Source organism: Massilia sp. 9I (assembly GCF_902506415.1).
Lineage (GTDB): Bacteria > Pseudomonadota > Gammaproteobacteria > Burkholderiales > Burkholderiaceae_D > Telluria.
The window spans coordinates 2,915,439-2,969,684 of the sequence record NZ_LR733275.1 but is presented as its reverse complement, the minus strand read 5'-3'; the positions used below and the strand labels follow the sequence as shown (position 1 = coordinate 2,969,684).

Genomic DNA, 54,246 nt, shown 5'->3' with positions numbered 1-54,246 from the left:
GGCGCCGGCCGTTGAGCGTGAAGGCGCTGCGCGCCAGGTGGTAGACCTCTTCCTCTTCCGACTCGCCGGCCGTGAACAGGCCGTCGCCGCCGCGCGCCAGCGCTTCCTTGAGCGCGGGTGCCGCCGTTTCCAGGATCTCGCTCAGCTGGTGGCCTTCGAGCTTGCGCCCTTCCGACAACAGCTGGCGCGCCGCCAGGTTGGCGTAGACGATGGTGCCGGCCGGGGTGGCGGTCTGGGCGAAATCGGTCACCAGCAGCATCGCCACCGGCGTGTTCTGCACCATGGTGTCGAGCAGCAGCTCGCGCTGCACCAGGCCGAGACGCTGCGCACGCAGCACCTGTCCGAGGTCGTTGTGGGCGGCGATCAGGTCGGCCAGCTCGTCGTTCTGCGGCCAGTGCAGGCTGAAGGAAAAGTCGCCGTCGCGGTAGCTCGCCACCGTGCCCTCGAGGGCGCGGAACAGCGACAGGATCGGCTGGATCTGGGAGCGGATGGTGATGATGGCGATCGGGACGATCGCCGCCAGGCAGGCGAGGAAGACCAGGAGCGGCTGGCCGGGGAAGAAGTGATCGAGCCCGAGGGCGAGCAGGATGCCGAGCGCCAGCAGGGTGCCGACCAGCGCCGACCAGCGCGTGACCAGCGAAAGGCGGAACCCTTTCCTGGGCGCCTCGCTGTGCTCGTCCCCGCTCATGTCGGCCTGGCGATGCCGAGCCGTTCCATGCGCCGGTACAGGGCCTGGCGCGACAGGCCCAGTTCATTCGCGGCCTGGGACACCACGCCGCCGGCGCGCGCCAGCGCCTGCACGATGGCGTCGCGATCCGGTTCCGTGTCCGGCGCCGGCGCCACCGTTACCGGCAGGCCGAGATCCGCCGCCTTGATGACGTCCCCTTGCGCCAGCAGGCTGGCGCGCGCCATCACGTTCTTCAGTTCGCGCACGTTGCCGGGCCAGCCATGCGCCAGCAGCGCGGCTTCCGCCGCCGGATGCAGGGTCTTCCCGCGCAGGAAGGACAGGGCCAGCGGCAGGATGTCGCCCGGCCGCGCGCCGAGGGGCGGCAGGCGCAGCTCGATCACGTTCAGGCGGTAGAACAGGTCTTCGCGGAAGGTCCCGGCGCGGATCATGGCGCCCAGGTCCGCATTGGTGGCGCTGATCACGCGCACCTTGACCTGGCGCTCGCGGTTGGAGCCGAGGCGCTCGAAGCGCCCGGTTTCCAGCACCCGCAGCAGTTTCATCTGCCCGGCCAGCGGCAGGTTGCCGATCTCGTCGAGGAACAGGGTGCCGCCGTCGGCCGCCTCGAACTTGCCTTCGCGCGCCTTGGAGGCGCCGGTATAGGCGCCGGCATCGGCGCCGAACAGTTCGGCCTCGATCAGTTCCGAGGGCAGGGCGCCGCAGTTCAGCACCACGAAGGGACCGCTTGCCACCTGCGAGTTGGCCTGGATGATCTCGGCGATGCGTTCCTTGCCGGTGCCGTTCGGGCCCGTGATCAGGACCGGCACGTCGGCGCGCGCCACCTGGCAGGCCAGGGTGAGCACGCGCTCGGTGGCCGGGTCCTGCCACACCAGGCCGCGCAGGTCGAAGTTCTGTTCCAGTTCGCGCTTGGCCTTGCGCTCGCGCTGCAGGCGCTGGTTCAGCGCGCGGTTGGCCTGGCCCAGTTCGATCAGGTTGGTGACCGTGGTGAGCAGGCGCTCGTCGTTCCAGGGCTTGGACAGGTAATCGGCGGCGCCGGCCTTGATCAGCTCCACCGCGGCGTCGAGGTGGGTCCAGGCCGTCAACAGGATCACCGGCAGGTCCGGATAACGCTTGCGGATCTCGCGGAACAGCGCCACGCCTTCTTCGCCCGAGGTGGTCTCGAGCGTGAAGTTCATGTCCTGGATGACCAGGTCCACGTGCTCGCGCCCGAGCAGCTCCAGTCCTTCCTCCGGGGAGGCCGCGCGCAGCGAGGCGATGTCGTGGAGCGAGAACAGGACCTCGAGCGCGATGGTAACCGCGGCGTTGTCGTCGATGATCAGTACAGTGGGCATGACGGCAAGTGTAGCACTGGTTGATTGCCCTCAAGCACTGCGGGTAGCCGTCGCCGGCGAGATGCTGGCCGCGCGCCAGGCCGGTCCGTAGGCCGCCATGATGCCGAGCGCCCAGAACACCACCGCGCCGCCCACCAGGTAGTGCGCCGGCAGGCGCGCCATCTCGAGCTTCGTCACCAGGAGGTGGTTCAGGCTCAGGCCGAACAGCACGCCGCTGAACACGCCGGCGCTGGTGATCATGAAGTTCTCGACGATGAAGTAGCGCAGCACGTCCACCTTGCGCGCGCCCAGCGCGCGGCGCACGCCGATCTGCTTGCGGCGCTGGGTCACCCACAGGCTGGCCATGCCGACGATGCCGCTGCTGGTGACGAGCAGCAGCAGCACGCTCACCGTGATCAGCATCCACGACAGCGCCATGTCGGCGCGGTAGCGGTTCTTGCGGTCTTCCTCGACCGTCTTGGCCTGCAGGATGATCGGGGTAGCCGAGGACTTGCGCAGCGCCTCTTCCGCTTCCTTGATCACGCGGTCGCGCTGGCCCGGTTCGGTGCGCAGCGCATACAGGTTGCCGGGCCGGCCGTAGACGCGGGCCGGGATGATCGTGGCGAACTCGCCGCGCTCACCCACCTCCACGTGGGCGGACTGGAGGCGTTCGACCACACCCACCACCTGCGACGAGCGGGCGGTTTCGCCGGTACCGAACCAGACGTCCTTGCCGATTGCCGAGGCGCCGGGCCACATCTTGTCGGCCAGCGGCTTGGTGACGATGATCTGCTTGGGTGGCTCGGTCTGTTCGTTCTCGTTGGCGTCCATGATTTCGCCCGGCAGGAAGTCGCGGCCTTCGACCAGCTTGAGGCCGAAGGTCTTGACGAGCGAGTCGCCCGAGTAGTACTGCGAGGCGATCGCGGTTTCGCGCTCCTGCTGCTGGTTGACGGCGACGCTGCTGTTGCTGCCGCTGCGCGACAGCGGCATCTGCGACACCTGCGCCACCGACACCACGCCCGGCACAGCACGCAGGACATCGGCCTCGCGCTTGATGGTGGCCAGCATTTGCTCGGGGCCGTCGGTGTTCAGGTTGCGCACCGTGAAGTAGAAAGTGGAGGCTTCATCGGACAGGCCGGACGGACGTGCCGCCACGGCGCGCCGCTCCTCGACGATGTGCAGGGCATTGGCCAGGATGCCCAGGCTCAGCGCCACCTGCAGCGCTACCAGGATCGGACCGGTTTTGTTCCGCAACAGGGCGGAGAAGATGGGGCGGATTTCCATGATGATCCCTCGATCTTATTGCGATTTGAGTTGGATGGCCGGCGTCACCTGGCAGGCGCGCCAGGTCGGCAGCAGGCCGGCCAGCAGGGCGGCGGCGATCGACATGATGAAGGTCAGGAGCAGCATCTCCCAGTCCATGCGCGCGATGGTCGCCATGCCCTTGCTCTGCATGCCGATCAGGGCCAGCGCGCCGAAGGCCAGCACCAGCCCGAGTACGCCGCCGACCAGGCCGACCACGCCGGTCTCGATCAGGAACTGCTTGAACACGTCGCTGCGCGAGGCGCCCAGGGCGCGGCGCACGCCGATCTCGGAGGCGCGCACCGAGAATTTCGCCAGCAGCAGGCCGATGGTATTCACCAGGCACAGGACCAGGAAGCCGAACGCCAGCCAGGCCTGCAGCTTGCTGTCGTTGCCGACCACCTTCAGCTGCTCCATCCATTCCATCACGTTGTACAGCTTGTTCGGCGCGTTGCGTTTCAGGCGGCCCAGCTTGCGCTGGTCGTTTGCGTAGTTGTCGAGCCAGGACTGCAGCTCGGCGCGGTCGCTCGCGGCGCGGGTCTCGAACCAGAACTGGATCCAGGTGCATTCCGAGAGCAGGAGATTGGCGTAACCCGGGTCGCGGTTGGCGCTGCAGTTCATGCTGCCGGCGTGCGGCATCTCGTGGCGGACCGCGTTCGAGAAGGGGATGATGAATTCTTCGCCCTGCCCGAAGCGGCTGCCGCCGATCAGCTTGTAGTAGCGCGGGAGCGGATTCCATTTGTCGATCACGCCCACCACGGTATAGGGGAAGCCGCCGATGCGCAGCTGCTTGCCGACCGGGTTGGTTTCGCCGAACAGCTTTTCGGACGTTTCGCGGCCCAGCACCACGACGTCGGCGCCGCGGGTGTCGTCGGCCTCGAGCCAGGGCTGGCCGTACAGGAAGGGGACGTTGAACATGGCGAAGAAGTCGCGGGTCGGCGCAATGCCGCCGGCGTTGAAGGCCGGGATGTCGGTGCGCGGGGGCTCGATCGGACGCTGCACGCCGAACATGGCGGTGCGGCGCTCGCCCTGGCCGCTCTTGAGGAAGTTGGCGGTGTCGATGTAGCTCAGCTGGTCGTCGTTCGGGCCGTCGCTCGGCACCCAGCCTTCGACCGGACCGTTGTCCACGTGCGGCACCAGCAGGCGGTCGCTCTTCTCGGGGATCGGGTCGCCGGACATCATGTGCAGGATGGTGAGCGTGGAGACGCTGGCGGCCACGCCGATCGCGAGGGTCAGCACCATCAGCGCGGTCAGCGCCGGGTTGCGGCGCAGGCTGCGCACGCCGAGCTTGAAGTAATAGGAGAACATGGCGCTTCGCTCCTTATGCCGTGGCCTTGTCGACCAGGGTCGGGCCCTTGCGCACCAGGTCCGAGACCTGGCCGTCGATGATGTGGACGTTGCGGTGGGTGCGCACCGCCAGTTCCGGGTCGTGGGTCACCATCAGAATGGTGGTGCCGGCCGCGTTGATCTCTTCCAGCAGCTCCATCACGCCGCGCGCCATGGCGGTGTCCAGGTTACCGGTCGGTTCGTCGGCCAGCAGCAGCTTCGGACTACCGGCCAGCGCGCGCGCGATCGCCACGCGTTGCTGCTGGCCGCCGGACAGCTCGGCCGGGTAGTGCTTCATGCGCGAAGCCAGGCCGACTTTCGAGAGCGCGTCCTCGATGCGCTCCTTGCGCTCCTTGGCATTGAAGCCGCGGTAGCGCAGCGGGACGTCGACGTTGTCGAACAGGTTCAGGTCGGGAATCAGGTTGAAGCCCTGGAAGATGAAGCCGAGCTTCTCGTTGCGCAGGCGCGAGCGGGCGCTGTCGTCCAGGCCCTTCACGTTGACGCCGTCGAGGACGTACTCGCCCGAGGTGAATTCTTCCAGCAGGCCGGCGATGTTCAGGAAGCTGGTCTTGCCCGAGCCGGAAGGCCCGGTCACGGTGACGAATTCGCCCTGCTTGACTTCGATCTCGAAACCGCGCAGCGCGTGGGTCTCGATCATGTGGGTGCGGTACACCTTGCTCAGGTTGGTCATGCGCAGCATGGGATTCTCCTAGTTATTTGGGTCTTAGCGGTTGATCGAGACGCGCTCTGCGTTGTTGAAACTGTCGGTGCCGGCGATGACGACCTTGTCGCCGGGCTTGACGCCCGACAGGATCTCGACGGCGGAGATGCTGGTGGCGCCCAGCTGCACCGGAGTGCGCACGGCGATCCCGTCGCGCACCACGTAGGCATGGCGGCCGCCTTCGCTCTCGACGAAAGGCCCGCGCGGCAGCATCACCACGTTCGGCTTCTCTTCGATCAGGAGGCGCGCGGTCACGCGCTGGCTCTGGCGCAGGCCCTTGGGCTGCTCGCCGTCGAAGCGGATGCGCGCCAGCACCTGGTTGCGCACCACTTCCGGCGACAGCGCGGACAGCTTGCCGGTGGCTTTACCGGAAGGCAGGGTGATCTCGGCGTTCATGCCCAGGCCGATGTCGGCTACATAGGTTTCCGGCACCTCGACCTCGACTTCGAGCTTGGACAGGTCCACCAGGGTCATCAGCGGCGCATTGGCGGCGACCACCATGCGGTTCTGGACGTTCAGGGTGCCGATGAAGCCATCGACCGGGGCGCGCACGGTCAGTTCGTCGACGCGGCGCTGGGCATTGGCCAGCGACAGGCGCTGGCGTTCCAGCTCGTTGACCTTGGTCTTCAGCGCCAGCTGGACGTCGTCGCTTTCCAGGCCGGCCGCCTGCGAGGCGTGGCGGGCGCGGATCTCGGCCGAGTTCAGGGCGTCCTTCGCTTTCTGGTAGTCGATCTTGGCGATGATGCCGACCTGCGCCACGCTCTCGTAGCGCTCCAGGGTGCGCTGGGCCGACAGGCGGTCGATCTCGGCGGTGTCGGCTTCCTTCTGCGCCAGCAGCTTCTGCTTGCGCGCCAGGATCTGCTGGCGCGCCACTTCGGCCTTCAGCTGCTCGTAGCTCGAGGTCTCGCGCTTGAGTTCATCGGTCAGGTCGGGCGACTCCAGCACGGCCAGCACGTCGCCCTTCTTGACGGTGTCGCCGGCGGCGACCTTGAGGTTGACGGTGGAGGGCGCGGTCGAATACAGGGTGGGGCTGACGGCGGCCACGATGCGGCCGTTGACCGAGGCGTCGCGCACCAGGGTGCCGCGGGTGACTTCGGCGATGCGCAGCCGGGCTTCGCTGACGGAATGGTCGCTGCTGGTCCAGGCGCCGAATACGGCCACGCTAACGGCAACGAGGGCACAAGCGCCGCCCACCCACAGGGCGCGGCGCTTGAGCTTGTGGACCGGGGCCGGGGTGAGGACGGCGTCTTGATGTGAGGTATCGCGGATCATGGCATCTTCTAGTGACAACATTGGACGACGTTGTCAATGCACAATCCGTGCCAAGGAGGCAAGTCCTTGATTTTGCGAGAAAAGCTATAGTTGTGTCCGGTGTCCGGACTGTCCGTCAATACAGGCGTCGGACAGTCCGGCCGGACACCACGGGCATCACTTCGGCGGCTTCTGCTTCTGCGCGTAGGTGCCCATCACTTCGCCCTTGCCGATCACATGGCCCTGCATCGCCTGCAGCAGCTGGTCGCGGTCGGCGCCAAACGGCACCTCGAGCATGCTGTCGAGGGCGTAGACCTGGAAGTGGTAGTGGTGCGGCTTGTCGCCCATCGGCGGCTTGGGTCCGAAGTAGCCGGTCGAACCGCGCGTGTTACGGCCCTGCAGCACGCCTTCCGGATCGGTCAGGCGCGGCTGCTCCTGCAGGCCTTCCGGCAGGCTGGTGACATTCGCCGGGATGTTCCAGGCCAGCCAGTGCACGAAAGGCGTGACCGGCTTGGCGTCCGGGTCTTCCATGATGACGGCGTAGGACTTCGCATTCGGCACCGCTTTCCACGTCAGGGCCGGCGACACGCCGTCGGCGTACTCGCTGTATTTCTGGTCGATCGCGCCGCCCGCCTTGAAGCTCGGGGAGCTGACCGAGAGGCTGCCTGCCGATGCGGTCTCGGGGCGCTTGTTCGCCAGCGGTACGCCGTTGCCCTTGTTGGCCTGCTGCTGCATCGGGCCGGCGGGCGCCATGGCGGTGAGATTACCCGGCTTGCCGGCACTGTGGGCGATGCGGTAGATGACGCCGTTGCCGTCGTCCGCCATCAGCAGGGACCCGTCCTTGGCCCAGGCCAGGCCGACCGGGCGGGCGATGTGGGTCTTGCCGCCGTCCGTCAGGAAGCCGGTGACGAAGGGTTCGACGGATTTCGGCTGGCCATTCGCGAAGCGCACCCGCACGATCTCGTAGCCCGAGGCCTGGGCGCGGTTCCAAGAGCCGCGCATGGTCGCGAAGGCGTCGCCGCTGTATTCGGCCGGGAAGCCGCCGCGGTAGCCGAACACCATCTGCATCGGCGCCGCGTGCGCGGTGTAGCCCAGCACCATCGGCGTGCTGCGCGCCTTCCATTCTTCCTTCTTGATCTCGCCCACCGGGGTGCTTTGCGGGTAGATCTCGCCGGCGCCGTAGACGTGCGGCCAGCCGTACATCTTGCCCATCTCGATCTTGTTGATCTCTTCCTGCTGCTGCTCGTCGCCGAGGAAGTCGATGCCGTGATCGAAGGCCCACAGCTCGCCGGTCTGCGGATGCCAGTCGAAGCCGATGGTGTTGCGCAGGCCGCTGGCCCAGATGCTGCGATGCTGGCCGTCCGGCGACAGGCGCAGGATGGTCGCGTTCTCCGGATTGCTTTCGTTGCAGGTGTTGCAGGTGCTGCCCACGGTGAGGTAGAGCATGCCGTCCGGGCCGAAGGCGATGGTGCGGTTCGGGTGCTGGCCGGAATCCGGCAGGTCGCCTACCAGCAGCTTCAGCTCGCCCAGGCGGCCGTCGGCCTTGATGTCGGCCACGAACAGTTCCTTGACGGTGACGAGATAGAACTTGTTGTCCTTGATTGCCATGCCGTGGGCGCCGGCGCGGTTGACGACTTCGATCGGGGCGCCGTCGGCACGGCCATCGCCGTTGCTGTCCTTGAGCAGCAGCACGTCGCCCTGGTCGCGCCGGCTGACGTAGACGTCGCCGTTGGGCGCTACTGCGATGATGCGGGCGTTCTTCAGGCCCGTGGCGAAGGGCGTGACGGTGAAGCCCTGTGGGGCGCGGATACCCTTCATGCGCTCCGGGGTCGCGTCCACCTTGGCGGGCTTGAACACATTGGCGGTGGCGCTGGCGCGGGTGCCGTCACCCTGCTGGGCGTAGGCGCTGCCGATTGCCAGGGCGAGCACCGTTGCGGTGAAGACGCGTGTCATGGAGTGGTCCTTTCTTCTCAGTCGTTGTCGGATACTTGTGGTCGCTGATCCTGACATTTCCAGACACATCCGTATGTGGGAGAACGTACGCAGTTCGCCTCACGGGCGTGACAAAGATTGAACATTCGCCCTCGACGGGGCTGTTACCATCCCCGCATGCCTGCCATCCCCGCCTTTCTCCAGCGCCTGCTGCCTGCCGCCGAACCCGAACCGCCGTCACCTTTCTTCACGCTGGAGGAAATCGGCCGCCTGCACCGCGCCGGCGCGGATGCCGATACCGCGCTCGACGACCAGACCTGGCACGACCTCCTGCTGGAATCCTGGGAAGAGCGGCTGGCGCAGGGCAGCAGCATTTTCGGGCGCCAGATGCTGCACCGGCGCCTGCGCGCAGGCTTGGACGACCAGGATTGCGCCGGCTTGACGGGGCGCCTGCGCGGCCTGCTCGACGATCCGGCGCGGCTCGATGCGCTCACCAAGGCGCTGCGTCCCCTGCGCCATGCCGAAACCGAGGTCGCCGGCCTGCTGTTCGGCGGCCCGGAGTACGCATTGCCGGCGGCGCCGGCCTGGACCCGCTTCCTGTGGGTGCTGCCGCTGCTCCTGCTGCTCTCGCTCGGCTTGCTGGTGACCCAGCCGCTGGGCTGGATGGCGACCATCGCGGCCCTGGCGCCGCTGATGGCGCTGCAGATCCGTTACAGCCGCCGCATCGAGGCCTGGAACAACACCCTGGACAGCCTGCAGGCGCTGCTGGCCGGCAGCCATGCGCTGGCGGCGCTAGGCGGCCCGCTGCTCGAACCTTTCGTTGCCGCGCGCACCGAGGCGGTGCGCCTGCATGCGCGCCTGTCACGCCCGCTCGTGATGCGCATGATCCCGGGCGCCGAGGCTTACCTGAACTGGTTCGCGGCGCACAACATCGGCCGCTACTGGAAGACCACGCGTGCCGTCGGTGACGCGCGCGCCTTCCTGCGCGCCTGCTACCTGCGCAGCGCCGACCTGGATGCCGACGCGGCGCTGGCGCGCCATCTGCGCACCCAGCCGCTGTGGTGCTGGGCCGAGCGCACGCCGCCACGCATCCTGGAACTGCGCGGCGGCGTGCATCCCTTGATGGCGCAGCCGACGCCGCTGACGGTGAGCCTGGGCGGGCAGGGCGCGTTCATCTCCGGCCAGAACGCATCGGGCAAGAGCACCCTGCTGCGCATGGTGGGCCTGAACCTGGTCGCGGCGCGCGCCTTCGGCTTCTGCTACGCAGAGGCGGCGCGCCTGCCGGCGCTGCCGGTACGCGCCAGCATGCAGAACGAAGATTCGCTGCTGGGCGGCGAGAGTTTATATATGTCGGAACTGCGCCGGGCGCGCGAACTGCTGGACGCCAGCCGGCGCACGCCCGGCATCTGCCTGATCGACGAGGTCTTCCGCGGCACCAATCACCTGGAATCGGTGTCTGCCGCGGCGGCGGTGCTGGAGACCCTGTGCACGCGCGATCTGGTGCTGGTCTCCTCGCACAACCTGGTGCTCGCGCGCATCCTCGCCGGCAAGCTGGACGCCTTCCGCATCGATACCACGGGCGGGGCGCCGGTCCTGAAGCCGGGCGTACTGCGCGACCCGAACGGCATCGCGCTGCTGGCCACCCAGGGATTCGGCGCGCAGATCGAGGACCGGGCGGCCGAGGTGGCGCGCTGGCTGAGCAGCCACCTGGCCGAACCCCCGGAGCGCCCCGACCTCAACGTCGCCTGAGCGCCAAACAAAACCAGGGTGAGGTCTAACATTCCAACACAAGCTCAGCAGTAGTACGAGGTTGCAAGGTAGAGCCCGTGTAGAAATGTTAGACCTGCCCCCGGTTGGCGGTTCGGTCTATTGCCGCTTGAGCGGCTTGCCGTTGGCGATCACCTCGCGGCAGTCGCCGCGCATCTTCGCATCGTCGTAGTCGGTCCAGCCGTAGCTGTCGACGTAGCGCTTGTGGCGCGTGAAGGCCGGATTGACGAAGCTGCGGTCCAGGCTTTCGCCCGGATAGCGGATGTCGGCCATGTCGAGCAGGGTGTGGAACATGTTTTCGGTCGAGAGCCGGGCGTCGCGGTGGCGCTGCAGCTGTTCCACCTTGGCCGGGAAGCGCTCGGCGTAGCCGTCTGAATACCAGACGAAGGCTGGCACGTGGAATTCGTACTGGGTGTTGTGGCCGTGGAAGGCGATCTTGCACGACTTGTCGTACAGGGTCTGGCCATGGTCGGCCACGTACAGGAGCGAAGCCGGCAGGCCGGTCTCCTTCAATTCCCCAATCACCCTGGACAGGAACCAGTCGGTGTACAGGATCGCGCTGTCGTAGCTGTTGTTCATCTGCGGCTCGATGCGCGGATTGGTGTAGTCGGGCTTGGCGATCGACTTCAGCGAGGGCTGCCAGCGGTCGAACTCCGGCGGATAGCGGTGCGCGTAGTTCCAGTGGCTGCCCAGGGTGTGCAGCACCACCAGCACCTTGTGCGACGGATCGTCGATGGCGCGCCGCAGCGGTTCGAGCAGCACCGCGTCGAGGTTCGAGGCGCCGGAAAAACCGCCCAGGTTCAGGAACTGGACTTCGTCGGCCTCCTGCGCGAACACCGAGACCGGGGTGTCGAACTTGCCGAACGAGACCTGGTTCGAGATCCAGAAGGTCTTGAAGCCGGCTTCCTTGAAGGCCGACAGGAAGGATTTTTCCGAGAAGCCGTCCTTCAGGCTTTGCATGGCGGGCTTGCGCGAGATGATCACCGGGACCGACAGGCGGGTGGCCGACACCGGCGTGATCACGTCCTTCAGCATCACCAGCTTGTCTTCCTTACTTAATAAGGGGTTGGTCTCGCGTTCGTAGCCGTTCAGGCTCCAGCGGTCGAAGCGCGAGGATTCGCCCAGCACCACCACCACGACCTGGGGACCGTGCCCGTCGCCCGCCTGCTTCGCATGGAAGCGGAAGGCGGCGCTGCGCCGGTTCAGCTCCGCCAGGTAGACGCGCTCCTTATAGAAGTCGACGCCGCGCGCGGCCAGGCCGAAGGGCCAGGAGCGGGCGAACAGGTCGAGGTCGACCGGCGGCCTGGCCCAGGCGGGGAGCACCGGCCAGCTTCCCGCCAGCGCGGTGACGGGCGTGGCCTTGCGCGCGCCGTTCGACTGGGCGTAGCCGAATTTCTGGCCATATGCCAGCACCGCCGCGCAGGCGCCCAGCGCCGCCAATACCAGCCAGCGCGAGCGGTCGTCCCAGTCAAGGTCGCGGGTGCGCCAGGCCACCATCCAGGTCGAGCCGAACCACAGCAGCACGCCGGCCAGCACCGCGCCCAGCAGCCAGGCTTTCCCGCCCAGGAATTCGAGCGCCTCGCTGGGGCTGGTCTCGGCGATGATGCCGAGGTGGTGGGTCGAGATGCCCTGGCCGTAATAGATAAGCAGGTAGAGCTCGGTCGGCAGGGCCAGGAAGGCCGGCAGCAGCGCCCAGTGGAACCAGGCCGGCCGCTTGCACAGGGCCCAGGCGGCGATCCAGGCGAACAGGCCGGCGCCCAGCAGCTGCCAGGCGCTGCCGTCGCCGGCGCCGGGAACGCCCAGCAGCCGCCCGGCGAAAGGCATGCAGGAGAGCAGCGCATAGCTCAGCAGCAGGTACAGGTTGGCGGGGCGCAGCAGGCGGGACATCGGCTCAGTAAGCAGGCAAATAGGCTATTATCCTGTCTTTATCGCCGGAAATACACTGTCCTGACAGCATCGGGCAGGGCCGTTCTGTAGCAAGCTTGCCACATCCGCCATGGTAAACCGCGGTAAACCCTTGCCGTCGGCTCTACCGGTCGGCAAAGCGGTTGACCCACTCCCATATCGGGTCTATACTCGCGAGTTCTCGATTTATTCTGCACATGGTATACGCATTCGCAGCCGCTCCTTCGGTGAGTGGCTTTCGTCGCCTCTGCTGTGAGCAAGATGCCGGGACTAGGTTTCAGTCCCCGGGCCAAAGGCAAGACAGGCCCGGGTCATCAACGTAGTAACTTTGTTGGATTTTTGAACGATGCCAACCATCAATCAACTGATTCGCAAGCCGCGTGAAGCCGCGGTTGTGAAGAGCAAGTCGCCGGCACTGGAAAACTGCCCGCAAAAGCGCGGCGTTTGCACCCGTGTCTACACCACGACCCCGAAGAAGCCGAACTCGGCACTGCGTAAGGTCGCTAAAGTTCGCCTGACCAACGGTTTCGAAGTCATTTCGTACATCGGCGGTGAAGGCCACAACCTGCAAGAGCACAGCGTCGTCCTGATCCGCGGCGGCCGTGTGAAAGACTTGCCGGGTGTGCGTTACCACATGGTCCGCGGCGCACTGGATACCCAGGGCGTGAAAGACCGTAAGCAAGCTCGCTCGAAGTACGGTGCGAAGCGCGCTAAAGCAGGCGCCAAGAAGTAATTCTCGGACTGTAATCCTGCGGACCCTGTCACAAACAGGTCACATTAAAAAGTTAAGTTGAGCCGGCCGTCAGGCCGAGTAAGTGAAAGATCATGAGGGTCTTTCGCGAGTGCGGATCCCGCACTCAACTGAAGATAGGAAGGAATTGAAATGCCACGTCGTCGTGAAGTACCCAAGCGCGAAATCCTGCCGGATCCAAAATTCGGCAACACCGATGTCGCCAAGTTCGTCAACGTTCTGATGCTGTCCGGTAAAAAATCGGTCGCTGAAAACATCATCTACGGTGCGTTCGAATACATCCAGTCCAAATCGGGCAAAGACCCGCTGGAAGTGTTCACGACCGCGATCAACAACGCTAAGCCGATGGTGGAAGTCAAGTCCCGCCGCGTCGGTGGCGCCAACTACCAGGTGCCAGTGGAAGTTCGTCCGGTTCGTCGTATGGCGCTGTCCATGCGTTGGTTGCGCGAAGCCGCAAACAAGCGCAGCGAAAAATCCATGCCACAACGCCTGGGTGGTGAACTGATGGAAGCGGCCGAAATGCGCGGCGGCGCAATGAAGCGTCGCGATGAAGTGCACCGCATGGCAGAAGCGAACAAGGCGTTCTCGCACTTCCGCTTCTAAGCACATGGCCAAACCCCTTCGGGGAGTGCGGCCTGCAGTATCAGTTGTTCAGGCCGGGCGCGTTTTGATCTCAAAATGTTGCCCGGTTTTGTCCATTCAAAGATTTAGGAAAAATTATGGCACGCACTACCCCCATTGAGCGCTACCGCAACATCGGTATTTCCGCTCACATCGACGCCGGTAAAACGACGACCACCGAACGCATCCTGTTCTACACGGGTGTGAACCACAAGATCGGTGAAGTGCACGACGGCGCCGCCACCATGGACTGGATGGAGCAGGAGCAGGAACGCGGCATTACCATTACCTCGGCAGCGACGACCTGCTTCTGGAAGGGTATGGCCAACAACTTCGAGCCGCACCGCTTCAACATCATCGATACCCCGGGCCACGTCGACTTCACCATCGAGGTGGAACGTTCGATGCGCGTGCTGGACGGCGCATGCATGGTTTACTGCGCAGTCGGCGGCGTGCAGCCGCAGTCGGAAACCGTGTGGCGTCAGGCTAACAAGTACAAAGTCCCGCGTCTGGCATTCGTCAACAAGATGGACCGTACCGGTGCGAACTTCTTCAAGGTGTACGAGCAGATGCGCGCCCGCCTGAAGGCCAACCCGATCCCGCTGCAGATCCCGATCGGCGCTGAAGACAACTTCAAGGGCGTGGTCGACCTGGTCAAGATGAAGGCGATCCTGTGGGACGACGCTTCGCAGGGCATGAAGTTCGACTACGTCGACGTGCCGGCCGAGCTGGTCGCTTCGGCCAACGAGTGGCGCGAGAAGCTGGTCGAAACCGCCGCGGAAGCGTCGGAAGACCTGATGAACAAGTACCTCGAAGAAGGCGAACTGTCGGAAGCCGAGATCAAGAAGGCGCTGCGCGATCGCACCATCGCTGGTGAAATCGTCCCGATGATGTGCGGTACCGCATTCAAGAACAAGGGCGTGCAGGCAATGCTGGACGCGGTCATCGAATACCTGCCGTCGCCAGTGGACATTCCGCCGGTCGGTGGTACCGATGAAGACGACCAGCCGGTCACCCGTAAGGCCGACGACAGCGAGAAGTTCGCTGCGCTGGCATTCAAGATCATGACCGACCCGTTCGTCGGCCAGCTGATCTTCTTCCGCGTGTACTCGGGCGTCATCAATTCGGGCGACACCGTCTACAACCCGATCAAGGGCAAGAAGGAACGCGTCGGCCGTATTCTGCAGATGCACGCGAACCAGCGCGAAGAGATCAAGGAAGTCCGCGCAGGCGACATCGCCGCAGCAGTCGGCCTGAAAGAAGCAACCACCGGCGAGACCCTGTGCGATCCGTCGGCACCGATCATCCTCGAAAAGATGGTGTTCCCGGAGCCGGTCATCCAGCAGGCAGTCGAGCCGAAGACCAAGGCTGACCAGGAAAAGATGGGCCTGGCACTGAACCGTCTGGCTCAGGAAGACCCATCGTTCCGCGTGCGTACCGACGAAGAATCGGGCCAGACCATCATCGGTGGTATGGGCGAGCTGCACCTGGAAATTATCGTTGACCGCATGAAGCGTGAGTTCAACGTGGAAGCGACCGTCGGCAAGCCGCAGGTTGCATACCGCGAAACCATCCGCAAGGCAGTCACCGACGTCGAAGGCAAGTTCGTCAAGCAGTCGGGCGGTCGCGGCCAGTACGGTCACGCTGTCCTGTCGATCGAGCCGCAAGAGCCGGGCAAGGGCTTCGAATTCGTCGACGCCATCAAGGGCGGTGTGGTTCCTCGCGAATACATCCCGGCAGTCGAGAAGGGTGTGCGCGAAACCCTGACCGCCGGCGTGCTGGCTGGTTACCCGGTGGTTGACGTCAAAGTCACCCTGACCTTCGGTTCGTACCACGACGTCGACTCGAACGAAAACGCGTTCCGCATGGCGGGCTCGATGGCGTTCAAGGATGGCTGCCGTAAAGCGAATCCGGTCATCCTCGAGCCGATGATGGCCGTGGAAGTGGAAACGCCGGAAGACTACGCCGGTTCCGTGATGGGCGACCTGTCGTCCCGCCGCGGTATGGTGCAGGGCATGGACGAAATCCCGGGTGGCGGCGGCAAGATCATCAAGGCCGAAGTCCCGCTGTCGGAAATGTTCGGTTACTCGACCTCGCTGCGTTCGGCGACCCAGGGCCGTGCGACCTACACGATGGAGTTCAAGCACTATTCGGAAGCTCCGAAGCACGTGATCGACGCAATCGTGACCGCGAAATCCAAGTAATAAAAAACAGGGAACAGGCGCCAACATGGAGCCTGTTCCCAACAACAGCTAAAACGAATAAACGTTTCTTTTAAAGGAAGATAGGAAATGGCAAAAGGTAAATTCGAACGGACCAAGCCGCACGTCAACGTCGGCACCATCGGTCACGTTGACCACGGTAAAACCACCCTGACGGCTGCAATCGCAACCGTTCTGTCGAAGAAGTTCGGCGGCGAAGCCAAGGCCTACGACCAGATCGACGCGGCTCCGGAAGAAAAAGCACGCGGCATCACCATCAACACCGCGCACGTCGAGTACGAAACCGCGAACCGTCACTACGCGCACGTTGACTGCCCAGGCCACGCCGACTACATCAAGAACATGATTACCGGTGCTGCGCAGATGGACGGCGCGATCCTGGTGTGCTCGGCCGCTGACGGCCCGATGCCGCAGACCCGCGAGCACATCCTGCTGGCGCGTCAGGTTGGCGTTCCGTACATCATCGTGTTCCTGAACAAGTGCGACCTGGTCGACGACGCAGAACTGCTGGAACTGGTCGAAATGGAAGTCCGCGAACTCCTGTCGAAGTACGAGTTCCCTGGCGACGACCTGCCGATCATCAAGGGTTCGGCTCGTATGGCCCTGGAAGGCCAGGCTGGCGAACTGGGCGAAGACGCGATCATCCGTCTGGCTGAAGCTCTGGACACCTACATCCCGACCCCGGAACGTGCCGTCGACGGCGCCTTCCTGATGCCGGTGGAAGACGTGTTCTCGATCTCGGGCCGCGGTACCGTGGTGACCGGTCGTGTCGAGCGCGGCATCATCAAGGTCGGCGAAGAGATCGAAATCGTCGGTATCATCGACACCGTGAAGACCACCTGCACCGGCGTGGAAATGTTCCGCAAGCTGCTGGACCAGGGTCAAGCTGGCGACAACGTCGGCCTGCTGCTGCGCGGTACCAAGCGTGAAGACGTCCAGCGTGGTCAAGTCCTGGCCAAGCCGGGCTCGATCAAGCCGCACAACCACTTCACCGGTGAGATCTACGTCCTGTCGAAAGACGAAGGCGGCCGTCACACCCCGTTCTTCAACAACTACCGTCCGCAGTTCTACTTCCGTACGACTGACGTGACCGGTTCGATCGAGCTGCCGGCAGACAAAGAAATGGTCATGCCAGGCGACAACGTGTCGATCACCGTCAAGCTGATCGCTCCGATCGCGATGGAAGAAGGTCTGCGCTTCGCAATCCGCGAAGGCGGTCGTACCGTCGGCGCCGGCGTGGTTGCCAAGATCCTGGCCTAATTTCGGTTAGCGGGATCGGAAGGGCGCTCGTCAAGAGCGTCTCTTCCAACCAACGATGGGGACAGGCTTTTTTGGCCTGTCCCCATCTTTATGAGAGGGAACGATGTTATACTCCCGCCTCTTGAGCAGTACCGTAGCACCTTTCACACATTGCCGGCCGCAAGCCGGAACGTTCTTTTAAAGGAAACAGCATGTCCGCTCCGAACCAGAAAATCCGTATTCGCCTGAAAGCCTTCGACTACAAGCTGATCGACCAGTCCGCTCTGGAAATCGTCGACACCGCCAAGCGCACCGGCGCAGTCGTCAAGGGCCCGGTCCCGCTGCCGACCCGCATTCAGCGTTTCGACGTCCTGCGTTCCCCGCACGTCAACAAGACCTCGCGTGACCAGTTCGAAATCCGTACGCACCAGCGTCTGATGGACATCGTGGATCCGACCGACAAGACCGTTGACGCACTGATGAAGCTCGACCTGCCGGCTGGCGTCGACGTCGAAATCAAGCTGCAGTAATCGCATCTTCCGCCGGCGGAATCTTCCGCTGCGGTAGCAAAGGCCGGGACGTCCGCAGGGACTCCCGGCCTTTGTCATTCCTGCTCAGTTGAGCAGCGCGTAGACCACCGGTCCCAGCAGGCTGCCCATCACGAGGCCGGCGCCGAGCAGCATGACCACCAGCACCGAGCGGCCGATCCAGCCGACCAGGGTGGGGTGGCCCGTGAAATGCGAGCTCAGGCTCGCGGCCGTGAGGCGGGTGGCGTCGTCCGGCAGGTGATCGAAATTCGACATGATGGCCTCCGTGCAAAAGCCCATTGTCGAGCGCGCATTTCCGGCGCACTTGTTCTGCCGCATACCATCCCGTACTCAGCCTTACGCCCGACTTAAAGGCGCACGCTCTGGAATGCGCTTTATGCCTCACAAATTGTCCGTGCACGCAGGCCGTGTTGTAATCGAAAGCGATCGCAACAACGCAACACACGCATGCCCGCCGCCTTCAGCTTCCCCGCCTTTGCCTTCCACTTGCGCCGTACTTCCTGGCCGCAGTTGGCGGGATACGCCTTTCTCGGTTTTTTCGTGTTGGTCCTGGCGAGGCTCGCAGCCCCGGAGGCATTCCGGCCGGCGCTGCGCAAGCTCGCACTCGTGCTGCCGCTGCTCCTGCTCGCGGCGAAAGAAGACCGACCGGCCGGACTGCTGGCCCGCCACGCCGCCGGATGAGCCATCGCTGGCTTGCGCGCATCGGGCCAGGCGCGCTCATTCTCCTGGTCCACCTCGTCCTGTTTGCCTTATTGGTCCGCTACGCCGGCACGCCGTCCGGCCGGGACGAGGAACGCCCGGCCCACTACATCAGCTTCGCGCTGATACCGGAGAAGGCAAGGCCCAAGCCGGTGAAGCCGGCCGTCCCGCCACCGACCGCGCGCAAGCGTACGGCCACCGTCCGGAGGGATGAAGCGGCGCCCGCCGTCGTGGCTGCTCCGGTGGTCCAGGATGCGGCGCCGCAGGAAGCGCAGTCGGAGCCCGTCGCGGCGCCGGCCAGGAGACTCGACATGGACGCGCTGCGCTCGGCCGCACGCCGCGCCGAGCAGGAGCGCGTCCCGACGGCGCTCGAGCGCCTGCGCGAATCGGAACAGGTGCGCAGCGAAGACGACGACCCGCTGGTAAAGGGCATCAAACGGGCCAAGCGCCCGAACTGCCAGACCGCCTATGCGGGCGGCGAGAAGGCCAATATCTTCCTCCTGATCCCGCTCGCGATCGACACCATCCGCGACAAGGGCTGCAAATGGTAGCGGGCCGCTAGGACGGCTCGACATCCATCGAACGCGAGCCGAAGCGGTGCGACTGCTCCACCAGGCGTTCGGCCCAGGCGCGGTGCGTGGCGACTTCGCACATCGCATCGTCCATGCGAAACACCGCCGGGCTGGCCTCGTCGAGGATGGCGCGGGCCACCGCCAGGTCTTGCGGGCGCACCTGGTAGTGCTGCTCGATCGGGCCGATCTGGGTCGGGTGGATCGCGGTCTTGCCGACCATGCCATAGGCGAGATCTTCCAGCACCTCCTGGTCGAGCAGCTCGGGCAGGTCGAGGTATTCGAACACCGGCGCGGTGAGCGCAAAGCCCCAGGGGCGGAAGGTGGTCACCAGACGCGCGATCACGGGACCCAGCGGCGTGCGGTAGATGGTCATGCTGCGCGGCCGGCGCAGGCCCAGCAGGGCGAGCAGGTCGTTGCCGCCGATGCGCAGGGCCAGGATGCGCTGGCGTACGCCGGGCGCGTCGAAGACGGCGCGCAGCTGCTGCATCTCGCTGTCGCTGAAGACTTCGGCCGTCTCCAGCGTCGGCATCAGGACGTGATCGGTATCGCGCACCAGCCGGTAATAGCTGTCGAAGTTGTGGCGCGTGACCTTCGGCAGCACGAAGCCGCTCAGCTTTTCCACGCCCGGCATGGCCAGCACACGCGCCATTACGTCCGTGTTGCGCACCCGGACGAAACGCTCGGCCGCAACGTCGGCGCGCATATTGGCCAGCACCACCGACAGGTTGAACAGCGACCAGCTCAGCTCCCGTTCGGCGATGGCGTCCTCGAGGCAGAAAATGAGCGAGCGCGCCTGCGGCAGTTTCTCGCCGTTCGCGATTTTCGCCAGGTCCTTGTGATTGGCCGGCACGTACAGCGACGCGCCCAGAGACTTAAGCATCCGATGCACTCCTGATCAGGGAAACTGCGTGGTAGGGGAGAAGCGGGTCGATCGCGACCGGCACCTGTTTTTCTTCGGCCAGCACTTCCAGGTGCCGCACATCCGCCGTGCCGGGTTGGCGCAGCACCAGCAGGCGCGGCGCGCGGCGCAGCAGCACGCGGGTGGCCTCGCCGATGCCGGGCTTGATGAGGTTGACGTCGGCGATGTCGTAGCGCGCCATTGCGCTCGCAAGGTAGCTGCGCGAGCGTTCGGCTGCCGCTCGTGCGTCCAGCGGCGCCGGCGCTGGCTGCGCGTCGGCGGCCAGCGCCACCAGTTCGTCGACGAAGCGCTGCGACTGGTCGTGCGCGGCGAACTCGCCGTAATAGACGCAGCCATGGAAATCGTCCAGGCCGATGCGCTCGTCCAGTACCGTGCGGCTCACCAGTCCCGACACCGTCGCATTCAGGATGCTCGACGGGATCAGGTAGTCGTCGCCGGAGGCCGCGCAAGCGGCCGCGCCGGCCAGGTCGGACAGCACGTACAGGCCGTTGTCGATATTGACGCCCTGCGCCGCGTTGAAGGCGGAAACCGACAGCGCCAGCTCGCGCGCGATCACACCCTTGCCGGTCCAGCCGTCGACGAACACGATCGATTCCGGCGCGTGTCCCTGCGCCAGGATGTGGCGCAGCGCCGCCGCGTCGATGCCGCGGTCGCGCACGATCGATACCGAATAGTGGGTCGCTTCCCGCGCGCATACGTCGCGCAGCAGGCGCGCGACGACCACGCCCACCGGCGTGCCGGCACGCGCCAGCGACACCACGGTAATGGCGCCAGCACGCTGCGCGGCGATCAGCTGCGTAAGCCGCAGGCAGTCCGCCGCCATGCGCGCATTGTTGGCGCGGCAGGCTTCCTCGAACACGGCCATGTAGCGGCTTGACGGCACCGATTCCGGCGACAGCATCTGGCTGTAGTGGCGCTGGCCCGACTGGATCAGCTTTTCCTTCTCCAGCACGCCGGTGAATTCCTGCGCCTGCAAACGCTTGAGGAGGAAGGTGACCTCGCCGCTGCGGTAGCTGCCCGAGAAGCTCACAGGGCCTCCACGGTCAAGCGCGCCAGCTGGGTGGCGCGCGGCACGATGGCGTAGTCGCAGGCCGCCATGAAGCGCGCATCCGAGCGACTGTCGCCCATGCCGAAGGTGACGATGTCGCCGTGCTCGGCGCGTAGCAGTGCGCTGACGTGGGCCACCGCATTCGCCTTGTCGAGCGCCTTCGGCAGGATCGCCAGGTTGTTGCCGTTGCGGTGCACGACGTAATCGCGCCCGCCGTCCTCGATCCAGGGCCGCACCACCTCCGCTTCGAGCGGCGCCAGGCGTTCGTGGCGCTTGTCCGGATCCTTCACCACCAGGAAGAAAGGCGTGGCGAAATCCTCGATCATGCGCGCGCGGCCGCCGAAGCCGGTACGGGCGGCGTAGTCGTCAAGCATGCGCGCCAGTTCCTGCAGGCCGGGCAGGGCGGCGTGCATGGCCGTGCGCATGCCGTCCAGCCAGGCGCGATCCGGTGCGCCGCCGGGCTCCAGCACCACGCCGCCGTAGTTGATGACGGCGTAGCTTTCGAAGGGCAGCTGCACGCGGCGCAGGCCGTCGTGGTCGCGCGCGGTGGTCGGGATCACCGTCATCCCGTCCTGTACGAAGCTGAGGAAAGCGCGCTGGGCGCGCGTGGTGTACGAGCAGATGCTGCCGTCCTTGTAATAGGCGGCCGGTTCGAGGGCGTCGGCGTGCGCGCACTTCTCGAAAGTCTGGAACAGCGTGTCGTCCAGGTCAGCGAACAGGAACTTCTTCAATCTGGTCCTCGGACTGGAAGTGGAGCAGGCGCGCGCCCAGCTGCCTGGTGAGCTCGCGCAGCGCGGCGTTGGGTGCGGTCTCGTGGCAGACCAGCACATGGTCGTACTGGCCGGGCGCGATGTTGTAGATGAAATTGGCGATGCCTTCGCCGTAGTTGTCGGGGAAGTGCAAAGTGTGGCTTACCGCACCCCAGTTCAGGATCGGCGAGCGCGTGGTCGATTGCACCCGCACCTCGGCGCCATGGCGCTCCAGCTCAGCGCCCAGCAGGGTGGCGCCGTGCATGAATTCGCCGGTGCCGAGCACCGCCACCCTGGCGCCGGGGGCGAATTCCTGCGCCAGGCGGGTGGCCAGGCTAGCGGGAGCGCTCAAGGCGGCGCACACGCCCAGGCGGCCGAAGCGCGTGCTGGCGCCGCGGTCCGCGTCCGGATCGAAGCGCTGGGCGGCGCTGCTCGGGGCCACGTAGTCGTTCGGGGTGAAGCGGTATTCGCCGCTGATCAGGGCGCCCATCGTCACCGGCAGGCCGAAGCGGGCCGAGAGGCCGGCGGTCGCTTCCACGCCCATGAAATTGGTGATGGTCGCCAGGTGCACGCGCTCGATGCCCGGATTGAGGCGCCGGCAGGCCTGGGTCAGGTTCAGGAAGGTGTTGCCGGTGCTAGCCTCGTCGTCCACCAGCACCAGCGTGCGCGCCGCCAGCAGCAGGGCGCGCAGCGCGTGGTCCTCCGGCATGTGCAGGAACTGGCGCGGCGCGTGGCTATGTGCTTCCTCGAATTCGATCAGCGCGCCCGTGCCGACGCGGTAGCGCGTGGTATGGATGAACAGCGCCTCGCGTCCCGGATGCGCGCGAAGCCAGGCTTCGAACACGCCCTGGCCCAGGCCGATCGCGGTTTCGGCCATGGCGATAAAGACCACCGGGCCGTCGGTCGACGGTACTGTCGCGGCGAGACGGTCGTGGATATCGATCATGGCTGAAGGCTTCACCGGCCAGTGCTTGCCCAGCACCTTGCTCAGGAAGAGGAAACCGCGCTTGGCGTTCGCACGGGCGGCGAAACCGAGCAGCGACTCGAGCTCGTCGGCGCCTTCGCTCAGTGTGAGCTCGAGCGTCCCGGTCGGCAGCGCCACGCTGCGGCGCGCCAGGACATCCAGGTCGGACTTGGCGTTCATGCCAGCTCCACGGCTTCAGAGATTTCGGCCACGCGCATGCCGTTGCGCACCGCGGGGACCTCGACCGTGTCGAAGCCGTCGGCAAAGCCTTTCAGCGCAATCCAGGGCAGGTTGGGCCCCGCCGCACAGGCCATGCCGATCCCGCCCGACATGCGCGGGTTGATCTCGAGCAGCCGCGGTTTGCCGCCCGCCTCGCGGAACTGGACGTTGAACACGCCGTTCAGGCCATAGTCGGCGGCCAGCTTTGTCGTCGCTTCGATGATCTCGGGCCGCATGTCGATCAGCTGGCCGCTGCCGGCCTGCGGCAGCTTGCGGCGCGCCACCGCGGCCACCAGGCGGCCCTGGTCGCCGACGCAGTCGACGCTGTATTCGTGGCCGTCGAGGTATTCCATCAAGAGCATGGCGCGGAACTCGCCGAGTTCCGCCAGGCCGCGCCGCAGGTCCTCGTAGCCGATGTGGTATTCGACGCCGCCCAGGAGCAGGGCGGCGCTGCTGCGCTCTTCGTCGATGACGGCAAAGCCGATGCCGTAGATCCCGCGCGAAGGCTTCAGGCACAGCTTCGCATGGCGCGGGCGCAGTTCGGCCCAGGCGGCGTCGAAGCTTCGAATATTCTCGAAGCGTCGGAACTCGGCCACCGGCGCCATCTCCAGCACCGTCTCCGCATAGAAGCCGGCCTTGTCGTGGATGAGCTGCAGCTTCGAGGGCGAGGCTGCGCTCAGAACCCGGGTGCCGATCGCCTCGAAGCGCGCATGGTGCGCGGCCAGGGTCGTGGCTTCGCGGCCCGGCACGAAGATGTCGATGCGCTGCTTGCGGCAGAACTCCAGGCACCAGTCGACGTAGGCCGCGGCGTCCATCCCGGTCGGTTCGCCATGAAACTCGTGGGCCAGGCGCGCCGCCGGCGTGTGCCGGTTGGCATTGCTGTGGACGATGGTGAAACGCTGAGTGCTATCGGCTTCGCGGATCAGCCGGATGGCGGTGTAGACGGACGAAAACGTCCTGTTGTACCAGACGCGCATGAAGTCTTTCAAGACAGGATGGACCTGCGCCCACCGGAGCGGGCGCGTGCAGGAGCGGCTGGAGCCGCTTCTTTTTAAACGTTGACGCCGAAGGAGCGCGCGAGCGGACCGAGGCCGCCCTTGAAGCCCTGGCCCACGGCGCGGAACTTCCATTCGCCGCTGTGGCGATACAGTTCGCCGAAGATCATAGCCGTCTCGGTCGAGCTGTCTTCGGACAGGTCGTAGCGTGCGATCTCCGCTTCGCCATTGGCGTTCAGGCAGCGGATATACGCTTTCGCAACCTGGCCGAAGTTCTGGCGGCGCGCGTCGGCGTCGTGGATGGTGACGCAGAACGAGATCTTCTCGATGTCGGCGGGTACGCGCGACAGGTCGACCGCGATCTTCTCGTCGTCACCTGCGCCCTGGCCGGTGGTGTTGTCGCCGGCGTGCACCACCGAGCCATCGCTCGACTTGAGGTTGTTATAGAAGATGAAGTCGGTGTCGCTGCGGACCTTGGTGTCCGCCTTGAGCAGGAAAGCGCTGCCGTCGAGGTCGAATGCGGCGCCGTCGGTGGCGCGCGGGTCCCAGCCCAGGCCGATGATCACCTTGGTCAGGCCTGGCGCTTCCTTGCTCAGGTTGACGTTGCCGCCTTTCTGCAGACTGATTGCCATACGAACTCCTTTAAGTGGTCGGGTGGATCGGCCATGCTGCTGCCGCGAGGAGCCATGGCCGGCGGACATACATTATTTGATTGTACACGCTCCCGATTTCACATTGCCCGCTCTCGTGACGTCCATACAGCATTGCCCGCTTCGTAACATTCCAGTCATAATTGCGGCCGGAAGGAGACAGGATGGCAACAATGAAGCAGGTGGCGCAACGGGCCGGTGTATCGACCTCGACCGTCTCGCACGTGATCAACGGGACACGGGCGGTCAGCGAAGACGTGCGGGCGCGGGTGCTCGAGGTGATCGACGAGATGGGCTACATCCCGAACGCCATGGCGCGCAGCCTCAAGAACGACAAGAGCCATACCATCGGCGTCTCCATTCCCGACAATACCAATCCCTGCCTGGCCGAACTGCTGCGCGGCATCGAGGACGCGGCCTTCGAGGTCGGCTATACCATCATGCTGTGCAACAGCTACGAAGATGCGCGCCGCCAGGCGAGCCATTTGCGCAGCCTGATCGAGAAGCGCATCGACGGCCTGATCCTGGTGGCCGGCGCCGCGCGTGACGAACTGGCGCCGCTCCTGGCCAGCCAGCGCGTACCGATCGTGCTGGCCGAGCACGAGGTGGCGGCCGTCGACAGCGACTTCATCGGCCTGGATCACGAGGCGACCGGCTATGCCGCGGCGCGCCACCTGATCGGGCTCGGCCACCGCCGCATCGCCTGCGTCGCCGGGCCGCAAGGCGAGCCGCACAGCCTCGAGCGCATCGCCGGCCTGCGCCGCGCGCTGCAGGAAGAGGGCATCGCCTTCACGCCGGAGTATCTGGTCCATGGCGCCGCCGACTGTGCCGGCGGCCACGACGCCGTGCGCGCACTGCTGGCGCTGGCGGCGCCGCCCACCGGCATCTTCGCCTGCAACGACCTGATCGCGCTGGGCGGCCTGTGCGCCGCGCAGGAATCCGGCGTGTCCGTGCCGCGCCAGCTGTCGATCCTCGGCGGCGACGACCTCGGCATGGCGGCCTACGCCACGCCGCGCCTGACCTCGGTCTCGCAGCCGACCTACGAGATGGGACGCCGCCTGACTGCGCTCCTGATTGCACGGGTGCGCGGCGACGCCGGTCCGCTGCGGCGCGAGCGCCTGCCGGGCCGGCTGGTGGTGCGCGCCTCGACCGCGCAGGCGAACGCTTGAAGCGCGAAAAACGCCGATCGCACGATTGCACAACTCAGCTATTGCAAAAACCAGAGACCCGCACGTATAATGCGGCTCCCCGGGCGGTTAGTTCAGCTGGTTAGAATACTTGGTCGACATCCAAGGGGTCGCAGGTTCGAATCCTGCACCGCCCACCAGACTTCCAGATCGCAAGCCTTCGTTGCTTGCAGAGAAAAGACGGTTCGCCGTCTTTTCTGTGCTGACCAGCCAGGTCAGATTTCTCTTCTTTCTCCAAATACTGCGGAATGCGCAACAGGGTCGACATACCCCCGATTCTCTTGTTGCGTCAAGCCTTTTAGCGCGCTATACTAGCCGGCTTCGGTATGGGTATCTCTTTTTCGCCCGTACCTTTTCCTAGTAGTTTAATTAGCCCCGCCCAATCGTAGGTGGGAATGGAGAAAAAATGAGCCTGGGCCTCCTCGGTCGCAAGGTTGGCATGATGCGTATCTTCACGGATGACGGCGATTCGATCCCTGTCACCGTGCTGGACGTGTCCAACAACCGTGTTGCGCAAGTCAAAACCCCTGAAACTGACGGCTACACTGCTGTGCAAGTCGTCTTCGGCCAACGTCGCGCTTCCCGCGTGAACAAGGCTGCTGCTGGTCACTACGCCAAAGCTGGCGTGGAAGCTGGCACGATGCTGCGCGAATTCATCATCGATTCCGCTAAAGCCGCTGAACTCAAAGCCGGCGACACCATCAATGCTTCGATGTTCGAAGTGGGCCAGAAAATCGACGTGCAAGGCACCTCGATCGGTAAGGGCTACGCCGGTACCATCAAGCGCCACAACTTCGCCTCGGGTCGTCAGACCCACGGTAACTCGCGTTCGCACAACGTTCCTGGCTCCATCGGTATGGCGCAGGATCCGGGCCGCGTGTTCCCAGGCAAGCGCATGACCGGTCACATGGGCGACGTTACCGTCACCACCCAGAACCTGGAAATCGCCCGCATCGACGCTGACCGTCAACTGCTGCTCGTGAAAGGTGCTGTTCCTGGCGCCAAGAACGGCCAGGTGATCGTCAAGCCGGCTGTCAAAACCAAAGCCAAGAAAGGAGCCTAAGTATGGAACTCCAGCTCCTGAATGAGCAAGGTCAAGCTGGCGCCGGCGTTGCAGCTGCCGACACCGTGTTCGGCCGCGAATACAACGAAGCCCTGATCCACCAGATCGTGGTCGCCTACGCCGCCAACGCGCGCAGCGGCAACCGCAAGCAGAAAGACCGTGAAGAAGTCAGCCACACCACCAAGAAGCCATGGCGCCAAAAAGGCACCGGCCGCGCTCGTGCTGGTATGTCGTCGTCGCCTCTGTGGCGCGGCGGTGGTCGTATCTTCCCGAACACCCCGGACGAGAACTTCTCGCACAAGGTCAACAAGAAGATGTTCCGTGCAGGTATCTGCTCGATCTTCTCGCAGCTGGCCCGCGAAGGCCGTCTGAACGTTGTCGAAAACCTGTCGATCGAAGCTCCGAAGACCAAGCTGCTGTCGCAAAAGCTGCAGGGCATGGGCCTGGAATCGGTCCTGGTGATCACCGACACCATCGATGAAAACCTGGAACTGGCATCGCGTAACCTGCCGCACGTGCTCGTCGTCGAGCCGAAAGCAGCTGACCCGATGTCGCTGGTGTTCTACAAGAAAGTCCTGGTCACCAAAGCTGCTCTGGCCAAGATCGAGGAGATGTACGCATGAGCACCGCTATCAAATTCAGCGAAGAGCGCCTGATGAAGGTGCTGCTGGCTCCGGTTATTTCCGAAAAGGCGACCTTCGTCGCTGAAAAGAACGAACAGATCGTGTTCAAGGTTCTGCCGGATGCAACCAAGCCGGAAATCAAGGCTGCCGTCGAACTGCTGTTCAAGGTCGAAGTGGAATCGGTGCAAACCGTCAACCGCGAAGGCAAGGTCAAGCGTTCGGGCCGTTTCACCGGTCGCCGCAACCACACCAAGCGCGCTTTCGTGGCCCTGAAGCCGGGTCAGGAAATCAATTTTGTCGAGGAGGCTAAATAATGGCACTCGTTAAGATGAAGCCAACCTCCCCAGGCCGCCGCGGCATGGTGAAGGTTGTGAACAGCGACCTGTACAAAGGCCGTCCGTTCGCAGCCCTGGTTGAGAAGAAATCGAAGACTGCTGGCCGTAACAACAACGGTCACATCACCACCCGTCACATCGGCGGTGGCCACAAGCAGCACTACCGTCTGGTCGACTTCAAGCGCCAGAAGGATGGTATCCCTGCCAAGGTCGAGCGTATCGAATACGACCCGAACCGTACCGCGCACATCGCTCTGCTGTGCTACGCGGACGGCGCCCGTGCGTACATCATCGCTCCGAAGGGCGTCGCTGTCGGCGATACCCTGATGAACGGTTCGGAAGCACCGATCAAGGCCGGTAACTGCCTGCCGATCCGCAACATCCCGGTTGGTACCGTGATGCACTGCGTCGAAATGATGCCAGGCAAAGGCGCACAGATGGCCCGCACCGCCGGCGCCGCTGTCGTCCTGATGGCCCGCGAAGGCACCTACGCCCAGGTTCGCCTGCGCTCGGGTGAAGTCCGCCGCGTGCACATCGAGTGCCGTGCAACCGTGGGTGAAGTCGGCAACGCCGAACACAGCCTGCGCAAGATCGGTAAAGCCGGTGCGATGCGTTGGCGCGGTGTCCGCCCGACCGTCCGCGGTGTCGTCATGAACCCGATCGACCACCCGCACGGTGGTGGTGAAGGCCGTACGGCAGCAGGTCGCCATCCGGTGTCGCCATGGGGCCAGCAGACCAAGGGCAAGAAGACGCGTTCGAACAAGCGCACTTCGTCGATGATCGTCTCGCGCCGCGGCAAGAAATAAGGGATAAAACATGACTCGTTCATTGAAAAAAGGGCCGTTCATTGACGCCCACCTGGTGAAAAAAGTCGAAGCCGCGCAAGCGACCAAAGACAAGAAGCCAGTCAAAACCTGGTCGCGCCGCTCGACGATCACTCCTGACTTCATCGGTCTGACCATTGCTGTGCACAACGGCAAGGTCCACGTCCCGGTGTACGTCTCGGAGAACATGGTCGGCCACAAGCTCGGCGAATTCGCGCTGACCCGTACGTTCAAGGGCCACGCTGCTGACAAGAAGGCGAAACGATAATGGAAACTAAAGCAATCCTCAAAGGCGTTCGCCTGTCGGAACAAAAGGGTCGCCTCGTTGCTGACCTGATCCGCGGCAAGAAAGTTGACGCAGCACTCAACATTCTGCAGTTCAGCCCGAAGAAGGGCGCGACCATCATCAAGAAGGTTCTCGAGTCGGCAATCGCCAACGCGGAACACAACGATGGCGCCGACATCGACGAACTGAAGGTCGTGCAGATCTACGTTGAAAAGGGCCCGATCCTGAAGCGCTTTACGGCTCGCGCCAAAGGCCGCGGTGATCGCATTTCGAAACAATCCTGTCACATTTACGTGACTGTCGGTAACTAAGGGGTCACAGAATGGGTCAGAAAATCCACCCAACCGGCTTCCGCCTGGCGGTCACCCGTAACTGGGCATCGCGCTGGTACGCTGGCAACGGCAACTTCGCCGACATGCTGAAGGAAGACCTGGAAGCACGCGCTTTCCTGAAGAAGAAGCTGAAGAACGCTTCGGTCGGCCGCATCGTCATCGAACGTCCTGCCAAGAACGCACGCTTCACGATCTACTCGTCGCGTCCAGGCGTCGTGATCGGCAAGAAAGGCGAAGACATCGAAGTCCTGAAGACTTCGCTGGCGAAGATCATGGGCGTGCCTGTGCACGTCAATATCGAAGAGATCCGCAAGCCGGAAATCGATTCGCAGCTGATCGCCGACTCGATCGCCCAGCAGCTCGAAAAGCGCATCATGTTCCGTCGCGCCATGAAGCGTGCGATGCAGAACGCCATGCGCCTGGGTGCTGTCGGCATCAAGATCATGTCGTCGGGCCGCCTGAACGGCATCGAAATCGCACGTACCGAATGGTACCGCGAAGGCCGTGTGCCTCTGCACACCCTGCGCGCCGATATCGACTACGGCACCAGCGAAGCATCGACCACCTACGGCATCATCGGCGTCAAGGTCTGGGTCTACAAGGGCGACCGTTCGGTCACCGGCGAAGCTCCAGTCATCGACACCCCGCCGGATGAGAAGAAGCCACGCGGCCCGCGTCGCGACGACGGCAAGCCGTCGCGCGGCCCACGTCCGGCTGGCGCCGGCCGTCCTGGCACTGCAGCACCAACCGTCCGTGCACGTCCGGCTGTGAAGCCTGCCGCCCCGGCCGCCGCTGCGCCAGCTGATAAAGCAGGAGAATAAGCATGCTGCAACCATCGCGCAGGAAGTATCGTAAAGAGCAGAAAGGCCGTAACACCGGCATTTCGCACACCCGCGGCACCGCGGTCTCGTTCGGCGAGTTCGGCCTGAAGGCAGTTGCCCGTGGCCGTATCACCGCACGCCAGATCGAAGCGGCGCGTCGCGCCATGACCCGTCACATCAAGCGTGGCGGCCGTATCTGGATCCGTATCTTCCCGGACAAGCCGATTTCGAACAAGCCGGCCGAAGTCCGTATGGGTAACGGTAAGGGTAACCCCGAGTACTACGTCGCTGAAATCCAGCCAGGCAAAGTCCTGTACGAGATGGACGGCGTCGCAGAAGAACTGGCGCGCGAAGCGTTCCGCCTGGCCGCTGCCAAACTGCCGCTGGCGACCACTTTCGTGGTCCGTCAAGTCGGCCAATAACAGGAGTTGAATATGAAAGCATCGGAACTCCGCGGCAAGGACCAGGAAGCGCTGCAAAAGGAGCTGAGTGAGCTGCTGAAGGCCCAGTTCGGCCTGCGCATGCAAATCGCTACCCAGCAGCTGGGCAACACCGCGCAGCTCAAGAAAGTACGTCGCGACATCGCACGTGTGAAGACCGTGATGAACCAGAAGGAAGCCAAATGAACGACACCACTAAAACGGCGCTGAAGCGTACGCTGGTCGGCAAGGTCGTGTCCGACAAAATGGACAAGACGGTGACCGTACTGATCGAACGTCACGTGAAGCACCCGCTGTACGGCAAGATCATCGTGCGCTCGAACAAGTACCATGCGCACGACGAGTCCAACCAGGTCAAAGCCGGTGACACGGTCGAGATCACGGAAGGTCGCCCGATCTCGAAGACGAAGGCCTGGACCGTGACCCGTGTTGTGCAGCAAGCACAGGTCATCTAAAGCCTAAAAATTTGTCTTGCGTGGCCCGCTGGTATCTGTGATACTAGCGGGCTTCGTTCATGTGTTGCCGCAGTTTGCCCCCGCGGTTCTGCGGCCTGTAACGAATGGAAAGTCCATCACCCAAACATGGGGCTCCAGCAGGGGCGTCATGGCGGGACCAAGACTGACCGCAGGCCCACGGTTTCCGTGGGGTTTTCTACGGCTTAAGTTGGGAAAGAAAATATCATGATTCAAACCGAAAGCCGGCTCGAAGTGGCCGACAACACCGGTGCCAAGGAAGTTCTGTGCATCAAAGTGTTGGGCGGCTCGAAGCGCCGTTATGCGAGCATTGGCGACATCATCAAGGTCACCGTCAAGGTGGCTGCGCCGCGTGGTCGCGTCAAGAAGGGCGAAATTTACAACGCCGTGGTTGTGCGTACCGCTAAAGGTGTGCGCCGCCAGGACGGTTCCCTGGTCAAGTTCGACGGCAACGCCGCCGTCCTGCTGAACGCCAAGCTGGAGCCGATCGGCACCCGTATCTTTGGACCGGTCACGCGCGAACTGCGTACCGAGAAGTTCATGAAGATCGTGTCGCTGGCACCTGAAGTTCTGTAAGGAATCGACATGGATAAAATTCGTAAAAACGACGAAGTCATCGTTCTGGCCGGTAAGGACAAGGGCAAGCGTGGCGTCGTTCAGAAGCGTGTAGACGCTGAACACGTCATCGTTGAAGGCGTCAACGTCGCTAAGAAAGCGACCAAGCCGAACCCGATGACCGGTGTTACTGGTGGTATCGTCGACAAGACTATGCCGATTCACGTGTCGAACGTCGCGCTGTTCAATGCTGCGACCGGCAAGGCAGATCGCGTTGGCTTCAAAGACCAGGACGGCAAAAAAGTCCGCGTCTTCAAGTCGAACGGCGAAGTAGTGAAGGGGTAAGATAAATGGCCCGTCTCCAACAAATTTACAAAGAAAAAGTCGTCGCCGAACTGACCGAGAAATTCGGTTACAAGTCGGTGATGGAAGTCCCGCGCCTGACCAAGATCACCCTGAACATGGGTCTGTCGGAAGCAGTCGCTGACAAGAAGATCATCGAGCACGCCACTGGCGACCTGACCAAGATCGCCGGCCAGAAGCCGGTCGTCACCAAGGCGCGCAAGGCAATCGCAGGTTTCAAGATCCGCGAAGGCTACCCGATCGGTACCATGGTTACCCTGCGTGGCAACCGCATGTACGAATTCCTGGACCGCTTCATCACCGTGGCCCTGCCGCGCGTGCGTGACTTCCGCGGTGTGAATGGCAAATCGTTCGACGGTCGTGGCAACTACAACATCGGTGTCAAGGAACAGATCATCTTCCCTGAAATCGACTACGACAAGATCGATGCGCTGCGTGGCATGAACATCTCGATCACCACCACCGCTAAGACCGACGAAGAAGCCAAAGCGCTGCTCGCCGCCTTCAAATTCCCGTTCAGGAACTAAGAGCATGGCAAAACTTGCACTGATTAACCGCGAACAGAAGCGTGCAGACCTGGTGGAGAAATTCGCCGCAAAGCGTGCAGCTCTGAAAGCGATCATCAACGACCAGTCGAAGTCGGAAGAAGAGCGTTACGAAGCGCGCCTGAAACTCCAGGCACTGCCGCGTAACTCGGCCCCGACCCGCCAGCGTAACCGCTGCGCCATGACTGGCCGCCCACGTGGCACTTTCCGTAAATTCGGTCTGGCCCGTACCAAAGTCCGTGAATTCGCCATGAAAGGCGAAATCCCGGGTATGACCAAAGCCAGCTGGTAATAGGAGAATATGCAATGAGTATGAGCGATCCTATCGCCGATATGCTGACCCGCATTCGCAACGCACAAACTGTTTCGAAGACCACGGTCAACATGCCGTCGTCGAAAGTCAAGGTTGCCATTGCCAACGTCCTGAAGGACGAGGGTTACATCGAAGATTTCGCCGTGACCACCGAAGGTGGCAAGGCTGAACTGAAAATCGGTCTGAAGTATTACACCGGCCGTCCGGTCATCGAGCGCATCGAGCGCGTGTCCCGTCCTGGCCTGCGCGTCTACAAGGGCAAGAACGAGATCCCGACCGTCATGAACGGCCTGGGCGTGGCAATCGTCTCGACCCCGCAAGGCGTCATGACTGACCGCAAAGCACGTGCTACCGGCGTCGGTGGCGAAGTGCTGTGCTACGTGGCTTAAGGAGTAGACATGTCTCGAGTAGCTAAGATGCCAATCGCCGTCCCGGCAGGTACCGATGTCGCGATCAACGCGTCGTCGATCACCGTCAAGGGCCCGCTCGGCACCCTGACCCAGGCCCTGAACGGCCAGGTCAAAGTGGAAAACAACAACGGCACGCTGACCTTCGACGTGGTGGACGATTCGCGTGAATCGAACGCCATGTCGGGCACCCTGCGCGCCCTGGTCAACAACATGGTTACCGGCGTCACCAAGGGCTTCGAGAAGAAGCTGAACCTGGTGGGCGTGGGCTACAAGGCAGCTGTGCAGGGCAACGCCCTGAACCTGTCGCTGGGCTTCTCGCACCCGGTGCTGCACGCGATGCCGGAAGGCGTCACCGCAGCAACCCCGACCCCGACCGAAATCGTGATCAAGGGTATCGATCGCCAGAAGGTCGGCCAGGTTGCCGCTGAAGTGCGCGCTTACCGCTCGCCTGAGCCTTACAAAGGCAAGGGTGTCCGTTATTCGGACGAAGTGGTGAAGCTTAAAGAAACCAAGAAGAAATAATCGGAGCTGACATGGACAAGAAACAATCGCGTCTGCGTCGCGGACGTCAAACCCGCATCAAGATCGCCCAGCTGGGCGTGAACCGTCTGTCGGTTCACCGCACCAACCTGCACATCTATGCGAACCTGATCAGCCCGGACGCTAAGGTGCTGGTGTCGGCCTCGACGCTGGAAGCTGAAGTGCGTGCTGAACTGGCTGGCAAGACTGGCGCCGGCGGCAACGCTGCCGCTGCTGCCCTGGTCGGCAAGCGCGTCGCTGAGAAAGCACTGAAAGCAGGAATCACCGAAGTCGCATTCGACCGTTCGGGTTTCCGTTACCACGGCCGTGTGAAGGCGCTGGCGGAAGCCGCGCGTGAAGCCGGTCTGAAGTTCTAAGGAAGAATCGTCATGGCAAAAATGCAAGCAAAAATGCAAAGCGACAAGCCGGATGATGGCATGCGCGAGAAAATGATCGCGATCAACCGCGTGACCAAAGTGGTCAAGGGTGGTCGTATCATGGGTTTTGCAGCGCTGACCGTTGTCGGTGACGGCGATGGCCGCATCGGCATGGGCAAGGGCAAGTCGAAGGAAGTTCCTGTCGGCGTGCAGAAAGCGATGGAAGAAGCCCGCCGCAACCTGATCAAGGTGCCCCTCAAGAACGGTACGCTGCACCACATGGTGACCGGTCGTCACGGCGCCTCGCGCGTCATGATGATGCCGGCCAAGCCGGGTACCGGCGTGATCGCTGGTGGCGCAATGCGCGCTATCTTCGAGGTGATGGGCGTGACCGACGTGGTCGCCAAGTCGACCGGTTCGTCGAACCCGTACAACCTGGTTCGCGCGACCCTCGACGGTCTGTCGAAAATGAGCACTGCTTCCGATATCGCTGCCAAGCGCGGCAAGTCGGTTGAAGACATCCTGGGTTAAGGGGAACAAACATGGCAAACACTGTCAAAGTCAAGCTCGTCAAGGGCCTGATCGGTACCCGTCAGGATCACCGTGCCACCGTCCGCGGTCTGGGTCTGCGTCGTGTCAACTCGGTCTCCGAGCTGCAGGACACCCCGTCCGTGCGTGGCATGATCAACAAAGTCGCGTACCTCGTTAAAGTTGTTTCGTAAGCCGCGGCTTACGTACGGAGAAATCAATGGAACTCAATACCATTCAACCAGCTGACGGCGCCAAGCACGCGAAGCGTCGCGTTGGCCGCGGTATCGGCTCGGGTCTGGGCAAGACTGCCGGTCGCGGTCACAAGGGTCAGAAATCGCGTTCGGGCGGCTTCCACAAAGTCGGCTTCGAAGGCGGTCAGATGCCTCTGCAGCGTCGTCTGCCGAAGCGTGGCTTCAAGTCGCTGAACGCATCGTTCAAAGCTGAAGTCCGTCTGTCGGACCTGAACAACCTGGCTGTCGGCGAAATCGACATCCTGGTGCTCAAAGCAGCAGGCATCCTGCCGGTGGTGGCACGCGACGTGCGCGTCATCCTGTCGGGCGAGATCACCAAAGCGGTGACCCTCAAGGGCCTGAAGGCAACTGCCGGCGCGAAAGCGGCGATCGAAGCAGCTGGCGGTTCGGTCGCTTAATTGCGGCCCTGCCTGATCGGAGCAAAAATTGGCGACTAATTCACAACTTGGTAAAAGCGCCGCTTCCGGCTTCCCCTGGGGTCGGCTGTGGTTTTTGCTTGGCGCATTGGTCGTGTACCGCATCGGTGCTCACATCCCGGTCCCCGGGATTGACCCGGTGCAGCTGGCAGCGCTGTTCAAGCAGAACGAAGGCGGCATCCTGGGCATGTTCAACATGTTCTCGGGTGGCGCCCTGTCCCGCTTTACCGTGTTCGCCCTCGGCATCATGCCTTACATTTCGGCTTCGATCATCATGCAGCTTGCATCGATCGTCTCGCCGCAACTCGAGGCGCTGAAGAAAGAGGGCGAAGCCGGCCGCCGCAAGATCACCCAGTACACCCGTTACTTCACGGTGGCACTGGCACTGTTCCAGGCGTTCGGCATCGCGGTCGCGCTCGAAGCGCAGCCTGGCCTCGTGCTCGATCCGGGCATGGGCTTCCGCTTCGTCACGGTGACGACGCTGCTGACTGGCACCATGTTCCTCATGTGGCTGGGCGAGCAGATCACCGAGCGTGGTCTTGGCAACGGTATTTCGATCATCATTTTTGCCGGTATCGCAGCAGGTCTGCCGTCGGCTCTGGGTGGCCTGGCTACCCTGATCTCGAACGGTTCGATCAGCAGCATCTCCGCGATCCTCATCGTGATCCTGGTGGCAGCGGTAACGTATGCCGTCGTGTTCGTGGAACGCGGGCAGCGCAAGATCCTGGTGAATTACGCAAAACGTCAGGTCGGCAACAAGATCTACGGTGGCCAAACCAGCCACCTGCCCTTGAAGCTGAACATGGCCGGCGTGATCCCGCCGATCTTCGCCTCGTCGATCATCCTGTTCCCGGCAACGATCGTCGACTGGTTCACCCGTGGCAAGGACTCCACGAGCCCGTTCATCGGGTTCCTGAAGGACCTGGCCGCGTCGATGGCACCAGGCGAGCCGATCCACGCGTTGCTGTATGCGGTGGCGATTGTGTTCTTCTGCTTCTTCTACACGGCGCTGGTATTTAACAGCAAGGAAACGGCGGACAACTTGAAGAAGAGCGGCGCGTTTGTTCCGGGCATCCGTCCGGGCGAGCAGACTGCACGCTATATCGACAAGATCCTGATGCGCCTGACCCTGGCCGGTGCGGTCTACATCACCCTGGTGTGCCTGGTGCCGGAGTTCATGACCTCGCAGTGGAAAGTTCCTTTCTACTTCGGTGGCACGTCGCTCCTGATCGTCGTGGTGGTGACGATGGACTTCATGGCACAAGTGCAGAACTACGTCATGTCGCAGCAATATGATTCGCTGCTGCGCAAGGCGAATTTCAAGGGCGGAATTCCGTCGCGTTAAGCGGGGAAGGCATAGACCGAATGGCAAAAGACGACGTCATCCAAATGCAGGGGGAGATTCTCGAGAATCTCCCGAACGCGACGTTTCGCGTGAAGCTGGAAAACGGGCACGTGGTGCTGGGACATATCTCGGGTAAAATGCGCATGAATTACATCCGCATTCTCCCGGGTGACAAGGTGACGGTGGAGTTGACTCCGTACGACCTGTCCCGGGCCCGCATTGTGTTCCGCACCAAGTAAAAATCATTAAAGTAAACGAACCGAAGAGAGTGCAAAATGAAAGTTAACGCTTCAGTCAAGCGGATCTGCCGCAACTGCAAGATCATCAAGCGCAAGGGCGTGGTCCGTGTGATCTGCGTCGAGCCGCGTCACAAGCAGCGTCAAGGTTAAGAGGAATAACGAATGGCACGTATTGCAGGGGTTAACATCCCAAATCATCAGCACACTGTTATCGGCCTGACGGCGATCTACGGTGTTGGCCGTCCACGTTCGCAGAAGATCTGCGACGCAACCGGTATCGCGACCAACAAGAAGGTCAAGGACCTGGACGACAACGAACTCGAGAAGCTGCGTGACGAAGTCGCGAAGTTTGTCGTGGAAGGCGACCTGCGCCGCGAACTGTCCATGAACATCAAGCGTCTGATGGACCTGGGCTGCTACCGCGGCATGCGTCACCGTAAGGGCCTGCCAGTGCGCGGTCAGCGTACCCGTACCAATGCACGTACCCGCAAGGGCCCGCGCAAGGCCGCACAATCGCTGAAGAAATAATCTAGGAACCGACCATGGCCAAGCAACAGAGCAGCGCAGCAGCAGCCCGCGTGCGCAAGAAAGTCAAGAAGAACGTCGCCGAGGGCATCGCCCACGTCCACGCTTCCTTCAACAACACCATCATCACGATCACCGATCGCCAGGGCAACGCCCTGTCGTGGGCAACCTCCGGCGGCGCCGGCTTCAAGGGTTCGCGCAAATCGACCCCGTTCGCAGCGCAGGTTGCTGCCGAAGCCGCAGGCAAGGTCGCTCAGGAATCGGGCGTGAAGAACCTGGAAGTGCGCATCAAGGGCCCAGGCCCAGGCCGTGAATCGGCTGTGCGTGCACTGAACAACCTGGGCATCAAGATCACCGAGATCCAGGACGTCACCCCGGTTCCGCACAACGGCTGCCGTCCGCCGAAGCGTCGTCGTATCTAATACGATGCGCTGACGTGGATGTAGGGGAGGGTGCAAACCCACTCCTGCGTCGCGAAAAGCCAACAACGGGGCCTTGCGCCCCGTTGTGTTTTACGAGATTGACCGGCGCAGTGGGCCCGAAATGGGTTATACTGCCCGGCTCTTGTCGTCTGCCGTTTATACGGCGGGCGTTTTTTAAGCCACGTCCGCTCTCTTCAAGGGTCGGACTAGCGCCTGCCGCATCGCTTGCGATGCCTCCGGGGCGTGATTATTATTTCTAAGGATTCAACGTGGCACGTTATATCGGACCAAAAGCAAAACTGTCGCGCCGTGAAGGCACTGACCTGTTCCTGAAGAGCGCACGCCGCTCGCTCGATTCGAAGTGCAAACTGGACATCAAGCCAGGCCAGCACGGCGTCAAGTCGGGTGCCCGCACCTCGGACTACGGCAACCAGCTGCGTGAAAAGCAGAAGGTCAAGCGCATGTACGGCGTCCTCGAGCGCCAGTTCCGCCGCTACTTCGCTGAAGCATCGCGCAAGAAGGGCAACACCGGCGAAACCTTGCTGAAGCTGCTGGAAGCACGCCTCGACAACGTCGCGTACCGCATGGGCTTCGGCTCGACCCGCGCCGAAGCACGCCAGCTGGTGAGCCACAAGGCCTTCACCGTCAACGGCAACGTCGTGAACATCGCTTCGTACCAGGTCAAGACCGGCGACGTGATCGCTGTCCGCGAAAAGGCCAAGAAGCAAGTGCGTATCGCTGAAGCCCTGTCGCTGGCCGAGCAAGTCGGTTTCCCGAGCTGGGTCTCGGTCGATGCCAAGAAGTTCGAAGGCACCTTCCGTTCGTTCCCGGAGCGTAACGAGATCGCTGCTGACGTCAACGAAGCGCTGATCGTCGAACTGTACTCGCGTTAATCGACTTCGTCGCGGTCCTCCCGCGACGAAGTCGTCCCGGCGCAGGCCGGGATCCAAGTTTGCCAGCATATCGACGAACTTGGGCGGAAGAATGCCAGTGGCATTCTTCCGGCCTGCGCCGGAACGACGTGGTGGTGTGCGGCTGCAGCGACCTCGGGTCGGCGCCGCAACGGACGAAGCTCTCATCATCCCGTCGTTCATCCGAATTCGTATCACCGCCTGTTCATCGAACAGGCGCTTTTATTAATGCCATCAGCCTTATCGGTGTAACGAACCGAGGGTATTGAAAAGGACATTTCATGCAAAACAGTCTGTTGAAGCCACGTATCATCGATGTCGAAGCACTCGGCGCCGGCCACGCAAAAGTCGTGATGGAGCCGTTCGAACGTGGTTATGGCCACACCCTGGGCAACGCGCTGCGTCGCGTGCTGCTGTCGTCGATGGTCGGCTACGCGCCGACCGAAGTGACGATCGCCGGTGTGGTGCACGAGTACTCGTCGCTGGACGGCGTGCAGGAAGACGTCGTCGACCTGCTGCTGAACCTGAAGGGCGTGGTCTTCAAGGTCCACAACCGTGACTCCGTCACCCTGACCCTGAAGAAGGAAGGCGAAGGCGCCGTGCTGGCTTCGGACATCGACCTGCCGCATGACGTGGAACTGATCAACCCGGATCACGTGATCGCTCACCTGACCGCCGGCGGCAAGCTGGACATGCAGATCAAGGTCGAGAAGGGCCGCGGCTACGTTCCTGGTAACGTGCGTCGCCTGTCGGAAGACACCAACAAGACCATCGGCCGCATCATCCTGGACGCTTCGTTCTCGCCAGTGCGCCGCGTGTCCTACGCTGTGGAATCGGCCCGTGTCGAACAGCGTACCGACCTGGACAAGCTGATCATCAACATCGAAACCAACGGCGTCATCACCCCGGAAGAAGCGATCCGCCAGTCGGCACGCGTCCTGGTGGACCAGCTGAACGTGTTCGCCGCCCTGGAAGGCACCGAAGCCGCTGCCGAAGCACCGTCGCGTGCTCCGCTGGTCGATCCGATCCTGCTGCGTCCGGTGGACGACCTGGAACTGACCGTCCGTTCGGCAAACTGCCTGAAGGCCGAAAACATTTACTACATCGGCGACCTGATCCAGCGTTCGGAAAACGAACTGCTGAAGACGCCGAACCTGGGCCGCAAGTCGCTCAACGAAATCAAGGAAGTCCTTGCTTCGCGCGGCCTGACCCTGGGCATGAAGCTGGAAAACTGGCCGCCTGCAGGCCTGGAAAAGTAATTTGTACCACCTGCCCGAGCGTTTTTGCCCGGGCAGTTTTAACCCCTAGAACCGGTCCGCGGGCATGCGCAAGCATGAACGATCGAAGAACTGGAATGTAAACACTCGAAAGGAATCACCATGCGTCACCGTCACGGCCTTCGTAAGCTGAACCGTACTTCTTCCCACCGCCTGGCAATGCTGCGCAACATGACCGTTTCGCTGCTGCGTCATGAAGCCATCAAGACCACCGTCCCGAAAGCCAAGGAACTGCGTCGCGTCATCGAACCGATCCTGACCCTGGGCAAGACCGACACCCTGGCCAACAAGCGCCTGGCATTCGCTCGCCTGCGCGACCGCGAAATGGTGCAGAAGCTGTTCGCTGAACTCGGCCCACGTTACGCCAACCGTAACGGCGGCTACCTGCGCATCCTGAAAATGGGTTTCCGCGTGGGCGACAACGCGCCGATGGCGTACGTCGAACTGCTGGACCGTCCGGAAGTCACCTCGGCTGACGAAGCACCGACCGCTGAGTAATCGCTTCTCGCGACGAAAAAAAACCAGGCCCCGCGCCTGGTTTTTTTTCGCCTGTGCCGGCCGGTCCCATCGCACACGAACCGGCAGCCCGGTGTACCATGCCGGTGCGCTGTGACAACTCAACCGATACCATGCCCGTCTCACTCCACCGCCTTCTCCGTATCGTCCCGCTGCTGTGCCTTGCCCTGTTTGCGGCCCTGGCAGGGACAGCACGCTCCCAGGAATTCCTCGATCCCGCCATCGCATTCCGCTTCGAGGCGCGCATGGCCGACCCGCAAACGGCCGAAGTGCGCTACCAGATCGCCGACGGCTACTACATGTACCGCGAGCGCTTCGCCTTCCGCGCCACCGGGGCGAAGCTCGGCACGCCGGTGATCCCGCCAGGTAAAGTCAAGTTCGACGAGACCTTCCAGAAGGATGTCGAGACCTACAAGGGCGAAGTCGTCATCCGCATCCCGGTCGAGGGCAACGGTCCCTTCACGCTGAGCGCAACCAGCCAGGGCTGCGCCGACGCCGGCCTGTGCTATCCACCGCAGGAACACAGCGCGCCGCTGTCGAGCGGCGCGGGTGGCGCCGCACCGGCACTGCCGATCGGCGCCAACGCCCCGCAAATGTCGGCCCCAGGGCAGCTCATCGACGTGGCGCCGGCAACGCCGGTCCAGGCGCCTGCAGCAGCCGCCGCTCCCGCCGCGCAGCCTTCCGACATGGCCGGCATCGCCGGCATCCTCGCAGGCGGCCGCCTGCTGGCCATCATTCCCGCATTTGTCCTGCTCGGCCTGGGCCTGGCCTTTACGCCCTGCGTGCTGCCGATGGTGCCGATCCTGTCTTCGATCATCGTGGGCGAAGGCCAGCAGGTGCGCCGCTCGCGCGGTTTCATCCTGTCGCTGACCTACTCGCTGGGCATGGCCATCGTCTACACCGCGCTCGGCGTCGCCGCCGGCCTGGCGGGCGAGGGCCTGGCCGCGGCCCTGCAGAATCCCTGGGTGCTGGGCGCCTTCGCGCTCCTGATCGTGGCGATGGCGATGTCCATGTTCGGCTTCTACGAACTGCAGCTGCCGAGCGCGCTGCAAAGCCGCCTCGCCGGCGCGTCGAGCCGCCAGTCTGGCGGCAAGCTGGCCGGGGTGTTCGCGATGGGCGCGATCTCGGCCCTGATCGTCGGCCCCTGCGTCGCCGCGCCGTTGGCCGGCGCGCTGGTCTACATCAGCCAGACCCGCGACGTCGTCATTGGCGGCGCCGCGCTGTTCTCCATGGCGGTCGGCATGAGCATTCCGCTGCTGCTGGTCGGCGTCTCGGCCGGCTCGCTGCTGCCGCGCGCCGGCGCCTGGATGGAATCGGTGAAGCGCCTGTTCGGCGTGCTGATGCTGGCCATGGCCCTGTGGCTGGTGTCGCCGGTGCTGCCGCCTGTGGTCCAGATGCTGGGCTGGGCCGCGCTGCTGCTCGGTTACGGCTTCTACCTGCTGCGCAGGCACAAGCACTGGATCGCGATGGCGGCCGGCGCGGCGTTTGCCCTGCTGGGCGGCATCCAGCTGGTCGGCGCCGCCACCGGCGGGCGCGACGCACTGGCGCCACTGGCGCACCTGACGGGCGGGGCCCATCAGGGCCTGACCTTCAAGCGCATCAAGACGGTGCCGGATCTGGACCGCGAACTGGCCGCTACCCGCGGCAAGACAGTCATGCTCGACTTCTACGCCGACTGGTGCGTGTCCTGCAAGGAGATGGAAAAGCTGACCTTCGTCGACCCGGCGGTCCAGGCGAAACTGGCCAACACCATCCTGCTGCAGGTCGACGTCACCGCCAACGATGCCGAGGACAAGGCCATGCTGAAGCGCTTCAAGCTGTTCGGGCCACCGGGCATCATCCTGTTCGGGCCGGATGGGCAGGAGATTGCGGATAGCCGGGTGATCGGCTATCAGGATCCGAAGAAGTTCCTGGCTTCGCTGGCCCGCCTGCCATAAGGCAAAAAAAGACGCCCGATCAGGGCGTCTTTTGCTATACAAGGCCGGCGCCGATCAGCCGCGCATCATCTTGCCGTGGCCGCCGTGGTGACGGCCGCCGCGGCGCTGCTGCTGCTCGTCGAAGAGCTTGCGCTGTTCCGGCGTGAGGGCCGCGTACAGGCTGTTCAGGGCCGACAGGCGGGCTTCCATGCGCGCGGTGCGCTCTTTTTGCATCGCGATGTGGCGTTCCAGGCGCTGCGGGGCGGTGAGGGCGGCGCGCTGTTCCTTGCTCAGGCGCTGGCCGGCACGCTCGCCCTTTTGCGGCGGCGTCATGCTGGCGACAAAGGCTTGCCACACCGGCTGCTGGGCCGGGGTCAGCTTCAGCGTCTCGGCCAGCTTGGCCTGGCGGGCGGCGCGCTGTTCAAGACGCTTGGCGCGGAACTCGGCGAACTTCGCCTGGCGCTGCTCCGGCGTCAGGTTGCGGAATTCGGCGCGCTTGGCTTCGCGCTGCTCCTTGCTCATGGCGTGGCCATGACGACCCTCGGCAGGGGCGCCGGTCTGGGCCTGGACGCCGAGCGAAGCGCCGGCGATACCGAAAGCGGTGAGAGCGATCAGGACTTGTTTGCGGACGGTTTTCATTGTCATTCCTTGGTGTGAGAGTCAGGGTTGGTGTGCACTTTGCATCCGGACTGCTCGCTGCACGGTTCCCATCATCGCCACAAACTGTAACCGTGGGATTTCCCCTGTCCGATACTTTGTATCAATATGTTTCGCGTCTATCGGCATATACAAGCCGATACAAAAACGGTGTCCAAGTGCGCTTTAGATGGCGATAATTGAGCCTATGGACAATCCTTCTACGATTTTGATCGTCGACGACGACCGCGACATCCGCACCCTGCTCGCCGACTACCTGGAATCGAACGGCTACCGCACCATCGCGGCCGCCGACGGCAACGGCATGTGGAAAGCGCTCGACGATGCGCGTCCCGACCTCATCGTGCTCGACCTGAACATGCCGGGCGACGACGGCCTGACCCTGTGCCGCAAGCTGCGCGCGACCTCGAGCCTGCCGGTCATCATGCTGACCGCCCGCAACGAGCCGCTCGACCGCATCCTCGGCCTCGAAATGGGCGCCGACGACTACCTGCCGAAACCCTTCGAGCCGCGCGAACTGCTGGCCCGTATCCGCAGCGTGCTGCGCCGCTCGCACGCGATGCCGTCCAATGCGCCGTCCGAGAACGTCCAGCAGATGCGCTTCTCCGGCTGGACCCTGGACCTGACCGCGCGCCACCTGGTCAACCCGCAGGGCGTGGTGATCATGCTGTCCGGCGCCGAGTTCCGCCTGCTGCGCGTCTTCCTCGAGCATCCCAACCGCGTGCTGAACCGCGACCAGCTGCTGAACCTGACCCAGGGCCGCGACGCCGATCCCTTCGACCGCTCGATCGACATCCAGATCTCGCGCCTGCGCCAGAAGCTGGGCGAGGACGCGCGCATGCCGCAGATCATCAAGACCGTGCGCAACGGCGGCTACGTGCTGGCCGGCCAGGTGACCGTGGAGCCGGCTGCGTGAAAGCCTTCTTCGGATCGATGACCGGGCGCGTGTTCGCCACGCTGCTGCTCGGTATCCTGATCTCGGCAACACTGACCCAGCTGGTGGCCGACCTCGAACGCCAGCGCGTCATCGAACAGCAGCGCGACCAGCACCTGCTCGAACGCGCCGAACAACTCGTGATGGCGACCGAGATCGTGCCCACCTCGGCGCGCTCGGTCTACCTGTCGGTGGCCAACCGTCCCGGCCTGCGCCTGGAAGTCGGCACGCCGCAGCCGCTGGCAGGCAGCCCGAGCTGGTTCGCGCGTTCGCTGGCGGCCCGCCTGGGCGATGGCTACGGCATCGCGTCCGCCGCGGTGCGCCCCGCGTCCTGCGACATGCCGCACCAGCAGACCGTGCTCTACGGCATGATCCGCACCCAGTGGCACGGCGCCTGCGAAACCCTGAACGTGCGCCTGCGCGACGGCGAGGAACTGCGCCTGTCGGTGCTGCCGCCGCGCTCGGCCTTCACCGGCCCCGAAACCGACTACCGCATGACCATCGGCCTGTTCCTGGTCAGCATCGCTGCGCTGGCCTACCTGGTGGCGCGCATGACCACTCGCCCGCTCAAGGTGCTGGCGCGCGCCGCCCAGGACCTCGGCCACGACATCAACCGCGCGCCGCTCGAACTCAACGGCGCCAGCGAGATCCGCCAGGCCAGCGCCGCCTTCAATGCGATGCAGGCGCGGATCCGCCAGTACATCTTCCAGCGCACCCAGATGCTGGCGGCGATCACGCATGACCTGCAGACGCCCCTGACCCGCATGCGCCTGCGCCTGGAAAAGGTGTCGGATAGCGAACTGCAGGAACGCCTGATCGGCGACCTGTCGGCCATGCAGGAAATGGTGCGCGAAGGCCTGGTGCTGGCGCGCAGCATGGACACCACCGAGAACATGCAGATGCTGGATCTCGATTCGCTGCTCGAGGCCGTGTGCGCCGATGCCAGCGATGCTGGCCAGCAGGTCGCGCTCAAGGGCCATGCCGGCATGGCACTGCTGGGCCGGCCGCTGGACCTGCGCCGCTGCCTCGGCAACCTGATCGACAACGCGGTGAAGTACGGGCGCGAGGCGCGCGTCTGCGTCGACCGCATCAATGGCGCGGCCCGTATCCGCATCCGTGACGGCGGCCCCGGCATCCCGGCCGGCGAGCTGGGCCGGGTGTTCGACCCGTTCTACCGCGTCGAGACCTCGCGCTCGCGCGAATCGGGCGGGACCGGCCTGGGCCTGACCATCGCCCGCAACATCGCCGAACAGCACGGCGGCAGCATCGCGCTGGCCAACCATCCGGAAGGCGGTCTGGAAGTCACGCTGGTGCTGCCGGAGTACTATCCGAACAAGTAAATCTGCCAAATACACAATCCTGAAACATGGCTGTGGGAGAATGCAGCGCAGCATATTTTTTGTGCACTGCGCGCTTCAAGGCCACCGGCCGGATAACGAGAGAAAGAGCCGCCGGGACTGGCGGCAAGGGACGAACATGAAAAAGAAGAACGCGGGATTGATTGTGGGTGTCGTGGCGCTGGCCGTTGCCGGTGCGTGGTACATGAACAAGGGTGACGGCGCCCACGCCGAAGGCCCGGGCGGCAAGGGCGGCCCCGGCGGCAAGGGCGGCATGCCGCCGACCACCGTCAACGTGGTGGCGCCGACGCGCCAGGACGTCGGCGTGGAACTCTCCGCGAACGGCACCGTGACCCCGGTGCGCACCGTCGACCTGCACCCGCAGACCACCGCCACGATCCGCCAGGTCCACATCCGCGAAGGCCAGTTCGTCAAGGAAGGCCAGGTCATGTTTTCGCTCGACGACCGCGCCGACCGCGCCAACGTCGCCCGCGCCGAAGCGCAGGTGGCGCAGAACCGCGCCACCCTGGCCGACCTCGAGCGCCAGTACAAGCGCAGCCAGGAACTGGCTTCCCAGAATTTCCTGTCCCAGAGCGCCGTCGACTCCCTGCGTAGCCAGGTCGAGGCGGCCCGCGCGCTGGTCCAGAGCAATGCCGCAGCCGCCCGCGCCAGCCAGGTCAGCGCCAGCTACACCACCATCCGCGCCCCGATGTCGGGCCGCGTCGGCGCCATCGACATCCACCCGGGCGCCCTGGTGCAGCCGACCACCTCGCTGACGACCATCACCCAGCTGGATCCGATCGACGTCTCCTTCACCCTGCCGGAATCCTCGCTCGGCGCCCTGCTGGGTGCGCAGCGCGCCGGCAAGGTCGAGGTGCAGGCCAGCACCGGCGGCGCCGATGCCAAGCCGGTGACGGGCGAACTGAAGTTCGTGGACAATGCGGTCGACCCGAGCGCCGGCACCATCCGCGTGAAGGCCCAGTTCGCCAATCCGCAGAGCATGCTGTGGCCGGGCCAGTACGTGAACACCAGCGTCACCGTCCAGACCATCCGCGACGCCGTCGTGATCCCGCAGAACGCCATCATTACCGCCACCAACGGCACCTTCGTCTACGTGGTGGGCGAGGGCAACGAGGCGAAACAGGTCAAGGTGGCGCGCCTGCACGGCTTTGGCGAGTATGCTGCCGTGACCGGCCTGCAAGGCAACGAAAAAGTCATCACCGAAGGCAAGCAGAACCTGCGTCCGGGCGGCAAGGTACGCCCGGCCGGCGCCCCGGTGGCTGGTGCCAAATCCCAAGGTCCTGAAGCGTCGAGCGCAGCGGCGTCGGGCAAGAAGGGTAACAAGGCATGAACCTGTCCGAACTGTGTATCCGCCGTCCCGTGATGGTGGTGCTGCTGTCGCTGGCCATGATCCTGGTCGGTGTGCTGGCCTACATGCACATCCCGGTCGCGGCGCTGCCGAGCTATAACACGCCGGTCATCAACGTCAACGCCAACCTCGCCGGCGCCAGCCCGGAGAACATGGCTTCGTCGGTGGCGCTGCCGCTGGAAAAGCAGTTCGCGACCATCGCCGGCATCAAGACGATCAGCTCGACCAACACCCAGGGCAATACCTCGCTGACGCTCGAGTTCGACGAATCGATCGACGTCAACCAGGCTGCTGTCGACGTGCAGGCCGCGCTGCTGCAGGTGCAGCGCCAGCTGCCCCAGGAAATGACCGACCTGCCGTCCTACCGCAAGATCAATCCGGCCGACGCCCCGATCCTGTTCATGCACATGACCTCGCCGTCGATGGACTTGTCGGAGCTGAACGACTACGCGGAAAACCTGGTCTCGCCGGCGATCTCGACCCTGCCGGGCATCGCCCAGGTGACGGTCAACGGCGGCAAGCGCTTCGCGGTGCGGGTGCGTGCGAAACACGACCTGATGAGCGCACGCAATATTTCGATGTCCGAGCTGGCCACCGCGCTGCGTTCGGCCAACTCGATCACCCCGCTCGGCATCCTGGACGGACCGACCCAGAGCCTGACCATCCAGGGCGGCGGCCAGCTGATGCGCGCCCAGGACTTCGCCGGCCTGATCGTCGCCACCCGCGACGGCTTGCCGGTGCGCCTGCGCGACATCGCCGAGGTCGAGGACAGCTACCAGTCGGTCAAGGCCACCGGCAGCCTGAACGGCGAGCGCTCGATCGTGCTGATGGTGCAGCGCCAGCCGAACGCCAACACCGTGCAGGTGGTGGACGCCGTGCGCGCGCTGATGCCGCGCTTCGAAACCCAGCTGCCGCAGTCGATCAAGATCCACCTGGTGAACGACCGCTCGGTCTCGATCCGCGAAGCGATCCACGACGTCAATTTGACGCTGGCCGGCACCGTGATCCTGGTGATCCTGGTGATCTTCCTGTTCCTGCACCGCCTGACCGCGACCCTGATCCCGGCGGTCACCGTGCCGATCTCGCTGCTGGGCGCGCTCTCGCTGCTCTATGCCTTCGGCTATAGCCTGGACAATATTTCCCTGCTCGGCATCACGCTGGCAGTCGGCCTGGTGGTCGACGATGCGATCGTGGTGCTTGAAAACATCGTGCGCCACATGGAAATGGGCAAGAAGCCGATGCAGGCGGCCCTGGTCGGTTCGCGCGAGATGGGCTTCACCATCATCTCGATCTCGATTTCTCTGGTCGCGGTGTTCATCCCGATCTTCTTCATGCCGGGCGTGATCGGCCTGCTGTTCCGTGAATTCGCCGTGATCGTCGGCCTGGCGGTGCTGGTATCGGCGATCGTCTCGCTGACCCTGGTGCCGATGATGTGCTCGCGCCTGATCAAGCATGGCGGCCACGTCGATCCGAAGGAAATGTCCTGGGTCGGCCGCCGCTTCGAAGCCATGTTCACCAATGTGCGCGACGGCTATGCCCGCACCCTGGACATGGCGCTGCGCCACCGCTTCATCGTCCTGATGATGGCGGTCGGCACCGTGGTCCTGACCGCCGTGCTGTACTCGACCATGCCGAAGGGCTTCTTCCCGGAAGAAGACATCGGCCAGTTGCGCGTGATGGTGGAAGCCTCGGAAGACACGTCCTCGCTCAAGCTGATGGAGCTGCAGGCCAAGGTAGTCGACATCGTACGCGCCAATCCCCACGTGCAGGACGTGACTTCCTTCAGCGGCGGCGGCAACACCGGCCGCATGTTCCTGGTCCTGAAACCGCGTAGCCAGCGCCCGCCGATGCCGCTGGTGGTGGACGAGCTGCGCAAGGCCACGCGCCAGGTGGCCGGCGTGCAGGTGTTCCTGTCGCCGGTGCAGAATCTGCAGCTGGGCGGACGCCAGTCCAAGAGCCGCTACCAGTACACGCTGCAGAGCGTGTCGGGCGGCGAGATCGGCGGCTGGGCCGACCAGTTCCTCGAGCGCATGCGCCAGGACCAGCGCTTCCGCGACGTCACCAGCGATTCGCAGAACAAGGCGCTGCAGGCCACCATCGACATCGACCGCGACAAGGCGGCCCTGCTGGGCGTCGAAATGGCCGACATCCGCACCGTGCTCTACGCCTCCTTCGGCGAGCGCCAGGTCTCGACCATCTACTCGACCGCGGCCAGCTACTACGTGATCCTGGAAGCCGCTCCGAGCGACCGCTACTACGACGAAGCGCTGTCGCGCGTCTCGGTGCGCTCCAAGAACGGCGAGCTGGTCAAGCTGTCGAGTTTCGCCACCGTCAAGCGCACGGTCGGCCCGCTGGCCGTCAACCACCAGGGCCAGCTGCAGGCGATCACGCTGTCCTTCAACCTCGCCCCGGGCGTGCCGCTGGGCGACGCCACCACCGCCATCGAACAGATGGGCCGCGAGATGAAGCTGCCGGCCTCGATCATCACCAACTACGGCGGCGACGCGGCCGTGTTCAAGGACACCCAGTCGAGCCAGCTGATCCTGATCATCGCCGCCATCGGCGTGATCTACGTGCTGCTGGGCGTGTTGTACGAGAGCTATATCCACCCGCTGACCATCCTGGCCGGCCTGCCGTCGGCGGCGGTCGGGGCCTTGCTGACGCTGTGGATCTTCAACATGGACCTGACCCTGATCGCGATGATCGGTATCCTGATGCTGATCGGTATCGTCAAGAAAAACGCGATCATGATGATCGACTTCGCGCTCGACGCCCAGCGAACGCAGGGACTGAAGCCCCAGGACGCGATCCGCGAGGCCTGCATCCTGCGCTTCCGTCCGATCCTGATGACCACGCTGGCGGCGATGATGGGCGCGCTGCCGATCGCGCTGGGCATCGGCGCCGGCGCCGAGCTGCGCCAGCCGCTGGGCCTGGCGGTAGTCGGCGGCCTGATCTTCTCGCAGGTGATCACCCTGTATATCACCCCGGTGATCTACCTCTACCTGGACAAGTACAGCGGCACCGGTCCGATGACCGACAAGCAGCTGGCCAAGCTGGAAGAGCAGCCGGCGCACTGAGCTGGGTGACAGGCGGGACCTTCCCGCCTGTCACACGGAAACATCTTGTAACATCCATCAAGGGAATCCGCAGCTAAGCTGTGTTGCCTTTAAGTCCATCCAAAGTGCGTCACCGCCGCAAAACGGTTAGACTGCGGGCTCTCGTGCAGTATTGATAGACGACCCAGGATCCGTTTGACCTTGCGTGACCATTCCCACACCTACGACGAGCACAGCGACGTGTGCGCGCACTGCGGCCAGCCTTTGCCGGTGCAGGGACGCAGCAGCATGCCCGCGTACGGCCGCCAGGGGCCGAATCGTCCGGCGCTGGTCGGCACGATCCTGCTGCACGTCTTGCTGGTCGCGATCTGGTTGTTTTCCCCCGATAAAGATGCAAAACAGGCCAAGCCGGCCTCGGGCGACGAAGGCAAGGTAGTCTACGTCGCGCCGATGCGCGAGAAACCTTCGGAGGCGCCGCGCGAGATGGCGCCCAAGCCGGTGCCGCTGCCGTCCATCCCGGTACCGAAGCAGGAGCGCATCGAGATCGCGCGCCTGCCGGACACCATCACCACCCCGCCGGAAGAGCCGGTCAAGGAAACCAAGCCGCCGCAGAAGTTCGACGAAGCCAAGCCGGTCGACATGCAGGACTTCATCGCGGCGCGCCGGCGCCAGCGCGGCGCCGCCACCGGCAGCGAGCAGCCGGCCGAGGAAAGCGACGCGGCCAAGGGCACCCGCAATGCGCTGGCCAACATCGCCGCCATCAACGGCCGCGGCCGCGAAGACCGCAACGAGAGCGGCGGTGTGTTCTCGGTGTCGAACAAGACTTTCCACAGCATGGACCTGAAGTTCCGCGGCTGGAACCCGAATTTCCAGCGCCGCTGGCTGACGCAGGTGACGGTGGAGCAGGGCAGCGAACCGGATATCGAGATCGCGGTCGTCAAGAAGATGATCGAGCTGATCCGCCGCGAAAAAACCGGCGACTTCGAATGGGATTCGCACCGCCTGGGCCGCATCGTCAAGCTGAGCGCACGGCGTGAGGATACGGACGCCCTGATGACCTTCCTGTTCAAGGAAATGTTCCCGGAGTACAAGCCGCCACAGCAGTGGCGCTGATTTATTTCCCCAGATCCACCGCGCCCAGTTTGTCAGGATTGCGCATCGCGTAAATGGCGACAATGCGCTCCCCATCGGTCACGAAGGCCTGCGCCGATTCCAGCTGGCCGTCGACATAGCGCAGCAGGCCGGGCTCCCCGTTGACCTGGGCCATGCGGTATTCCAGCCGCGGCGCATTGCGGAGGTACACCGCCTTGTACAGGTTGGCGATGCGTGCCGCGCCCCGAAGGATCTTCATGAACGACGCCACCTTGCCGCCGCCGTCGGCCACGATGGCGACGTCCTCGGCCAGGAGTTCGCGCAGTGCCGCGCCGTCGCCGCGGCTGGCGGCGAACTGGAAGCGTTCCAGCAGCCTGCGGTGCACGTCCTTCGCGACCTGGAAGCGCGGCGTCTCCAGGCGCACCCGCTCGCTTGCGCGGTGCACCAGCTGGCGGCAGGCGGCCTCGCTCTTGCCCAGCACCGCCGCTAGTTCGCCGTAGTCCTGGTCGAAAGCCTGGCGCAACAGGAAAGCGGCGCGTTCTTCCGGCGCGAGCCGCTCCAGCACCCACATCAGCGCCACCGACAGTTCGCTTGCGAGCATGGCCGCGTCCTCGGGCGTGCGCTCGTCGACGCCGACCAGCGGCTCGGGCAGCCACTCGCCGACGTAGTGTTCGCGCTGGACCTTGGCTGCACGCAGGCGGTCGATGGCCAGGCGCGTGGTCACCGAGACCAGCCAGGCTTCGGTTGAAGCGACTTGCCCGCGCCCGGGATCGCTCCAGCGCAGCCAGGCGTCCTGCACCACGTCCTCGGCGTCAGCGCGGATGCCGAGCATGCGGTAGGCGATCGAGAACAGGCGCGGGCGCAACCTGGCAAAGGCCTGGACCTCATCCGTGGTGCTCACGGGAAGGCGGCCCGCGCCACCGGCTGGCGGAAGCCGATCGCCATCCGGTTCCAGGCGTTCATCAGGGCGGTGGCGAAGCCGATGTCGGCGATTTCGCGCTCGGAAAACAACTCCTGCAGGGGCCGGAAGACCGGATCCGGCACTTCGCCGTCTGCGAGCCGGGTCGCTGCTTCGGCCCAGGCCAGGGCGGCGCGTTCGCGCGGGCTGTAGAAATCCGTTTCTCGCCAGGTCACCAGGCTATTGATGCGCTGGAAGTCCTCGCCCGCCTTGAAGAGGTCGCGCGCATGCTTGTCGACGCAGAAGGCGCAGCCGTTGATCTGCGAAACGCGCAGGTAAAGGAGGTGGACCAGCGATTTGCCGAGCGGCGAATCGTCGAGCGCGGTGCCCGCGGCGCCCATGGCCTGGTAGACGGCAGGGGAGAGGGAATAGTAAGGGATGCGGAGCGAGGACATGGTTCTACCTTTATCGAAGTGATCGTCACCCTAAGACGAGCCAGCCCCGTATCCTGTGACAGCTTTCCAATAAAAAAGCCGCGCATCGGCGCGGCTTCATGCGAGCGGGACGGTTCAGCCCTGCGCCTTCAGCTTGCGCGCCACATCCAGTGCGAAATAGGTCAGCACCCCATCGGCGCCGGCGCGCTTAAAGGCCATCATCGATTCCATCATGACCTTGTCGTGGTCCAGCCAGCCATTCTGGGCGGCCGCCTTGAGCATGGCGTATTCGCCGCTGACCTGATAGGCGAAGGTCGGCACCTTGAATTCGTCCTTCACGCGGCGCACCACGTCCAGGTAAGGCATGCCCGGCTTGACCATCACCATGTCGGCGCCTTCGGCCAGGTCGAGCGCCACTTCGCGCAGCGCCTCGTCGCTATTGCCCGGGTCCATCTGGTAAGTATTCTTGTCGGCCTTGCCGAGATTGGCCGCCGAGCCGACCGCGTCGCGGAAGGGGCCATAGAAGGCCGACGCATACTTCGCCGAGTAGGCCATGATGCGGGTGTGAATGTGGCTGTCCGACTCGAGTGCCGTACGAATGGCGCCAATCCTGCCGTCCATCATGTCCGAAGGCGCCACCACGTCCACGCCGGCCTCGGCCTGGGCCAGCGACTGGCGAATCAGCATCTCGATGGTCTTCTCGTTGACGATGTAGCCGTTCTCGTCCGGCAGGCCGTCCTGGCCGTGGGTGGTGTACGGATCCAGCGCCACGTCGGTCATGATGCCCAGTGCCGGGAAGCGCTTCTTCAGTTCGCGCACGGCGCGCGGCACCAGGCCTTCCGGGTTGGTGGCCTCGATGCCGTCGTAGGTCTTGAGCGAAGCGTCGACCACCGGGAACAATGCCAGCATCGGGATGCCCAGCGCCACGGCCTCCTCGGCTACCCTCAAGAGCAGGTCGACCGAGACGCGTTCCACGCCCGGCATCGATGCGACCTGCTGGCGCTGGTTCTGGCCGTCGAGGATGAAGACCGGGTAGATCAGGTCGGAAGCGGTAACGACGTTCTCGCGCATCAGGGCGCGCGAGAACGGGTCGCGGCGCATGCGGCGCATGCGGGCGGCGGGGTAAGTAGCGGGAGTGATGATGGTCATGGTATTTCCAAGGTGATCCCGGTACGCCCGGGCTTATTCCGATTCCGAATCCTCAATCGTGTCGCTCGGGGCTGCGTCTTCCTGGTCGAGGCCGAGCAGCTCCTGGATCTTGGCGTCCGCTTCTTCGATACCGATGCGCTTGAGCGCCGAGAACAGCTGCACGGTGAAGGGGAAACCTTCGCCATCCTCGTCGACATAGCTGTCGAGAATCTGGCGCGCCTGGCGCAGCACGTTGGCCTTTTCGTTTTGGTTCAGCTTGTCCGCCTTGGTCAGGATGCAGTGGATCGGCTTGCCGGTCGGGGCGAACCATTCGAGCATCTGCACGTCGAGGTCGGTGAAGGGACGGCGCGAATCCATGATGAGGACCAGCGCGGCCAGCTGCTCGCGGCGCTGGACGTAGTCGCCCAGCAGTTTCTGCCAGTGCAGCTTGGCCGTGCCGGACACTTCGGCATAGCCGTAACCGGGCAGGTCGACCAGCAGGGCGCGGATTTCCTCGACGATGGTCGGGTCCTTGCGGTGCTGGGCGACGTGGGCGCCGCCGATCGAGAAGTAATTGATGTGCTGGGTGCGGCCGGGCGTCTTGGACGCGAAGGCCAGACCCTTCTGGTTGGTGAGAATATTGATCGCAGTCGACTTGCCAGCGTTCGAGCGCCCGGCGAAGGCGATTTCGGGAACCTGGGTGCCCGGGAGATCGCGCAACTGATTAACGGTCGTGAAGAACCGGGCTTGCCATAATTTGGACATGGGATGAACGTAAGAACAGGCTTAAATGACAACGAAATGGCGATGCGGAAACAAAGCTATTGTACAATAAGGGGTTGATCCATGCTCCGCCCCGGGGGAGCGCCAGTAAGGCTGCTGCACTGTTTCACTGTAAATTCCAAAATCTGTTTTTGACTTTTTCAGGGTGCTTGAATGAATCGTTTGACGTTTCCGCTTTTGAAGTCCTTGTTGCTTGCAAGCCTGGCCCTGTGCGCTAGTGTGTCCGCCGCCGAAGCACCGCATACCGCTGTTGCCAAGGCCGACCCGGCCAAGGGTGGAACCCTCTACGATTCGGGCGATACCGCGCGCGGCCTGCCCGCCTGCATGTCCTGCCACGGCGCCGCCGGC

Annotated in this window: 64 protein-coding genes and 1 tRNA gene (2 of these 65 running past the window's edge); 45 read left to right on the top strand and 20 right to left on the bottom strand. The window is 63.9% G+C overall.

All coding sequences use genetic code 11. The features are described 5' to 3' along the window. From GV068_RS13385 to GV068_RS13355, 7 genes are all read right to left on the bottom strand, one after another. Window positions 1-688, bottom strand: the 5' portion of a protein-coding gene (locus tag GV068_RS13385; protein ID WP_159698408.1) for a PAS domain-containing sensor histidine kinase. 698 nt of this gene lie to the left of the window's left edge; the window shows 688 of its 1,386 coding nt (coding positions 1-688); the start codon lies at window positions 686-688; the stop codon falls past the left edge of the window. After that, window positions 685-2,016: a sigma-54 dependent transcriptional regulator gene (locus GV068_RS13380; RefSeq protein WP_159698405.1), complete on the bottom strand. Its 1,332-nt coding sequence runs from the start codon at window positions 2,014-2,016 to the stop codon at window positions 685-687. Before GV068_RS13380 ends, GV068_RS13385 begins: the two co-directional genes overlap by 4 nt. A 30-nt stretch (window positions 2,017-2,046) precedes the next feature. Next, on the bottom strand, window positions 2,047-3,279 hold the full coding sequence (locus tag GV068_RS13375; protein WP_159698402.1) for an ABC transporter permease: 1,233 nt from the start codon (window positions 3,277-3,279) through the stop codon (window positions 2,047-2,049). Between the two features lie 15 nt (window positions 3,280-3,294). Beyond that, entirely contained in the window at window positions 3,295-4,605 is a 1,311-nt protein-coding gene (locus GV068_RS13370; protein WP_159698399.1) for an ABC transporter permease, read from the bottom strand. A gap of 13 nt (window positions 4,606-4,618) precedes the next feature. Beyond that, on the bottom strand, window positions 4,619-5,323 hold the full coding sequence (locus GV068_RS13365; RefSeq protein ID WP_159698396.1) for an ABC transporter ATP-binding protein: 705 nt from the start codon (window positions 5,321-5,323) through the stop codon (window positions 4,619-4,621). 24 nt (window positions 5,324-5,347) lie between these two features. Continuing rightward, window positions 5,348-6,616, bottom strand: coding sequence for an efflux RND transporter periplasmic adaptor subunit (locus GV068_RS13360; protein WP_159698393.1), 1,269 nt, complete (start codon window positions 6,614-6,616; stop codon window positions 5,348-5,350). Between the two features lie 156 nt (window positions 6,617-6,772). After that, complete coding sequence (locus tag GV068_RS13355) at window positions 6,773-8,548, bottom strand: YbhB/YbcL family Raf kinase inhibitor-like protein (RefSeq protein WP_159698390.1); 1,776 nt, start codon at window positions 8,546-8,548, stop codon at window positions 6,773-6,775. 156 nt (window positions 8,549-8,704) lie between these two features. Between GV068_RS13355 and GV068_RS13350 the strand changes: the two genes are divergently transcribed. After that, window positions 8,705-10,276: a hypothetical protein gene (locus tag GV068_RS13350; RefSeq protein WP_159698387.1), complete on the top strand. Its 1,572-nt coding sequence runs from the start codon at window positions 8,705-8,707 to the stop codon at window positions 10,274-10,276. 117 nt (window positions 10,277-10,393) lie between these two features. Here GV068_RS13350 and GV068_RS13345 read toward each other — a convergent pair whose 3' ends face one another. After that, a complete protein-coding gene (locus GV068_RS13345; protein WP_159698384.1) occupies window positions 10,394-12,181 on the bottom strand; it encodes a phosphoethanolamine transferase in 1,788 nt (595 codons plus the stop codon). Between the two features lie 364 nt (window positions 12,182-12,545). Here GV068_RS13345 and rpsL point away from each other — a divergent pair, with 364 nt between their 5' ends. From rpsL to rpsJ, 5 genes are all read left to right on the top strand, one after another. Beyond that, window positions 12,546-12,932 carry a 30S ribosomal protein S12 gene (gene rpsL, locus GV068_RS13340; protein ID WP_027867278.1) on the top strand — a complete coding sequence of 129 codons (387 nt, stop codon included), beginning with the start codon at window positions 12,546-12,548 and terminating at the stop codon, window positions 12,930-12,932. Window positions 12,933-13,082: 150 nt separating this feature from the next. Then, window positions 13,083-13,553, top strand: coding sequence for a 30S ribosomal protein S7 (gene rpsG, locus GV068_RS13335; RefSeq protein ID WP_159698381.1), 471 nt, complete (start codon window positions 13,083-13,085; stop codon window positions 13,551-13,553). A gap of 116 nt (window positions 13,554-13,669) precedes the next feature. After that, entirely contained in the window at window positions 13,670-15,775 is a 2,106-nt protein-coding gene (fusA, locus tag GV068_RS13330) for an elongation factor G (RefSeq protein ID WP_159698378.1), read from the top strand. A gap of 87 nt (window positions 15,776-15,862) precedes the next feature. After that, window positions 15,863-17,053 (top strand): elongation factor Tu, encoded by a 1,191-nt coding sequence (tuf, locus tag GV068_RS13325; protein WP_159698375.1) that lies wholly within the window; start codon window positions 15,863-15,865, stop codon window positions 17,051-17,053. A 191-nt stretch (window positions 17,054-17,244) separates the two neighbouring features. After that, complete coding sequence (rpsJ, locus tag GV068_RS13320) at window positions 17,245-17,562, top strand: 30S ribosomal protein S10 (protein ID WP_005663509.1); 318 nt, start codon at window positions 17,245-17,247, stop codon at window positions 17,560-17,562. Window positions 17,563-17,646: 84 nt separating this feature from the next. On the opposite strand, the gene GV068_RS13315 is transcribed toward rpsJ, so the two are convergent. Beyond that, window positions 17,647-17,835: a hypothetical protein gene (locus tag GV068_RS13315; RefSeq protein ID WP_159698372.1), complete on the bottom strand. Its 189-nt coding sequence runs from the start codon at window positions 17,833-17,835 to the stop codon at window positions 17,647-17,649. Between the two features lie 192 nt (window positions 17,836-18,027). Between GV068_RS13315 and GV068_RS13310 the strand changes: the two genes are divergently transcribed. Both GV068_RS13310 and GV068_RS13305 read left to right on the top strand, forming a co-directional pair. Next, complete coding sequence (locus GV068_RS13310; protein WP_159698369.1) at window positions 18,028-18,261, top strand: hypothetical protein; 234 nt, start codon at window positions 18,028-18,030, stop codon at window positions 18,259-18,261. Continuing rightward, the gene (locus GV068_RS13305; RefSeq protein WP_159698366.1) at window positions 18,258-18,830 is read left to right on the top strand and encodes a hypothetical protein; all 573 of its coding nucleotides are present in this window, start codon (window positions 18,258-18,260) and stop codon (window positions 18,828-18,830) included. Before GV068_RS13310 ends, GV068_RS13305 begins: the two co-directional genes overlap by 4 nt. Window positions 18,831-18,837: 7 nt before the next feature. Here GV068_RS13305 and GV068_RS13300 read toward each other — a convergent pair whose 3' ends face one another. From GV068_RS13300 to GV068_RS13275, 6 genes are all read right to left on the bottom strand, one after another. Further along, a complete protein-coding gene (locus GV068_RS13300) occupies window positions 18,838-19,731 on the bottom strand; it encodes an HpcH/HpaI aldolase/citrate lyase family protein (protein ID WP_159698363.1) in 894 nt (297 codons plus the stop codon). Beyond that, complete coding sequence (locus GV068_RS13295) at window positions 19,724-20,800, bottom strand: cysteine protease StiP family protein (protein WP_159698360.1); 1,077 nt, start codon at window positions 20,798-20,800, stop codon at window positions 19,724-19,726. The genes GV068_RS13300 and GV068_RS13295 overlap by 8 nt, the downstream gene beginning before the upstream one ends. Beyond that, window positions 20,797-21,549, bottom strand: a complete 753-nt coding sequence (locus tag GV068_RS13290; protein ID WP_159698357.1) for a hypothetical protein — start codon at window positions 21,547-21,549, stop codon at window positions 20,797-20,799. Before GV068_RS13290 ends, GV068_RS13295 begins: the two co-directional genes overlap by 4 nt. After that, a complete protein-coding gene (locus GV068_RS13285; RefSeq protein ID WP_159698354.1) occupies window positions 21,527-22,711 on the bottom strand; it encodes a phosphoribosyltransferase domain-containing protein in 1,185 nt (394 codons plus the stop codon). The genes GV068_RS13290 and GV068_RS13285 overlap by 23 nt, the downstream gene beginning before the upstream one ends. Continuing rightward, window positions 22,708-23,727, bottom strand: coding sequence for an ATP-grasp domain-containing protein (locus GV068_RS13280; RefSeq protein ID WP_159698351.1), 1,020 nt, complete (start codon window positions 23,725-23,727; stop codon window positions 22,708-22,710). Before GV068_RS13280 ends, GV068_RS13285 begins: the two co-directional genes overlap by 4 nt. Window positions 23,728-23,801: 74 nt before the next feature. Continuing rightward, entirely contained in the window at window positions 23,802-24,377 is a 576-nt protein-coding gene (locus GV068_RS13275; protein ID WP_159698348.1) for a TerD family protein, read from the bottom strand. A gap of 182 nt (window positions 24,378-24,559) precedes the next feature. Here GV068_RS13275 and GV068_RS13270 point away from each other — a divergent pair, with 182 nt between their 5' ends. The 31 genes from GV068_RS13270 (at window position 24,560) to dsbD (ending at window position 42,231) form a co-directional block, all read left to right on the top strand. Next, window positions 24,560-25,564 carry a LacI family DNA-binding transcriptional regulator gene (locus tag GV068_RS13270; protein ID WP_229464156.1) on the top strand — a complete coding sequence of 335 codons (1,005 nt, stop codon included), beginning with the start codon at window positions 24,560-24,562 and terminating at the stop codon, window positions 25,562-25,564. Window positions 25,565-25,645: 81 nt separating this feature from the next. Next, window positions 25,646-25,722, top strand: a tRNA-Val gene (locus tag GV068_RS13265). A 266-nt stretch (window positions 25,723-25,988) separates the two neighbouring features. After that, on the top strand, window positions 25,989-26,645 hold the full coding sequence (gene rplC, locus GV068_RS13260; RefSeq protein WP_159698345.1) for a 50S ribosomal protein L3: 657 nt from the start codon (window positions 25,989-25,991) through the stop codon (window positions 26,643-26,645). 2 nt (window positions 26,646-26,647) lie between these two features. Continuing rightward, window positions 26,648-27,268, top strand: coding sequence for a 50S ribosomal protein L4 (gene rplD / locus GV068_RS13255; protein WP_159698342.1), 621 nt, complete (start codon window positions 26,648-26,650; stop codon window positions 27,266-27,268). Further along, entirely contained in the window at window positions 27,265-27,582 is a 318-nt protein-coding gene (gene rplW, locus GV068_RS13250; protein ID WP_027867259.1) for a 50S ribosomal protein L23, read from the top strand. Before rplD ends, rplW begins: the two co-directional genes overlap by 4 nt. After that, entirely contained in the window at window positions 27,582-28,409 is an 828-nt protein-coding gene (gene rplB, locus GV068_RS13245) for a 50S ribosomal protein L2 (RefSeq protein WP_159698339.1), read from the top strand. Before rplW ends, rplB begins: the two co-directional genes overlap by 1 nt. 10 nt (window positions 28,410-28,419) lie before the next feature. Next, window positions 28,420-28,695, top strand: a complete 276-nt coding sequence (gene rpsS, locus GV068_RS13240; RefSeq protein ID WP_005663463.1) for a 30S ribosomal protein S19 — start codon at window positions 28,420-28,422, stop codon at window positions 28,693-28,695. Continuing rightward, window positions 28,692-29,024 (top strand): 50S ribosomal protein L22, encoded by a 333-nt coding sequence (rplV, locus tag GV068_RS13235; RefSeq protein ID WP_171085678.1) that lies wholly within the window; start codon window positions 28,692-28,694, stop codon window positions 29,022-29,024. The genes rpsS and rplV overlap by 4 nt, the downstream gene beginning before the upstream one ends. Window positions 29,025-29,035: 11 nt before the next feature. Continuing rightward, window positions 29,036-29,866, top strand: coding sequence for a 30S ribosomal protein S3 (gene rpsC, locus GV068_RS13230; protein ID WP_159698336.1), 831 nt, complete (start codon window positions 29,036-29,038; stop codon window positions 29,864-29,866). A 2-nt stretch (window positions 29,867-29,868) separates the two neighbouring features. After that, a complete protein-coding gene (gene rplP / locus GV068_RS13225) occupies window positions 29,869-30,288 on the top strand; it encodes a 50S ribosomal protein L16 (protein WP_005663456.1) in 420 nt (139 codons plus the stop codon). 12 nt (window positions 30,289-30,300) lie between these two features. Next, window positions 30,301-30,492, top strand: a complete 192-nt coding sequence (gene rpmC, locus GV068_RS13220) for a 50S ribosomal protein L29 (protein WP_159698333.1) — start codon at window positions 30,301-30,303, stop codon at window positions 30,490-30,492. Further along, on the top strand, window positions 30,489-30,761 hold the full coding sequence (rpsQ, locus tag GV068_RS13215; protein WP_159698330.1) for a 30S ribosomal protein S17: 273 nt from the start codon (window positions 30,489-30,491) through the stop codon (window positions 30,759-30,761). Before rpmC ends, rpsQ begins: the two co-directional genes overlap by 4 nt. A 225-nt stretch (window positions 30,762-30,986) precedes the next feature. Beyond that, window positions 30,987-31,355, top strand: a complete 369-nt coding sequence (rplN, locus tag GV068_RS13210) for a 50S ribosomal protein L14 (protein ID WP_005663451.1) — start codon at window positions 30,987-30,989, stop codon at window positions 31,353-31,355. Between the two features lie 9 nt (window positions 31,356-31,364). Next, window positions 31,365-31,679, top strand: coding sequence for a 50S ribosomal protein L24 (gene rplX / locus GV068_RS13205; protein WP_027867252.1), 315 nt, complete (start codon window positions 31,365-31,367; stop codon window positions 31,677-31,679). Between the two features lie 5 nt (window positions 31,680-31,684). Further along, on the top strand, window positions 31,685-32,224 hold the full coding sequence (rplE, locus tag GV068_RS13200) for a 50S ribosomal protein L5 (protein ID WP_159698327.1): 540 nt from the start codon (window positions 31,685-31,687) through the stop codon (window positions 32,222-32,224). A 4-nt stretch (window positions 32,225-32,228) separates the two neighbouring features. Continuing rightward, the gene (rpsN, locus tag GV068_RS13195; RefSeq protein ID WP_159698324.1) at window positions 32,229-32,534 is read left to right on the top strand and encodes a 30S ribosomal protein S14; all 306 of its coding nucleotides are present in this window, start codon (window positions 32,229-32,231) and stop codon (window positions 32,532-32,534) included. Between the two features lie 14 nt (window positions 32,535-32,548). Next, complete coding sequence (gene rpsH / locus GV068_RS13190) at window positions 32,549-32,944, top strand: 30S ribosomal protein S8 (RefSeq protein WP_159698321.1); 396 nt, start codon at window positions 32,549-32,551, stop codon at window positions 32,942-32,944. A 9-nt stretch (window positions 32,945-32,953) separates the two neighbouring features. Continuing rightward, a complete protein-coding gene (rplF, locus tag GV068_RS13185; RefSeq protein WP_159698318.1) occupies window positions 32,954-33,487 on the top strand; it encodes a 50S ribosomal protein L6 in 534 nt (177 codons plus the stop codon). 11 nt (window positions 33,488-33,498) lie between these two features. Then, window positions 33,499-33,861 carry a 50S ribosomal protein L18 gene (gene rplR, locus GV068_RS13180; RefSeq protein WP_005663438.1) on the top strand — a complete coding sequence of 121 codons (363 nt, stop codon included), beginning with the start codon at window positions 33,499-33,501 and terminating at the stop codon, window positions 33,859-33,861. Window positions 33,862-33,873: 12 nt separating this feature from the next. Beyond that, window positions 33,874-34,392, top strand: a complete 519-nt coding sequence (rpsE, locus tag GV068_RS13175) for a 30S ribosomal protein S5 (RefSeq protein ID WP_159698315.1) — start codon at window positions 33,874-33,876, stop codon at window positions 34,390-34,392. An 11-nt stretch (window positions 34,393-34,403) separates the two neighbouring features. Continuing rightward, on the top strand, window positions 34,404-34,583 hold the full coding sequence (rpmD, locus tag GV068_RS13170) for a 50S ribosomal protein L30 (RefSeq protein ID WP_036246278.1): 180 nt from the start codon (window positions 34,404-34,406) through the stop codon (window positions 34,581-34,583). Window positions 34,584-34,609: 26 nt separating this feature from the next. Further along, complete coding sequence (rplO, locus tag GV068_RS13165; protein ID WP_159698312.1) at window positions 34,610-35,041, top strand: 50S ribosomal protein L15; 432 nt, start codon at window positions 34,610-34,612, stop codon at window positions 35,039-35,041. Between the two features lie 28 nt (window positions 35,042-35,069). Further along, complete coding sequence (gene secY / locus GV068_RS13160; protein WP_159698309.1) at window positions 35,070-36,404, top strand: preprotein translocase subunit SecY; 1,335 nt, start codon at window positions 35,070-35,072, stop codon at window positions 36,402-36,404. 20 nt (window positions 36,405-36,424) lie between these two features. Next, complete coding sequence (infA, locus tag GV068_RS13155; RefSeq protein ID WP_005663428.1) at window positions 36,425-36,643, top strand: translation initiation factor IF-1; 219 nt, start codon at window positions 36,425-36,427, stop codon at window positions 36,641-36,643. A 36-nt stretch (window positions 36,644-36,679) separates the two neighbouring features. Further along, window positions 36,680-36,793, top strand: a complete 114-nt coding sequence (gene rpmJ, locus GV068_RS13150; RefSeq protein ID WP_005663407.1) for a 50S ribosomal protein L36 — start codon at window positions 36,680-36,682, stop codon at window positions 36,791-36,793. 12 nt (window positions 36,794-36,805) lie between these two features. Further along, a complete protein-coding gene (gene rpsM, locus GV068_RS13145; RefSeq protein WP_056337616.1) occupies window positions 36,806-37,171 on the top strand; it encodes a 30S ribosomal protein S13 in 366 nt (121 codons plus the stop codon). Between the two features lie 14 nt (window positions 37,172-37,185). Then, the gene (gene rpsK / locus GV068_RS13140) at window positions 37,186-37,590 is read left to right on the top strand and encodes a 30S ribosomal protein S11 (RefSeq protein WP_005663404.1); all 405 of its coding nucleotides are present in this window, start codon (window positions 37,186-37,188) and stop codon (window positions 37,588-37,590) included. A gap of 269 nt (window positions 37,591-37,859) precedes the next feature. Next, window positions 37,860-38,483, top strand: coding sequence for a 30S ribosomal protein S4 (gene rpsD / locus GV068_RS13135; RefSeq protein WP_159698306.1), 624 nt, complete (start codon window positions 37,860-37,862; stop codon window positions 38,481-38,483). 299 nt (window positions 38,484-38,782) lie between these two features. After that, window positions 38,783-39,760 carry a DNA-directed RNA polymerase subunit alpha gene (locus tag GV068_RS13130; protein WP_005663401.1) on the top strand — a complete coding sequence of 326 codons (978 nt, stop codon included), beginning with the start codon at window positions 38,783-38,785 and terminating at the stop codon, window positions 39,758-39,760. A gap of 120 nt (window positions 39,761-39,880) precedes the next feature. Next, the gene (gene rplQ, locus GV068_RS13125; RefSeq protein ID WP_159698303.1) at window positions 39,881-40,276 is read left to right on the top strand and encodes a 50S ribosomal protein L17; all 396 of its coding nucleotides are present in this window, start codon (window positions 39,881-39,883) and stop codon (window positions 40,274-40,276) included. A 131-nt stretch (window positions 40,277-40,407) separates the two neighbouring features. After that, window positions 40,408-42,231: a protein-disulfide reductase DsbD gene (dsbD, locus tag GV068_RS13120; RefSeq protein ID WP_159698300.1), complete on the top strand. Its 1,824-nt coding sequence runs from the start codon at window positions 40,408-40,410 to the stop codon at window positions 42,229-42,231. Between the two features lie 54 nt (window positions 42,232-42,285). Here dsbD and GV068_RS13115 read toward each other — a convergent pair whose 3' ends face one another. Continuing rightward, window positions 42,286-42,849 carry a Spy/CpxP family protein refolding chaperone gene (locus tag GV068_RS13115; protein ID WP_159698297.1) on the bottom strand — a complete coding sequence of 188 codons (564 nt, stop codon included), beginning with the start codon at window positions 42,847-42,849 and terminating at the stop codon, window positions 42,286-42,288. A 205-nt stretch (window positions 42,850-43,054) separates the two neighbouring features. On the opposite strand from GV068_RS13115, the gene GV068_RS13110 reads away from it, so the two are divergent. The 5 genes from GV068_RS13110 (at window position 43,055) to GV068_RS13090 (ending at window position 50,676) form a co-directional block, all read left to right on the top strand. Next, window positions 43,055-43,783 carry a response regulator gene (locus GV068_RS13110; RefSeq protein ID WP_159698294.1) on the top strand — a complete coding sequence of 243 codons (729 nt, stop codon included), beginning with the start codon at window positions 43,055-43,057 and terminating at the stop codon, window positions 43,781-43,783. Continuing rightward, on the top strand, window positions 43,780-45,141 hold the full coding sequence (locus tag GV068_RS13105; protein ID WP_159698291.1) for an ATP-binding protein: 1,362 nt from the start codon (window positions 43,780-43,782) through the stop codon (window positions 45,139-45,141). The genes GV068_RS13110 and GV068_RS13105 overlap by 4 nt, the downstream gene beginning before the upstream one ends. A 136-nt stretch (window positions 45,142-45,277) precedes the next feature. Continuing rightward, window positions 45,278-46,489 (top strand): efflux RND transporter periplasmic adaptor subunit, encoded by a 1,212-nt coding sequence (locus GV068_RS13100; RefSeq protein WP_159698288.1) that lies wholly within the window; start codon window positions 45,278-45,280, stop codon window positions 46,487-46,489. After that, on the top strand, window positions 46,486-49,584 hold the full coding sequence (locus GV068_RS13095) for an efflux RND transporter permease subunit (RefSeq protein ID WP_159698285.1): 3,099 nt from the start codon (window positions 46,486-46,488) through the stop codon (window positions 49,582-49,584). Before GV068_RS13100 ends, GV068_RS13095 begins: the two co-directional genes overlap by 4 nt. Before the next feature lie 180 nt (window positions 49,585-49,764). Continuing rightward, window positions 49,765-50,676: a hypothetical protein gene (locus tag GV068_RS13090; protein ID WP_159698282.1), complete on the top strand. Its 912-nt coding sequence runs from the start codon at window positions 49,765-49,767 to the stop codon at window positions 50,674-50,676. A gap of 1 nt (window position 50,677) precedes the next feature. Here GV068_RS13090 and GV068_RS13085 read toward each other — a convergent pair whose 3' ends face one another. The 4 genes from GV068_RS13085 to yihA all read right to left on the bottom strand — a co-directional run bounded on the left by GV068_RS13085 (window position 50,678) and on the right by yihA (window position 53,880). Continuing rightward, entirely contained in the window at window positions 50,678-51,556 is an 879-nt protein-coding gene (locus GV068_RS13085) for an RNA polymerase sigma-70 factor (protein WP_159698279.1), read from the bottom strand. Then, entirely contained in the window at window positions 51,553-52,008 is a 456-nt protein-coding gene (locus GV068_RS13080) for a carboxymuconolactone decarboxylase family protein (RefSeq protein ID WP_159698276.1), read from the bottom strand. Before GV068_RS13080 ends, GV068_RS13085 begins: the two co-directional genes overlap by 4 nt. 114 nt (window positions 52,009-52,122) lie before the next feature. Next, entirely contained in the window at window positions 52,123-53,136 is a 1,014-nt protein-coding gene (gene hemB / locus GV068_RS13075) for a porphobilinogen synthase (protein ID WP_159698273.1), read from the bottom strand. Between the two features lie 33 nt (window positions 53,137-53,169). Further along, entirely contained in the window at window positions 53,170-53,880 is a 711-nt protein-coding gene (gene yihA, locus GV068_RS13070) for a ribosome biogenesis GTP-binding protein YihA/YsxC (RefSeq protein WP_159698270.1), read from the bottom strand. Window positions 53,881-54,051: 171 nt separating this feature from the next. On the opposite strand from yihA, the gene GV068_RS13065 reads away from it, so the two are divergent. Further along, a protein-coding gene (locus GV068_RS13065; protein WP_159698267.1) for a cytochrome c crosses the window boundary here: on the top strand, window positions 54,052-54,246 show its beginning. It continues 471 nt past the right edge of the window; the window shows 195 of its 666 coding nt (coding positions 1-195); the start codon lies at window positions 54,052-54,054; its stop codon lies beyond the right edge, outside the window.

Excerpts from the sequence above, each read along its gene's own strand:
- GV068_RS13380 (WP_159698405.1), bottom strand. The coding sequence starts at position 2,016 with ATGCCCACTGTACTGATCATCGACGACAACGCCGCGGTTACCATCGCG.
- GV068_RS13375 (WP_159698402.1), bottom strand. The coding sequence starts at position 3,279 with ATGGAAATCCGCCCCATCTTCTCCGCCCTGTTGCGGAACAAAACCGGT.
- GV068_RS13370 (WP_159698399.1), bottom strand. The coding sequence starts at position 4,605 with ATGTTCTCCTATTACTTCAAGCTCGGCGTGCGCAGCCTGCGCCGCAAC.
- GV068_RS13365 (WP_159698396.1), bottom strand. The coding sequence starts at position 5,323 with ATGCTGCGCATGACCAACCTGAGCAAGGTGTACCGCACCCACATGATC.
- GV068_RS13360 (WP_159698393.1), bottom strand. The coding sequence starts at position 6,616 with ATGATCCGCGATACCTCACATCAAGACGCCGTCCTCACCCCGGCCCCG.
- GV068_RS13355 (WP_159698390.1), bottom strand. The coding sequence starts at position 8,548 with ATGACACGCGTCTTCACCGCAACGGTGCTCGCCCTGGCAATCGGCAGC.
- GV068_RS13350 (WP_159698387.1), top strand. The coding sequence starts at position 8,705 with ATGCCTGCCATCCCCGCCTTTCTCCAGCGCCTGCTGCCTGCCGCCGAA.
- GV068_RS13345 (WP_159698384.1), bottom strand. The coding sequence starts at position 12,181 with ATGTCCCGCCTGCTGCGCCCCGCCAACCTGTACCTGCTGCTGAGCTAT.
- rpsL (WP_027867278.1), top strand. The coding sequence starts at position 12,546 with ATGCCAACCATCAATCAACTGATTCGCAAGCCGCGTGAAGCCGCGGTT.
- rpsG (WP_159698381.1), top strand. The coding sequence starts at position 13,083 with ATGCCACGTCGTCGTGAAGTACCCAAGCGCGAAATCCTGCCGGATCCA.
- fusA (WP_159698378.1), top strand. The coding sequence starts at position 13,670 with ATGGCACGCACTACCCCCATTGAGCGCTACCGCAACATCGGTATTTCC.
- tuf (WP_159698375.1), top strand. The coding sequence starts at position 15,863 with ATGGCAAAAGGTAAATTCGAACGGACCAAGCCGCACGTCAACGTCGGC.
- rpsJ (WP_005663509.1), top strand. The coding sequence starts at position 17,245 with ATGTCCGCTCCGAACCAGAAAATCCGTATTCGCCTGAAAGCCTTCGAC.
- GV068_RS13315 (WP_159698372.1), bottom strand. The coding sequence starts at position 17,835 with ATGTCGAATTTCGATCACCTGCCGGACGACGCCACCCGCCTCACGGCC.
- GV068_RS13310 (WP_159698369.1), top strand. The coding sequence starts at position 18,028 with ATGCCCGCCGCCTTCAGCTTCCCCGCCTTTGCCTTCCACTTGCGCCGT.
- GV068_RS13305 (WP_159698366.1), top strand. The coding sequence starts at position 18,258 with ATGAGCCATCGCTGGCTTGCGCGCATCGGGCCAGGCGCGCTCATTCTC.
- GV068_RS13300 (WP_159698363.1), bottom strand. The coding sequence starts at position 19,731 with ATGCTTAAGTCTCTGGGCGCGTCGCTGTACGTGCCGGCCAATCACAAG.
- GV068_RS13285 (WP_159698354.1), bottom strand. The coding sequence starts at position 22,711 with ATGAACGCCAAGTCCGACCTGGATGTCCTGGCGCGCCGCAGCGTGGCG.
- GV068_RS13280 (WP_159698351.1), bottom strand. The coding sequence starts at position 23,727 with ATGCGCGTCTGGTACAACAGGACGTTTTCGTCCGTCTACACCGCCATC.
- GV068_RS13275 (WP_159698348.1), bottom strand. The coding sequence starts at position 24,377 with ATGGCAATCAGTCTGCAGAAAGGCGGCAACGTCAACCTGAGCAAGGAA.
- GV068_RS13270 (WP_229464156.1), top strand. The coding sequence starts at position 24,560 with ATGGCAACAATGAAGCAGGTGGCGCAACGGGCCGGTGTATCGACCTCG.
- rplC (WP_159698345.1), top strand. The coding sequence starts at position 25,989 with ATGAGCCTGGGCCTCCTCGGTCGCAAGGTTGGCATGATGCGTATCTTC.
- rplD (WP_159698342.1), top strand. The coding sequence starts at position 26,648 with ATGGAACTCCAGCTCCTGAATGAGCAAGGTCAAGCTGGCGCCGGCGTT.
- rplW (WP_027867259.1), top strand. The coding sequence starts at position 27,265 with ATGAGCACCGCTATCAAATTCAGCGAAGAGCGCCTGATGAAGGTGCTG.
- rplB (WP_159698339.1), top strand. The coding sequence starts at position 27,582 with ATGGCACTCGTTAAGATGAAGCCAACCTCCCCAGGCCGCCGCGGCATG.
- rpsS (WP_005663463.1), top strand. The coding sequence starts at position 28,420 with ATGACTCGTTCATTGAAAAAAGGGCCGTTCATTGACGCCCACCTGGTG.
- rpsC (WP_159698336.1), top strand. The coding sequence starts at position 29,036 with ATGGGTCAGAAAATCCACCCAACCGGCTTCCGCCTGGCGGTCACCCGT.
- rplP (WP_005663456.1), top strand. The coding sequence starts at position 29,869 with ATGCTGCAACCATCGCGCAGGAAGTATCGTAAAGAGCAGAAAGGCCGT.
- rpmC (WP_159698333.1), top strand. The coding sequence starts at position 30,301 with ATGAAAGCATCGGAACTCCGCGGCAAGGACCAGGAAGCGCTGCAAAAG.
- rpsQ (WP_159698330.1), top strand. The coding sequence starts at position 30,489 with ATGAACGACACCACTAAAACGGCGCTGAAGCGTACGCTGGTCGGCAAG.
- rplN (WP_005663451.1), top strand. The coding sequence starts at position 30,987 with ATGATTCAAACCGAAAGCCGGCTCGAAGTGGCCGACAACACCGGTGCC.
- rplX (WP_027867252.1), top strand. The coding sequence starts at position 31,365 with ATGGATAAAATTCGTAAAAACGACGAAGTCATCGTTCTGGCCGGTAAG.
- rplE (WP_159698327.1), top strand. The coding sequence starts at position 31,685 with ATGGCCCGTCTCCAACAAATTTACAAAGAAAAAGTCGTCGCCGAACTG.
- rpsN (WP_159698324.1), top strand. The coding sequence starts at position 32,229 with ATGGCAAAACTTGCACTGATTAACCGCGAACAGAAGCGTGCAGACCTG.
- rpsH (WP_159698321.1), top strand. The coding sequence starts at position 32,549 with ATGAGTATGAGCGATCCTATCGCCGATATGCTGACCCGCATTCGCAAC.
- rplF (WP_159698318.1), top strand. The coding sequence starts at position 32,954 with ATGTCTCGAGTAGCTAAGATGCCAATCGCCGTCCCGGCAGGTACCGAT.
- rplR (WP_005663438.1), top strand. The coding sequence starts at position 33,499 with ATGGACAAGAAACAATCGCGTCTGCGTCGCGGACGTCAAACCCGCATC.
- rpsE (WP_159698315.1), top strand. The coding sequence starts at position 33,874 with ATGGCAAAAATGCAAGCAAAAATGCAAAGCGACAAGCCGGATGATGGC.
- rpmD (WP_036246278.1), top strand. The coding sequence starts at position 34,404 with ATGGCAAACACTGTCAAAGTCAAGCTCGTCAAGGGCCTGATCGGTACC.
- rplO (WP_159698312.1), top strand. The coding sequence starts at position 34,610 with ATGGAACTCAATACCATTCAACCAGCTGACGGCGCCAAGCACGCGAAG.
- infA (WP_005663428.1), top strand. The coding sequence starts at position 36,425 with ATGGCAAAAGACGACGTCATCCAAATGCAGGGGGAGATTCTCGAGAAT.
- rpmJ (WP_005663407.1), top strand. The coding sequence starts at position 36,680 with ATGAAAGTTAACGCTTCAGTCAAGCGGATCTGCCGCAACTGCAAGATC.
- rpsM (WP_056337616.1), top strand. The coding sequence starts at position 36,806 with ATGGCACGTATTGCAGGGGTTAACATCCCAAATCATCAGCACACTGTT.
- rpsK (WP_005663404.1), top strand. The coding sequence starts at position 37,186 with ATGGCCAAGCAACAGAGCAGCGCAGCAGCAGCCCGCGTGCGCAAGAAA.
- GV068_RS13130 (WP_005663401.1), top strand. The coding sequence starts at position 38,783 with ATGCAAAACAGTCTGTTGAAGCCACGTATCATCGATGTCGAAGCACTC.
- rplQ (WP_159698303.1), top strand. The coding sequence starts at position 39,881 with ATGCGTCACCGTCACGGCCTTCGTAAGCTGAACCGTACTTCTTCCCAC.
- dsbD (WP_159698300.1), top strand. The coding sequence starts at position 40,408 with ATGCCCGTCTCACTCCACCGCCTTCTCCGTATCGTCCCGCTGCTGTGC.
- GV068_RS13115 (WP_159698297.1), bottom strand. The coding sequence starts at position 42,849 with ATGAAAACCGTCCGCAAACAAGTCCTGATCGCTCTCACCGCTTTCGGT.
- GV068_RS13110 (WP_159698294.1), top strand. The coding sequence starts at position 43,055 with ATGGACAATCCTTCTACGATTTTGATCGTCGACGACGACCGCGACATC.
- GV068_RS13100 (WP_159698288.1), top strand. The coding sequence starts at position 45,278 with ATGAAAAAGAAGAACGCGGGATTGATTGTGGGTGTCGTGGCGCTGGCC.
- GV068_RS13095 (WP_159698285.1), top strand. The coding sequence starts at position 46,486 with ATGAACCTGTCCGAACTGTGTATCCGCCGTCCCGTGATGGTGGTGCTG.
- GV068_RS13080 (WP_159698276.1), bottom strand. The coding sequence starts at position 52,008 with ATGTCCTCGCTCCGCATCCCTTACTATTCCCTCTCCCCTGCCGTCTAC.
- hemB (WP_159698273.1), bottom strand. The coding sequence starts at position 53,136 with ATGACCATCATCACTCCCGCTACTTACCCCGCCGCCCGCATGCGCCGC.
- yihA (WP_159698270.1), bottom strand. The coding sequence starts at position 53,880 with ATGTCCAAATTATGGCAAGCCCGGTTCTTCACGACCGTTAATCAGTTG.